General features: G+C 73.2%; 50 protein-coding genes, 2 pseudogenes and 1 riboswitch (1 of these 53 running past the window's edge). Of the genes and pseudogenes, 35 read left to right on the plus strand and 17 right to left on the minus strand.

What is annotated here, in order from left to right; translation table 11 throughout:
* The 3 genes from QWJ13_RS15410 to QWJ13_RS15420 all read left to right on the plus strand — a co-directional run.
* Positions 1-473, plus strand: partial view of a DUF8829 domain-containing protein gene (locus tag QWJ13_RS15410; RefSeq protein ID WP_316524882.1) — the 3' end only. 730 nt of this gene lie to the left of the window's left edge; the window shows 473 of its 1,203 coding nt (coding positions 731-1,203); its start codon lies off the left edge, out of view; the stop codon is at positions 471-473.
* A gap of 301 nt (positions 474-774) precedes the next feature.
* The gene (locus QWJ13_RS15415) at positions 775-1,416 is read left to right on the plus strand and encodes a hypothetical protein (RefSeq protein WP_316524884.1); all 642 of its coding nucleotides are present in this window, start codon (positions 775-777) and stop codon (positions 1,414-1,416) included.
* A 570-nt stretch (positions 1,417-1,986) separates the two neighbouring features.
* Complete coding sequence (locus tag QWJ13_RS15420; RefSeq protein WP_432277512.1) at positions 1,987-2,784, plus strand: SGNH/GDSL hydrolase family protein; 798 nt, start codon at positions 1,987-1,989, stop codon at positions 2,782-2,784.
* 109 nt (positions 2,785-2,893) lie between these two features.
* Here the strand turns inward: QWJ13_RS15420 and QWJ13_RS15425 are convergent, their stop codons facing one another.
* The 3 genes from QWJ13_RS15425 to QWJ13_RS15435 all read right to left on the minus strand — a co-directional run bounded on the left by QWJ13_RS15425 (position 2,894) and on the right by QWJ13_RS15435 (position 7,489).
* Positions 2,894-3,814: a nitroreductase/quinone reductase family protein gene (locus QWJ13_RS15425; RefSeq protein WP_316524886.1), complete on the minus strand. Its 921-nt coding sequence runs from the start codon at positions 3,812-3,814 to the stop codon at positions 2,894-2,896.
* A 420-nt stretch (positions 3,815-4,234) separates the two neighbouring features.
* The gene (locus QWJ13_RS15430; protein ID WP_316525209.1) at positions 4,235-5,344 is read right to left on the minus strand and encodes a polysaccharide deacetylase family protein; all 1,110 of its coding nucleotides are present in this window, start codon (positions 5,342-5,344) and stop codon (positions 4,235-4,237) included.
* A 318-nt stretch (positions 5,345-5,662) separates the two neighbouring features.
* Positions 5,663-7,489 carry an AMP-dependent synthetase/ligase gene (locus QWJ13_RS15435; protein ID WP_316524888.1) on the minus strand — a complete coding sequence of 609 codons (1,827 nt, stop codon included), beginning with the start codon at positions 7,487-7,489 and terminating at the stop codon, positions 5,663-5,665.
* Positions 7,490-7,924: 435 nt separating this feature from the next.
* Here QWJ13_RS15435 and QWJ13_RS15440 point away from each other — a divergent pair, with 435 nt between their 5' ends.
* From QWJ13_RS15440 to QWJ13_RS15465, 6 genes are all read left to right on the plus strand, one after another.
* A complete protein-coding gene (locus QWJ13_RS15440) occupies positions 7,925-10,867 on the plus strand; it encodes a sensor histidine kinase (protein WP_316524891.1) in 2,943 nt (980 codons plus the stop codon).
* Entirely contained in the window at positions 10,864-11,283 is a 420-nt protein-coding gene (locus QWJ13_RS15445) for a roadblock/LC7 domain-containing protein (protein ID WP_316524894.1), read from the plus strand. Before QWJ13_RS15440 ends, QWJ13_RS15445 begins: the two co-directional genes overlap by 4 nt.
* 167 nt (positions 11,284-11,450) lie before the next feature.
* Positions 11,451-11,855 carry a DUF742 domain-containing protein gene (locus QWJ13_RS15450; protein WP_432277529.1) on the plus strand — a complete coding sequence of 135 codons (405 nt, stop codon included), beginning with the start codon at positions 11,451-11,453 and terminating at the stop codon, positions 11,853-11,855.
* A gap of 43 nt (positions 11,856-11,898) precedes the next feature.
* Positions 11,899-12,492, plus strand: coding sequence for a GTP-binding protein (locus QWJ13_RS15455; protein ID WP_316525210.1), 594 nt, complete (start codon positions 11,899-11,901; stop codon positions 12,490-12,492).
* Positions 12,493-12,735: 243 nt separating this feature from the next.
* Positions 12,736-12,906, plus strand: coding sequence for a hypothetical protein (locus QWJ13_RS15460; RefSeq protein ID WP_316524898.1), 171 nt, complete (start codon positions 12,736-12,738; stop codon positions 12,904-12,906).
* A gap of 736 nt (positions 12,907-13,642) precedes the next feature.
* Positions 13,643-14,218 carry a winged helix-turn-helix domain-containing protein gene (locus tag QWJ13_RS15465; RefSeq protein WP_316525211.1) on the plus strand — a complete coding sequence of 192 codons (576 nt, stop codon included), beginning with the start codon at positions 13,643-13,645 and terminating at the stop codon, positions 14,216-14,218.
* 106 nt (positions 14,219-14,324) lie between these two features.
* On the opposite strand, the gene QWJ13_RS15470 is transcribed toward QWJ13_RS15465, so the two are convergent.
* Positions 14,325-15,107, minus strand: a complete 783-nt coding sequence (locus QWJ13_RS15470; RefSeq protein WP_316524900.1) for an IclR family transcriptional regulator — start codon at positions 15,105-15,107, stop codon at positions 14,325-14,327.
* A gap of 480 nt (positions 15,108-15,587) precedes the next feature.
* On the opposite strand from QWJ13_RS15470, the gene QWJ13_RS15475 reads away from it, so the two are divergent.
* From QWJ13_RS15475 to QWJ13_RS15500, 6 genes are all read left to right on the plus strand, one after another.
* On the plus strand, positions 15,588-16,667 hold the full coding sequence (locus tag QWJ13_RS15475; RefSeq protein WP_316524901.1) for an ABC transporter substrate-binding protein: 1,080 nt from the start codon (positions 15,588-15,590) through the stop codon (positions 16,665-16,667).
* A 71-nt stretch (positions 16,668-16,738) separates the two neighbouring features.
* Positions 16,739-17,767, plus strand: a complete 1,029-nt coding sequence (locus tag QWJ13_RS15480) for an ABC transporter substrate-binding protein (protein WP_316524903.1) — start codon at positions 16,739-16,741, stop codon at positions 17,765-17,767.
* 20 nt (positions 17,768-17,787) lie between these two features.
* Positions 17,788-18,630, plus strand: a complete 843-nt coding sequence (locus QWJ13_RS15485) for an ABC transporter permease (protein WP_316525212.1) — start codon at positions 17,788-17,790, stop codon at positions 18,628-18,630.
* Positions 18,627-19,373 (plus strand): ABC transporter ATP-binding protein, encoded by a 747-nt coding sequence (locus tag QWJ13_RS15490; protein ID WP_316524905.1) that lies wholly within the window; start codon positions 18,627-18,629, stop codon positions 19,371-19,373. Before QWJ13_RS15485 ends, QWJ13_RS15490 begins: the two co-directional genes overlap by 4 nt.
* Positions 19,374-19,422: 49 nt before the next feature.
* A complete protein-coding gene (locus QWJ13_RS15495) occupies positions 19,423-20,328 on the plus strand; it encodes an ABC transporter substrate-binding protein (protein ID WP_316524907.1) in 906 nt (301 codons plus the stop codon).
* Positions 20,329-20,331: 3 nt separating this feature from the next.
* Complete coding sequence (locus QWJ13_RS15500; RefSeq protein WP_316524909.1) at positions 20,332-21,408, plus strand: LLM class flavin-dependent oxidoreductase; 1,077 nt, start codon at positions 20,332-20,334, stop codon at positions 21,406-21,408.
* A 168-nt stretch (positions 21,409-21,576) separates the two neighbouring features.
* On the opposite strand, the gene QWJ13_RS15505 is transcribed toward QWJ13_RS15500, so the two are convergent.
* Entirely contained in the window at positions 21,577-22,569 is a 993-nt protein-coding gene (locus tag QWJ13_RS15505; RefSeq protein ID WP_316524911.1) for an aldo/keto reductase, read from the minus strand.
* 395 nt (positions 22,570-22,964) lie between these two features.
* On the opposite strand from QWJ13_RS15505, the gene QWJ13_RS15510 reads away from it, so the two are divergent.
* Genes QWJ13_RS15510 through QWJ13_RS15530 form a run of 5 tightly spaced genes read left to right on the plus strand, consistent with a single transcriptional unit; the run spans position 22,965 to position 26,262 of the window.
* Entirely contained in the window at positions 22,965-23,531 is a 567-nt protein-coding gene (locus tag QWJ13_RS15510; protein WP_316524913.1) for a TetR/AcrR family transcriptional regulator, read from the plus strand.
* 35 nt (positions 23,532-23,566) lie between these two features.
* Positions 23,567-24,190, plus strand: coding sequence for a DUF4865 family protein (locus QWJ13_RS15515; protein ID WP_316524914.1), 624 nt, complete (start codon positions 23,567-23,569; stop codon positions 24,188-24,190).
* A gap of 17 nt (positions 24,191-24,207) precedes the next feature.
* A complete protein-coding gene (locus QWJ13_RS15520) occupies positions 24,208-24,744 on the plus strand; it encodes a carboxymuconolactone decarboxylase family protein (protein WP_316524916.1) in 537 nt (178 codons plus the stop codon).
* Entirely contained in the window at positions 24,741-25,733 is a 993-nt protein-coding gene (locus QWJ13_RS15525) for a phosphotriesterase family protein (protein ID WP_316524917.1), read from the plus strand. The genes QWJ13_RS15520 and QWJ13_RS15525 overlap by 4 nt, the downstream gene beginning before the upstream one ends.
* 37 nt (positions 25,734-25,770) lie before the next feature.
* Entirely contained in the window at positions 25,771-26,262 is a 492-nt protein-coding gene (locus QWJ13_RS15530; protein WP_316524920.1) for a GNAT family N-acetyltransferase, read from the plus strand.
* A 96-nt stretch (positions 26,263-26,358) separates the two neighbouring features.
* On the opposite strand, the pseudogene QWJ13_RS15535 reads toward QWJ13_RS15530, so the two are convergent.
* Positions 26,359-26,667, minus strand: a pseudogene (locus QWJ13_RS15535) (SDR family oxidoreductase); the annotation flags it as partial.
* Between the two features lie 312 nt (positions 26,668-26,979).
* Between QWJ13_RS15535 and QWJ13_RS15540 the strand changes: the two are divergent.
* Entirely contained in the window at positions 26,980-28,122 is a 1,143-nt protein-coding gene (locus tag QWJ13_RS15540; RefSeq protein WP_316524923.1) for an alpha/beta hydrolase, read from the plus strand.
* Between the two features lie 113 nt (positions 28,123-28,235).
* On the opposite strand, the gene QWJ13_RS15545 is transcribed toward QWJ13_RS15540, so the two are convergent.
* On the minus strand, positions 28,236-28,565 hold the full coding sequence (locus QWJ13_RS15545; RefSeq protein WP_316524925.1) for a MoaF-related domain-containing protein: 330 nt from the start codon (positions 28,563-28,565) through the stop codon (positions 28,236-28,238).
* Between the two features lie 210 nt (positions 28,566-28,775).
* On the opposite strand from QWJ13_RS15545, the gene QWJ13_RS15550 reads away from it, so the two are divergent.
* Together QWJ13_RS15550 and QWJ13_RS15555 are read left to right on the plus strand one after the other, a co-directional pair.
* On the plus strand, positions 28,776-30,113 hold the full coding sequence (locus tag QWJ13_RS15550) for an esterase/lipase family protein (RefSeq protein WP_316524926.1): 1,338 nt from the start codon (positions 28,776-28,778) through the stop codon (positions 30,111-30,113).
* 275 nt (positions 30,114-30,388) lie between these two features.
* Positions 30,389-30,561: riboswitch (cyclic di-AMP (ydaO/yuaA leader) on the plus strand.
* A 1-nt stretch (position 30,562) separates the two neighbouring features.
* A complete protein-coding gene (locus QWJ13_RS15555; protein ID WP_316524929.1) occupies positions 30,563-31,153 on the plus strand; it encodes a hypothetical protein in 591 nt (196 codons plus the stop codon).
* Between the two features lie 97 nt (positions 31,154-31,250).
* Here QWJ13_RS15555 and QWJ13_RS15560 read toward each other — a convergent pair whose 3' ends face one another.
* Together QWJ13_RS15560 and QWJ13_RS15565 are read right to left on the minus strand one after the other, a co-directional pair.
* Positions 31,251-32,000 carry a hypothetical protein gene (locus tag QWJ13_RS15560; RefSeq protein ID WP_316524931.1) on the minus strand — a complete coding sequence of 250 codons (750 nt, stop codon included), beginning with the start codon at positions 31,998-32,000 and terminating at the stop codon, positions 31,251-31,253.
* A 173-nt stretch (positions 32,001-32,173) separates the two neighbouring features.
* The gene (locus QWJ13_RS15565; RefSeq protein WP_316524934.1) at positions 32,174-32,971 is read right to left on the minus strand and encodes an IclR family transcriptional regulator; all 798 of its coding nucleotides are present in this window, start codon (positions 32,969-32,971) and stop codon (positions 32,174-32,176) included.
* A 197-nt stretch (positions 32,972-33,168) separates the two neighbouring features.
* Here QWJ13_RS15565 and aceB point away from each other — a divergent pair, with 197 nt between their 5' ends.
* Positions 33,169-34,821 carry a malate synthase A gene (aceB, locus tag QWJ13_RS15570; protein ID WP_316524936.1) on the plus strand — a complete coding sequence of 551 codons (1,653 nt, stop codon included), beginning with the start codon at positions 33,169-33,171 and terminating at the stop codon, positions 34,819-34,821.
* 139 nt (positions 34,822-34,960) lie between these two features.
* Here the strand turns inward: aceB and QWJ13_RS15575 are convergent, their stop codons facing one another.
* The 7 genes from QWJ13_RS15575 to QWJ13_RS15605 all read right to left on the minus strand — a co-directional run bounded on the left by QWJ13_RS15575 (position 34,961) and on the right by QWJ13_RS15605 (position 40,899).
* The gene (locus tag QWJ13_RS15575; RefSeq protein WP_316524939.1) at positions 34,961-36,355 is read right to left on the minus strand and encodes an 8-oxoguanine deaminase; all 1,395 of its coding nucleotides are present in this window, start codon (positions 36,353-36,355) and stop codon (positions 34,961-34,963) included.
* A 73-nt stretch (positions 36,356-36,428) separates the two neighbouring features.
* A complete protein-coding gene (locus tag QWJ13_RS15580) occupies positions 36,429-37,901 on the minus strand; it encodes a nucleobase:cation symporter-2 family protein (RefSeq protein WP_432277513.1) in 1,473 nt (490 codons plus the stop codon).
* 218 nt (positions 37,902-38,119) lie between these two features.
* Entirely contained in the window at positions 38,120-39,040 is a 921-nt protein-coding gene (gene pucL / locus QWJ13_RS15585) for a factor-independent urate hydroxylase (RefSeq protein WP_316524943.1), read from the minus strand.
* Between the two features lie 30 nt (positions 39,041-39,070).
* Positions 39,071-39,409, minus strand: coding sequence for a hydroxyisourate hydrolase (gene uraH / locus QWJ13_RS15590; RefSeq protein ID WP_316524945.1), 339 nt, complete (start codon positions 39,407-39,409; stop codon positions 39,071-39,073).
* 98 nt (positions 39,410-39,507) lie between these two features.
* Positions 39,508-40,020 carry a 2-oxo-4-hydroxy-4-carboxy-5-ureidoimidazoline decarboxylase gene (gene uraD, locus QWJ13_RS15595; RefSeq protein WP_316524947.1) on the minus strand — a complete coding sequence of 171 codons (513 nt, stop codon included), beginning with the start codon at positions 40,018-40,020 and terminating at the stop codon, positions 39,508-39,510.
* 247 nt (positions 40,021-40,267) lie between these two features.
* Positions 40,268-40,648 carry a helix-turn-helix domain-containing protein gene (locus QWJ13_RS15600; protein WP_316524949.1) on the minus strand — a complete coding sequence of 127 codons (381 nt, stop codon included), beginning with the start codon at positions 40,646-40,648 and terminating at the stop codon, positions 40,268-40,270.
* A complete protein-coding gene (locus QWJ13_RS15605) occupies positions 40,645-40,899 on the minus strand; it encodes a thiamine-binding protein (RefSeq protein WP_316524952.1) in 255 nt (84 codons plus the stop codon). The genes QWJ13_RS15600 and QWJ13_RS15605 overlap by 4 nt, the downstream gene beginning before the upstream one ends.
* A gap of 224 nt (positions 40,900-41,123) precedes the next feature.
* Between QWJ13_RS15605 and QWJ13_RS15610 the strand changes: the two genes are divergently transcribed.
* From QWJ13_RS15610 to QWJ13_RS15660, 11 genes and pseudogenes are all read left to right on the plus strand, one after another.
* Entirely contained in the window at positions 41,124-41,960 is an 837-nt protein-coding gene (locus QWJ13_RS15610; RefSeq protein ID WP_316525213.1) for a TIM barrel protein, read from the plus strand.
* An 85-nt stretch (positions 41,961-42,045) separates the two neighbouring features.
* Entirely contained in the window at positions 42,046-42,942 is an 897-nt protein-coding gene (locus QWJ13_RS15615) for a 2-hydroxy-3-oxopropionate reductase (RefSeq protein ID WP_316524954.1), read from the plus strand.
* Positions 42,943-43,192: 250 nt separating this feature from the next.
* The gene (locus tag QWJ13_RS15620) at positions 43,193-44,335 is read left to right on the plus strand and encodes a glycerate kinase (RefSeq protein ID WP_316524956.1); all 1,143 of its coding nucleotides are present in this window, start codon (positions 43,193-43,195) and stop codon (positions 44,333-44,335) included.
* Positions 44,336-44,486: 151 nt separating this feature from the next.
* Positions 44,487-45,875 (plus strand): allantoinase AllB, encoded by a 1,389-nt coding sequence (gene allB / locus QWJ13_RS15625; RefSeq protein WP_316524957.1) that lies wholly within the window; start codon positions 44,487-44,489, stop codon positions 45,873-45,875.
* 12 nt (positions 45,876-45,887) lie between these two features.
* Positions 45,888-46,964: pseudogene (gene alc / locus QWJ13_RS15630) on the plus strand (allantoicase); the annotation flags it as partial.
* Positions 46,965-47,385: 421 nt separating this feature from the next.
* Positions 47,386-48,165: an IclR family transcriptional regulator gene (locus tag QWJ13_RS15635; protein WP_316524959.1), complete on the plus strand. Its 780-nt coding sequence runs from the start codon at positions 47,386-47,388 to the stop codon at positions 48,163-48,165.
* Positions 48,166-48,450: 285 nt separating this feature from the next.
* Positions 48,451-49,368: a metal-dependent hydrolase gene (locus QWJ13_RS15640; RefSeq protein ID WP_316524962.1), complete on the plus strand. Its 918-nt coding sequence runs from the start codon at positions 48,451-48,453 to the stop codon at positions 49,366-49,368.
* A 198-nt stretch (positions 49,369-49,566) separates the two neighbouring features.
* On the plus strand, positions 49,567-50,658 hold the full coding sequence (locus QWJ13_RS15645; RefSeq protein WP_316524963.1) for a PDR/VanB family oxidoreductase: 1,092 nt from the start codon (positions 49,567-49,569) through the stop codon (positions 50,656-50,658).
* 14 nt (positions 50,659-50,672) lie between these two features.
* Complete coding sequence (locus QWJ13_RS15650) at positions 50,673-51,599, plus strand: M24 family metallopeptidase (protein WP_316524964.1); 927 nt, start codon at positions 50,673-50,675, stop codon at positions 51,597-51,599.
* Positions 51,596-53,380, plus strand: coding sequence for an SDR family oxidoreductase (locus QWJ13_RS15655; RefSeq protein WP_316524967.1), 1,785 nt, complete (start codon positions 51,596-51,598; stop codon positions 53,378-53,380). Before QWJ13_RS15650 ends, QWJ13_RS15655 begins: the two co-directional genes overlap by 4 nt.
* Positions 53,381-53,462: 82 nt before the next feature.
* On the plus strand, positions 53,463-54,083 hold the full coding sequence (locus QWJ13_RS15660) for a LysE family translocator (RefSeq protein ID WP_316524969.1): 621 nt from the start codon (positions 53,463-53,465) through the stop codon (positions 54,081-54,083).
* A 69-nt stretch (positions 54,084-54,152) separates the two neighbouring features.
* On the opposite strand, the gene QWJ13_RS15665 is transcribed toward QWJ13_RS15660, so the two are convergent.
* Positions 54,153-55,355, minus strand: coding sequence for an XdhC family protein (locus tag QWJ13_RS15665; protein WP_316524970.1), 1,203 nt, complete (start codon positions 55,353-55,355; stop codon positions 54,153-54,155).
* Positions 55,356-55,501 lie beyond the last annotated feature (146 nt).

The following is a 55,501-nucleotide window of genomic DNA, read 5'->3' on the forward strand; positions in this document are numbered from 1 at the left end:
GCCACGGCCCCGAGGACGGGGAGGAGCTCACCTCGGCGGTGGACGTGTGCGTGGTGGAGGGGCAGTCGCAGCCCGCCAGCCGGGACACCGAGGCGTTCTGTGTGACGCTCGCGGCGGGGGTGGCTTCGGGCGGGGACGGGGCGCTGCTGCTGCACGGCGATCCGGCCACCAGCGGGCAGACCGCGTGGTCGGGGCGCGTCGACGGCGCGGCCCAGCCGCCCGGTGCTCCGCCCGGTGCTCCGCCCGGCGCTCCCCCTGGTTCTCCGACTGCCGACGCCCGGCCCCGGCCGGCGGTGCGCGGCTGGGCGCTGACCGGCGGGCGGCTGCGGCCGATGACCGCGCACGAGGTGTTCGACGAGCTGGCCGACGACGTCGCGCGAGGGCTGCCCTTCCCGCCCGGGGTGGATCCTCGGCCCGGGTTCCCGCTGCCCGGGTTCCCCGCCCCCTGGGGAGGGGGTGGGCCGCTGGGCTGATCAGGGCGTTCACCGCCTCCGCGGGCTCCGCGTCCTCCGGCTCCGCGTCCACCATGCGGCGCTGGGGACTGTTCATCGACCGCCTGTTCGGGGAAGATTCGGAGAAGATCAACAGCAGGAGCGTGCGGTGCCCCACGCCGCCGCTCCGGCCGCTCCGTACCGTGCCTTGCAGGTCCTCCCGCGCACCGCCGGTCCGGCGAAGCCCGACAGCGAGAGGGGGACGGATGAGCGAGCGGAGCGCGCTCGGCGCCAGGGGGTGTGCGCGGGCTAGTGCCCCCGCCGAGCGTCGCGGGGCGGGAGCATGAGCCCGATCGAGTACAGCGCGGAGGTCGCCGAACTCCTGGGAAAGGTGCGGCGGCGCCCCACGGCGGGCTGGCCGTGGCGGCCGGGTGAACAGGTGCCGGAGGGGCTGCCGGTCAAGCAGTCCTGGGGGTGGCTGTTCGTGCCGGACGGGCGAGTGCTGACGCTGGTGAACCCCCGGGACGGGATCTGTTCACTGCCCGGCGGCTCGCTGGAGCCGGAGGACGGTGGAGACCCGGCCGCCGCCCTGGCCCGGGAGGCGGCCGAGGAGGCGCAGGCCGTGATCGGCAGGCCGTACTACCTCGGCTACCTGTACGACCGGGTCGGGTCGGCGAACGGCGGGCACGAGTGCGCGCGGGTCCGGATGGCGGCGGCGCTGCGGGCGGTCGGGCCCAGCGCGGCCGATCCGGCCTCGGGTCGGCACTACCGGCGGCTGCTGGTCGCGCCGGGCCTCGCCGTCGAGCTGCTGGGCTGGGGCACACCCGGGCTGCGTCAGGCCCGGGCGGCGGTCGCCACCGCCACCCGCTGGCTCGGTGTGCCCGCGGCCGCGAACGAGGAGATCGAGGAACTGCCGGTCGAGGGCTGCACGGTCTCCGACGGCACCGTGTACCCGGGCGCCGTGCACCCTGGCGCGCGGGGCTGATCGCGCGCGTCGCCCGTCCTCCGTGCTCCCGAGCGGTCTCCCGGCGCGCCATCCGGCTGCCTCGGCGCGTCGCCCTGGCACGCTGCCCTGACGCGCGTGGCCCTGACACGTCGCCATGGTGCTCAGTCCTGACGCACCGCCATGCCGCCCGGGCGTGCCGTCCGAGCGACACATCGACCTCCGCCATGCGGGTCCGATCAGCCACACCAGTGCCTTCCGGCCATGCCGTCGATGCCCCTTTTGGCCCACCTTCTGACGTGCTTTGAGGAGTGTCATCAGCCCCCCCCTGCGTGCGCTGGCATCCGATTCGAATCCGACTCGTCGATGGCCGCGTGGCGACTGCCCGCTTACCTTGCAAGAAATTTCCGCAAGTTGCCGGTCTCTGCGCGCCGCGCTACGCGCGTCACTCCGTACCCCCGCTGACCTGCGCGAAATCACCGAATGTCCACGACAGTTCATCTCCGAGCTATCAGACGTCTCGTCAATATCCTTGGCATGACCGCTTCCCGGTTTGGCTACCGCCTGGTATCACTTCTGTGACCCTCGCCACGCCACCCCACTGGAGATGCGATGTTCCGCCCTGCCCGTGCTCTGTCCATTGCCGCCGTCGCCGCAGGCCTCACCATGACGACGCTCTTCGCCGCCTCGTCCGCGAACGCCGCCGGCGTCAACTACGTGGCCCTCGGGGACTCGTACTCCTCCGGTGTCGGTGCCGGCAGCTACCTGAGCGACAGCGGCGACTGCAAGCGCAGCACCAACGCGTACGCGTACCTGTGGAAGAACGCGCACGCGCCGTCCTCCTTCAAGTTCGTCGCCTGTTCCGGCGCCAAGACCGGCGACATCCTGAACAGCCAGATCTCCGCCCTGGACGCCAGCACCACGCTGGTCAGCATCTCGGTCGGCGGCAACGACGCCGGCTTCGCCGACACCATGCAGACCTGCGTCCTCGGCTCGGACACGGACTGCATCAACGCCGTCAACACGGCCAAGAACTACGCCAACAACACCCTGCCCGGCCAGCTGGACAAGGTGTACTCGGCGATCAAGTCGAAGTCCCCGAACGCCCACGTCGTGGTGATGGGCTACCCGCACATCTACAAGATCGGCGGCAGCTGCATCTTCGGCATCAGCGACACCAAGCGCTCCGCCATCAACGGTGCGGCGGACGCCCTGGACGGCGTTCTCGCCAAGCGGGCCGCCAACGCCGGCTTCGCCTTCGGCGACGTCCGCAGCATCTTCGCCGAGCACGAGATCTGCGGCTCGCTGACCACCTGGCTGAACAGCACCACCATCCCGGTCGGCGAGAGCTACCACCCGAAGGCGGCCGGCCAGTCCGGCGGCTACCTCCCGGTGTTCTCGTCGAAGTAAGGACTGCCGTAGGCGCTGAAAGGCTGCCGTAACGGTCAGCCCCGGCCGCCGACTCGGTCCGTGCCGCCGCCCCTCCCGCGCCGACGGGAGGGGCGGCGGCAACGCCGTTTCAGCGTCCGGTCGGAGCGGGTCCCGCTGGGGCGGGACCGGCCGAGGAAGGTCCGGTCGGCGGGAAGGGGATGCCGGCGAGGACCGGCAGCAGGTGCTCCTCCTCGAAGTCGAGGTGGGCCTCCAGCTCGGCGGACATCCGGTCCAACTCCGCCCGCAGCCGCTCCGGTTCGGTGACCTCGATCCCGGTCAGCAGCGCCACCAGCTCCTCCTTGATCCGCCCGATCTCCCGGTGCTGCTCGTCGAGCCGCGCCAGGACGCCGGCCAGTTCCGGATGGCTGCGCGCGAGCGCGGGGAAGATCGCGGCGTCCTCACCGGTGTGGTGGTGCGAGAGCCCGTCGCAGAACGCCAGGCAGTGCTGCCGCAGTTGGAGCCCGAGCGTGGCCGGCCGCCCGGGGACGTGGTCGTGCGCCTCCGCCCGCACGTGCCGCAGTTGGGCGCGCAGCCAGGTGTGCGCCTCCAGCAGCTTGTCGGCGAGGCTGCGCACCACGGGCGCCGGTCCACCGGAGGGCGGTTCGGGCCGTTCCAGGACGACGACCGGCAACTCCCGCTCGGTCAGCGCCTGGTAGTCGCCGTACCCCGGGGCCTGCCGGACGACGGCGGCGAACAGCCGCTCCCGGCGGGTGCCTTCGGCGGGCACAGCGATGGTGTCGAAGGTGTCGGTGCCGAGCTCGACCCGTGCCACCGGGTGGGCGAGGAGGTTGCGGTACCACTGGGGGTGCTCGGGGGCTCCGGCGGCCGAGGCGACGACCAGCAGCAGCCCCTGTGCCCGGACGTATCCGAGCGGCACGGTGTGCGGCCGCCCGGAGCGTGCCCCGGTGGTGGTCAGCAACAGCAGGTCGCCGCCCTCGAACGGGCCGCCGACCCGTCCGCCGTTGGCGCGGAACTCTTCGATGACGTGCAGATTGAAGGACATGGACATGTGTGGGTGGTGGAGTCTCCAGAGAAAGGGGAGTCGCGGCCATCCGCGGTGCCGGCGCCCGTGCCGGCGCCCGTGTCGGCGCCGTGCCGGCCCCGGTTCCGGCGTCAGGGTGCCGACGCAGGTCCCGGTGGTGCAACTGGTCGCGCGTGTGGCGGTGTTCGTCGCCGGACGCGCCTCGCGCACGCGGGCACCGCGGTGACCGCCGGGCGTCAGATCAGGGAAGCGGAGAGAGTGCTCATCGCGCGTCGTCCCTTCGGAAGGGTGCTCGCTCGGCTGTCGGCCGGCCCACTGCTCTGTGGCCGACGCCGCGCTGCACGGCCCCATGAGAGCAAGGCCGCGGACGCGCTGTCAATGCGCGCGCCCGCCGTCCGGACTCCGCGCCGAACGGCGGGCGCGTCGATTGCCCCCCGACCGTGCCCGTCAGCGCAGGTAGTCGGCGAGGCCGGCCGGCTTGAGCCCGGCGGCGTCGGCGGCGGCCAGGGCGCGCTGGAGGTCGGTGGCAAGGGTGTCGGTCCAGTGCATCAGCACGACGTCGCCCGGCTGGAGCGGGCCCGGGTGCCAGATGTTGCTCGCGCCCCAGCTGAAGTCCGCGTCGGCGGTGAGTACGGTGCGGATGCCGCAGTTGGCGGCGGCCTGCAGGGTGTCGGCGTTCCAGGCGAAGAACGGCGGACGGAAGACCGTCGGCGCGGTGCCGAAGAGGCGGGTCAGGGAGTCGCGGGCGTCGCAGATCTCGACCTGCTGGCGGTCCAGCGGAAGTGTGCTGAGGTCGCTGTGGGAGACGCTGTGGTCCTGTACCGAGGAGCCGGGCGCGGCGGTGACCCGCTTGAAGAAGGCCGGGTCGGTGGCGGCGGGCATCGGCAGCGGGAAGGTGGTGATCGGCAGCCGGTGGTCGGCGATGAACTTCTCCGCCTCGGGGGTGCGCTGCCAGCCGTCGTCCACGGTGAAGAAGACGACCTTGTCGGCGGTGGGGACGGAACCGGCCGGCACCGCCGGTGCGGGCGCGGGGCCGTCCACCCGGACGTCATCCACGGAGAACGGGCCCTGCTCGTACCAGCCGTGCACGTACAGCCGGATGCTGCGCGCGTTCGGGCCGGTGGTGAACCGGGTGGTGAGCTGCTGCCAGCCGCCTCCGGTGGACTCCGTCCAAGCGGGGGCGACGTCCTTGCCGGTGCCGGTGGCGCCCAGGTAGACGAAGTCGCCGCGCACCCACGCGGAGGCCGTGTACGTGGTGTCGGGTCGGACGGTGACGGTCTGAGCGCACTCGCCGGTGGAGTCGGCGTTCGCCGGGGTGACGGTGAGCGCGGAGCCGCCGGTGTGCGGGGCGGTGGTGGTGACGGCCGCTTCGGCCGGGCCGCCGGTGCAGTCCCAGCCGGGGACGCTGCCCCAGTCGGCGAGGTCGGGGGAGGTCAGCTCGAAGCCGGGGTTGGTGGCGAGGTTGACGGTCGGGGGCGCGTCGGCGGAGGCCGCAGGTACGGCGAATCCGGTGAGCAGCGCGACCGAGGCGGCCAGCGCGGACAGGCGCGTGGACATGGACACGTGAGGACTCCAGCGGGTGGGGGCACGCCCGTGGGGAGGGCGTGAGCGGAATCGGGCTGTGGAACGCTGAGCCGTGGAACTCTGAGCCGTGGAACTCCGAGCCGTGGAACTCCGAGCCGTGCGGATCTGGGCAGTGCGGATCCGGACGGTGCGGATCCGACCCGTGCGGATCCGAGCCGTGCGACCCTGGATCCGCCACGATGGACTAGACCAATCGGGTCGTCAAGGGAACGGCGGATGAACCCGAAGCCACCACGCCTGTGAAGCAAGGGACAAGACGGAACGTCAGGGACCGTCCCGGACAAACCCGTTTCAGGAGAGGTACAGCTCCTCGATGTCCGTCGCGTAGTGCTCCGTGATCGCCGCCCGGCGCAACTTCAGCGAGGGCGTCAGCATCCCCTGCTCCTGGCTGAACTGCCGTGGCAGCAGCCGGAAGGCGCGGATGGACTCGGCTCGCGACACCGCCGTGTTCGCCGCCGCCACCGCGCGCTGGATCTCCACGTGCAGCTCCTCGTCCGCGAGCACCGCCCACGGATCCGACTGGGCCCGCCCGCGGGTCTTCAACCAGTGGGCGAGCGCCGCCGGTTCGAGAGTGATCAGTGCGGCCACGTACGGCCGGTCGTCGCCCACCACCAGGCACTGGGAGACCATCGGGTGCGCCTCGACCCTCTCCTCCAGGACCGCCGGGGCCAGGTTCTTGCCGCTGCTGGTGACGATCAGGTCCTTCTTGCGGCCGGTGATGCTGAGGTAGCCGTCCTCGTCCAGCCGACCCAGGTCGCCGGTAGCGAACCAGCCGTCGACCAGCGACTCGGCGGTGCAGCGCGGATGGTTGAGGTAGCCGCCGAAGACCGAGCGGCCGCGCACCCACACCTCGCCGTCCTCGGCGATCGCCACCGAGGCCCCCGGTACCGGCTGCCCGACCGTGCCGAGCTTCTGCCGTCCGACCGGGTTGCCGGTGATCGCCGCGGTGGTCTCCGTCAACCCGTAGCCCTCGTACAGCTGGAGGCCCGCGCCGGTGAAGAACAGGCCAAGCTCGCGCCGCAGCGTGGAGCCGCCGCACATCACGCTGCGCACCCGGCCGCCGAGCACCGCCCTCAGCTTCGGGTAGACGGTCCGCTCGTACGCGAGGTGGCGCAGCCGCAGCGCGGCGCCCGGGCCGGGCCCGCGGCCGAAGGCCTTCTGCTCCCGGGCGGCGGCCCAGTCGACGGCCACCTGTCGGGCCTGCTCGAAGAGCTCGCCTCGACCGGCGTCCTCGGCGGCCCGCCGGGCCTGCTGGAAGATCTTCTCGAAGACGTACGGGACGGCGTGCAGGAAGCTCGGGCGGAAGGTCTCCAGGGCGGGCAGCAGGGCGTCGGTGGAGACTTCGGGGACGTGTCCGATCCGGAAGCCGCCGCGGAACGCCGCGATCTGCACCGCCCGCCCGTAGACGTGCGCGAGCGGCAGGAACAGCAGGGTGGACGGCGGGCCGCCGGCGGCGTCGCGCAGGACCTCGCCCCAGCCGGCGAGCAGGGCGTCGGCCTCGGCGGCCAGGTTCCCGTGGGTGATCAGGCAGCCCTTGGGGCGGCCGGTGGTGCCCGAGGTGTAGACGACCGTGGCGATGTTCTCGGCGACGACGCCCAGGCGCTGGCGGTGCACCAGGGAGTCGGGCACACCGCGGCCGTCCTCGGTGATCGCGGCAAGGCAGTCGCGGTCCAGCTGCCAGATACCGGTGAGGTCGGGCAGCGCGTCGCAGACCGCGCCGACCGTCATCGCGGCGTCCTCGTCCTCGACCAGGCAGGCCACCGCCTGGGTCTCGGCGAGGATCCAGCGCACCTGCTCGGCGGCGGACGTGGGGTAGACCGGGACGGTGATCGCTCCGATCGACCAGAGTGCGTAGTCGAACAGCGTCCACTCGTAGCGGGTGCGGGACATCAGGGCGACCCGGTCGCCGTAGCGCACGCCGCGGGTGAGCAGGCCCTTGGCGAGGGCGAGCACCTGGTCGCGGAACTCCCGGGCGGTGACGTCCCGCCACTGCCCGTCCTCGCTCCGCCAGGACAGCTGGACCAGGTCGGGGACGCGCTCGGCGGTGTCGTACAGGGAGTCGGCGAGTCCTCCGGCGGCCTCGGGCGCGGCCGGGGCGGGGGTGGTGAACTCGCGCACGGGTCTCCCCAGTTCGGCGCCGGTGGTACGAGGTGGGCCGAAACTACCGGATCGCCCTGCCACTGCCCAGGGTTGTGCCGGCGACACGACGAGATCGGCACGGGCCGCCACCGGTGGTGTCGCGGCCGGGGAGGCGTGGGGGACGCGCCGGGGAGAAATCGCGGAGGGCGTGGAAATGCCGGACCAATCGCCTATCCGGGACATCGGGGGCGATGCGGGCACGAAGCGGAGGCGGGGCCGACCGGTTCCCGGCGCGGGTGCGGCGGGCGTCGCGAGCGGACTGGTGGGCCCCTCGAACGAGTGGTCAGGGCGTAGTAGAGTCTCGCAGACCTGCGGCCGGGAGACCCCCTCCGACCTCCTACCTCGCCCCGATACCGCTCCGTCACAGGCCCCGCCGCTCCCGTCCGCGCCCGGCACCTCCCGAACGAGGACTCCATGCGTCTGCGCAGCAGCTCGATCCGCGCGAAGATCATCGCGCTGCTCCTGGTGCCCATCGTCGCGCTCACCGCCCTGTGGGCGTACGCGACGATCGCCACCACCGGGGACGTCTGGAACCAGCTCGGGATCAGCCGTACGTACAAGGAGTTCGCCGGGCCGGTCGACCAGTACACCGGCGACCTCCAGAGCGAGCGCCGCGCCGCCGTCCAACGGCTGGCCGATCCGCGCTCGCCGGCCGTCCGGGAGAACTACGAGCGGGCCAAGGCCGCCACCGACCGCAGCCTGGACGCGCTGCGGCAGAAGAAGGACGCCTCCGGCGGCAAGCTCTCCGCCCCCCAGCGCGGCCGCTTCGTGCAGATCATCGCCGCCGCAGACCAGATCGGACCGCTGCGCGCCCAGGTCGGCCGCTCCGCGCTCAACTGGGAGTTCGCTCTCGAACAGTACAGCGACCTGGTCAAGCCGGTGTTCGGATTCCGGTCCGCCTACGTCGCCCGGCAGAGCGGCCAACTCCCGCGCCAGGGAACGATCCTGATCGAGCTCGTGCGCGCCCGGGAGTACCTGGCGCAGGAGGACGCGGCGATGGAGGGCCTGCGCACCGGCGCCGTCAAGCCCACCGCGGAGCAGTACCAGGTCGCGCTGGACGCCCTGCACAACCAGCAGGCGCTGTTCACCGTCTACATCGCCGAGCTCGAACCCGCCGACCAGTCCGACTACATCGCGCTGCGCGGCGGCGAGGCCTGGGGCGCGCTGGCCCGGGCCGAGGCGGACTTCGTCGGCGCCGGCGGCCCCGACCGGGTGGTCCAGGCGCTCAACGGCGACTCCTGGCGGGAGACCGCCGACCGGGCGCTGGGCGACCTCTCCTCGATCAACAGCCGGATCTCCGCCGGGCTGGACGAGCGCGCGCGCTCCACCTCGATGGGGCTGCTGTGGCGCGGCGGCATCGCCGGTGCGGTCGGCCTGGTCGCGGTGGTGCTGTCGATCATGATCTCGTTCCGGATCGGCCGGGGCCTGGCCCGCGAGCTGATCGGCCTGCGCAACGCGGCCGACGAGCTGGCCGGCACCCGGCTGCCGTCCGTCATGCTGCGGCTGCGCCGTGGTGAGCCGGTGGACGTGGCCACCGAGGCGCCCGAGCTGCACTTCGGCGACGCCGAGATCGGCCAGGTCGGCCAGGCCTTCAACGCCGTGCAGCGGGCCGCCGTCGAGGCCGCCGTCGAACAGGCCGAACTGCGGCGCGGTGTCTCCGCGGTGTTCGTCAACCTGGCCCGGCGCAGCCAGGTGCTGCTGCACCGCCAGCTCACCCTGCTCGACACCATGGAGCGCCGCACCGAGGACCCGGCGGAGCTGGAGGACCTCTTCAAGGTCGACCACCTCACCACCCGCATGCGCCGCCACGCGGAGGGTCTGATCATCCTGGCCGGCGGCTCGCCCGGACGCGCCTGGCGCAAGCCGGTCCGGATGGTGGACGTGGTCCGGGCGGCGGTCGGCGAGGTCGAGGACTACGCCCGGGTGATCGTCCGGCCGTTCCCCGGCACCGGCCTGCTCGGCAGCGCCGTCGCGGACGTCACCCACCTGGTCGCCGAACTCGTCGAGAACGCCGCGGTGTTCTCCCCGCCGAGCACCCAAGTCGCCGTCCAGGGTGAGGTGGTGGCGCACGGCTTCGCGCTGGAGATCGACGACCGGGGCCTCGGACTGAGTGAGCAGCTGCTCGCCGAGATCAACGAACGCCTCGCCGTGGAGCAGGAGTTCGACCTCGCCGACACGGACCGGCTGGGCCTGTTCGTGGTCAGCCGACTGGCCCGGCGGCACGGCATCCGAGTGCACCTGCGGCCGTCCCCGTACGGCGGGACGACCGCGGTGGTGCTGATCCCGCGCGAACTGCTGGCCGAGGCGCCGGACACCCTGCCGGAGCCGGGCGCGGCCGCGCCTCGGACGGCTTCGGGTGGACGGCGGGGGCAGCGGGACCTGGTGGCGGTGCCCGGGTCGGGGGGCGCTTCCGGCTCGGCGTCGGCGACCGGCGCCGGTGCCGCTGCCGGGGCGGAGGCCGGAGGCCGGCACCGGGGGACGACGGGTGGTCCGCGGCCCTCCACGCCGGAGACGGGGCGTACGGCGGGCGGACTGCCGCGCCGGGCCTCGCGGCTGAAAGGCGGGCCGGTCCTGGTCCCCGCGCCGACGGCGGACACCGGGGAGTCGCCGGGGACAGGGCGGCACCGGCGGGAGGACGTCGTGGTGGCTGCCGCCGAGGCGGCCGTCGCCGAGGCGGCCGTCGCCGCGGCCGAGGCCGGCCGGGTGGCGGATGCCGGTCCGGACACCAGTCCGGACACCGGTCCGGTGGCCGATGCCGGTTCGGTGGCCGACGCCGGGAGCGCCGCGCCCCGGACGGCGGGCGGTCTGCCCCGGCGGGTCCGGCAGGCGAACCTGGCGCCGCAGCTCAGGGACCAGCTCACGGAACAGCTGAAAGAACGATTCCGCGCCGAGGGCGGAGCCGGGGGAGAAGCGGCCGGCGATCTCCGCGACGGTCAGGACGCCCGCGAGGGCGGGGATACCCGGGATACCCGGGGTGCCCGGGAGGTCCGGGAGGTCCGCGAGCGCTCTCCCGAGGAGGCCAGGGCCACCTTCGCCTCGTTCCAGCGCGGCTTCACCCGGGGGCGCGGCACTCCGTTGACGGATCGTCCCGGCAGGCCGGACGATCGTGCCGGGCGTGGGAACGGGCGGCCCACCGCCGTCCCGGCCTGGCAGCCGCCGGACCTTTCCCGCAAGGCGATCGGCCCGGCGCCCGCCCCGGCGGCGCTGCCCGCGCCCCGGGACACCGGCCGGGCGCCGCTCGCCCGTCGACTGCGGCCGCCCGTACCGGAACCACCGGCCGTAACCGAACCACCGGCCGTACCAGCACCACCTGTTGTACCCGCACCACCCGCTCCAGCGGAAGGAACTGATTCATGACCACGTCGATGCAGTCGTCCGGAGACCTCAACTGGCTCCTGGACGACCTGGTGGGGCGCGTCGCGGCCCTGCGGCACGCGGTGATCCTCTCCAGTGACGGCCTGGCCACCGGTGCCTCCCGCGACCTCGACCGCGAGGACGCCGAGCACCTGGCCGCCGTCGCCGCCGGGTTCCACAGCCTGGCGAAGGGCGCCGGCGGGCACTTCAAGGTCGGCGGCGTCCGGCAGACCATGGTGGAGCTGGACGAGGCCTTCCTGTTCATCACGGCCGCCGGCGACGGCAGCTGCCTGGCCGTGCTGAGCGAGGCCGAGGCGGACATCGGCCAGATCGCCTACGAGATGGCGCTCCTGGTCAAGCGGGTCGGGGAGCACATGGCCGCCGAGCCGCGCACCGAAACCGCCCCGCCGGTGAGATGAGCGGTCCGATGGCGGATCCGAACACGGATGTGCCGGACGGCCCGGAGACGTCGGACGGTCCCCAGGTGCCGGTGGGCACGGCGGGGCCGTCCGGGACCGGCGGCTCGCAGGGCCCGGAGGCTTCGGCCAAGGACGGGCCGGCGGCCCCGGACGGGCTCGACACCGACCTGTTCCGGCCGCGCACCCCGGTCGACGACCGCTGGTTCGACGACGAGGCCGGACCGGTGGTGCGGCTCTACTCGATGACCCGCGGCCGCACCCGGCCGGTCGAGGAGGGGCTGTTCGACCTGATCTCGCTGGTCACCGCCGTCGAGCCCGGGCCGGTCGCGGGGGCCGTGCCCGCGCACGTCCTCGACCCGGAGCACCAGACGCTGCTCACCCTGTGCCGCCGGGAGCCGCTCTCCGTCGCCGAACTCGGCTCCTACACCGACCTGCCGGTCAGCGTGGTGCGGGTGCTGCTCGGTGATCTCCACGACGCCGACCTGATCAGCGTCACCCGACCCGTTCCGCTCGCCGAGCTGCCGGACGAGCGCCTGCTGCGAGACGTGATCAATGGACTCCGTGCGCTCTGACCCCCACGCCCACCCCCGCCCCGACGGTGCCGCGGCCGACGCGGTGCACTCCGGCGACCCCCGCTGGCGCGGCGGTCCGGCCGTCGCGGTGAAGATCCTCGTCGCGGGCGGCTTCGGCGCGGGCAAGACCACCCTGGTCGGCTCGGTCAGCGAGATCCGGCCGCTGCGCACCGAGGAGGAGCTCAGCGAACTGGGCCGCCCGGTGGACGACACCTCGGGGGTGGAGGCCAAGCGCACCACCACCGTCGCGATGGACTTCGGCCGGATCGACCTGCGGCCGGGCCTCGCGCTCTACCTGTTCGGCACTCCCGGACAGGACCGGTTCTGGTTCGTCTGGGACGAGTTGGCACGGGGCGCGCTCGGCGCTCTGGTGCTCGCGGACACCCGGCGGCTGGCCGACTGCTTCCCGTCGGTCGACTTCTTCGAGCAGCGCGGCATCCCGTTCGTGGTCGCGGTGAACTGCTTCGACGGCACCGAGCGGTTCGCGCCGGAAGAGGTCCGCGACGCGCTCGACCTCGCCCCGGACATCCCGGTGCTGCTGTGCGACGCGCGGCTGCGGCAGGACGGCAAGGACCTGCTCGTCGCACTGGTCGAGCACGCCGCCGCCCGTCGGCACCGCGCACCGGTCGGCGCCTGAGGGCGACTCGGCGGTAGGACCGCCGACCTGCCCGTTCCTTCCGTCGTCTCATCTTGCCGTCCGTATCCCGGACAATCGCTGCGCGGAAGGTTGCCTAGACCGGCCCGGCCGTGGAAGGCTCTGTGGACGAGGGCCGCCCGGCCATGCCGTCGGGAGCGCCGGAAACGCCCCGTTCGCACGGGTGTTGCCGAGCGGCGGAACGGCCTTCGACGAACCGGCGAGGCGAAGGGGGAGGGCAGCAGGATGACCGTCGGACGACGACGCATCAGCACCTCCGTCCCCGGCTCGCCGATGAACGGTGCCTCCAGGTCCTTCGTGTCCTTCGAGCCCTTCATGTCCGGTGCCGCAGGTCCGGCGCTCACCGTCCGCCGCTACATCGACCACGCGCTGGTCTGTAGCGCGTGTTGTCGCTGACCGGCCTGTCCTTCCCGGTACGTCCCCCGGCGCTCCCGGCCCACCCGGCCGCCCGTCGCCCGACGCACCGCCGAAACCCGTCGACCAGGCCGTAGCGGACCGCCCGTCCGGCGTGCCCGCGGCCGACCAACCGGACCCGCCCAGCGGAGAGACCACCAGTGAACATCGTCTGCCTCAACACCGCCCCCGGCATCGTCGGTTGTGCCCGGACGACCGGGACGGCCACCGCGATGCCCGCGGGTGGACGGACCGGACGGTGGAACCGGTGCGGGAGTCAAGCCGTGGACAGCCGGCCGGGGCGCCTCGACCTCGAACCGTTCTGGACGTCCCGGCAGCCGCACCTGTTCGATCAGACGTGTCCGGGCTCGCCTCGCGCGTCCCGGCACTCCGCCCGCTGACCCGGTTCGGTACGGTCCAGCCCCGGCAGTACGCCCGGTCGACGCGCAGACGACTCCACCCCGTCCGTCACGCGCGAAATGAGCGGCACACCATGTCTTCTTCTTCCACGGCCACCCTGCCCCTGCCCACTGCGACCCCGCACCTGCGCGCGGTCCGCTCCGTTCCGCCGGTCTCGTCCGTCCCCACCGCGGCGCCGGTCGGTCCCGGTGTGGCGGCCCGTACGCCTCATGTCCGTGCTCCTCATGTCGGTTCGGCCCACGGGGGCCCGGCGCAGGCCGGTCCGGCCCGTCCGGCCCGTCCGGCGTCCCCCGTCCCGCCGCCGGGCGCGGCCGTCCCGCTGGTGCCCCAGGCGCTGCTCGCCGCACTGCCGGAGGGTGCGGCCGTCGTCGCCGCCCTGCCGCAGGGCGCGCTGCCGCAGGGGCTGCTCGCCCAGTACGGCACGCAGTTCGGCGGTGTGAACGGCGGTCCGCTGGTCGGCTACCTGGTGCTGGTGCCGACCGACAGCCCGGCGGCGCCGATCGCCGGGGCCGGTGGCGTCGGGGCTCCGCCCTCGGGGGCGGCGCTGTCGACCGCCGGGCCCGGTGTCCAGGCCGTGGCGGGCGTCCGTCCGGTCCGCCCGGTCGGGCGCGGCATCGCCGTCGACACCGAGCGGCGCAACGCCTACGTCGACGGGCGGCTGCTCGACCTCACCTACCTGGAGTTCGAGCTGCTGGCCCACCTGACCGAGCACCCCCAGCGGGTGCACACCCGGGACCACCTGGTCTCCGCGGTCTGGGGCTACGGCCACGTCGGGGACGGGCGGACGGTCGACGTGCACGTCGCCAGGCTGCGCCGCAAGCTCGGACCGGCCTACCGGGACACCATCGTGACGGTCCGCCGGGTCGGCTACAAGTACACCCCGGCGACGGTCTGACGGCCGGACGCCGGTTGTCGGTCCGCAGCGGCGGACCGCCCGCCCCTGACCCGGGTGGGCGGCCGCCGCCGCGTCCTGTCGGGATCGTTCAGGGCCGCCGGGCCCGTCAGGGGCGTTGATCCGGCGGCAGCAGGAGGACGGCGAGGGCGTCCGCACAGGTGCGGGCGTGGCCGAGGAACCAGTCCAGCCGGTCGTCCGTGAGGTGCGCCGGCGTCGAGCGGACCGCCAGGGCGAACCGCGCCTGCCCGGAGCCGTCCAGCACGGGTACCGCCACCGTTCGCACGCCGGTGGCGGACTCGCCGTCGTTGAGCGCGAACCCGGACTCCCGGACTTCGGCCAACTCCGCTTCCAGAAGCGCCGGTTCGGTGATCGTACGGTCGGTGAACGAGGAGAGCGGGCCGAGCGCCGGCAGCGCCGTCTCGCCCGGGCGGGGCCAGGCCAGCAAGACCTTGCCCAGTGCTGTGGAGTGCAGTGGGCGGCGCAGGCCGAGCCCGGTGTCCGGGCGGACCGAGCCGCCGACCAGGATCACCGCGTGCATCCCGCTGCGGATGGCCAGGTCGGCCGTCGCCTTGGTGCGCCGGGACAGCAGCTCCAGCTCGGGCCCGGCGAGGTGCAGACCGCGCTGGTGGAAGGTGAGTTGGCCGAGTTCGGCGACGGCCGGACCGAGCCGGTAGCGGGCGGTCTGCTCGTCCTGCTCCAGGAACCCGGCGCTGACCAGCGTACGGGCCAGCCGGTGCGCGGTGGAGACCGACAGCCCCATCCGGCGGGCCAGGTCCGAGGCGCTCAGGTCGGGGCCGTTGTCGTGGAAGCAGTGCAGCAGTCCCAGTGCGCGCTGGACGGCCTGCGCACCGGCCGGCGGACTCTGGACGGCGGTGGCGGCCTCGGCCATGGCACCTCGCGTTTCGGTTCGGGACTCCGGACGGACGGCCGGAGGCGGTCTCAGCGTAGGGCAGCCGGTGCTGCGGAATTGTGTCGACGACGTTGCAATGGCATGGCGTTCATGAACAACTGATCCCACTATGTGGCAAAGTCTTGCTCCGACTCGCCTGACGTGGAACGCTTCTCGCACCGCGCCGGACGGCCACTCGGCCGAGGCGGTGCCTGCCCCGACGCTGTGGAAGGAGAACACCGTGATGTCCCGCCGGTGTCTTCCCTCCCGCGTGTGTCGTCGCTGACCAGATCCTCCCGCGTCACCTTTCGCTGTCTGCATCGTCGCGTACAACTTCCTTGCACGCCAGGCTTCATGAGCCATCGTGTGGCAATCGCGTGGCACTCGACCCCGAGCTTCTCAAGTTTCTCGGGATTCCCGAGCCTCCGATCCCCAAGCTCCTCCGGCCGTGGCCGGATCCCCCGTGAAGGACCAACTCCGTTGTCCAGTCCCATCCAAGGCAATTCCGCGCTCTTCGACACCCTCTGGTTCACCCGCTGCCCGGTGCCCACCGCGACCGGCATCGCCGCCGACCAGGGTTGGCTCGACCGGGAGTTCGCCGCCGACGGCATCGCCGTCCGCTCGCTCCAGGACGTTCCGCCCGAGGTGGCCGCGGACCACCACTACACCCATGCGCTGACCGGTCTCTTCCGGGAGGGCGGTAACGTCCCCGCGCTGTGGGCCCGTTCGCGCGGCGAGGCGACCAGGCTGATCGGCCTCACCTGGATCGAGGAGCGCCAGGTGGTCCTGGTCCGGGCCGGCAGCGGCATCACCGAGCCCGGCCAGCTGCGCGGACTGCGGCTGGCGATCCCGCATCATGACATCGGCATCGACTTCTGGCGGGCCATGGCCCTGGCCGGCTTCCGCGGGGCCCTCGGGCTCGCGGGCCTCACCCTGGCGGACGCCGAACCGGTGGACGTCCCCGGCCTCCGGGGCGGCGGGCAGTGGTCCGCCGAGCTCGCCGCGCTGCGGGACGGCAGGGTGGACGCGGTGTACGTGAAGGGGGCGCTCGCCGTCGAGGCGGCCCGCCGGATCGGCGCGGAGGTGGCCGTGGAACTGGACGCGGCGCCGGACCGCCGGGCCCGGGTGAACAACGGCACGCCCCGGCCGATCACCGTCCACCAGCGGCTGCTGGACGAGCGGCCCGATCTGGTCGCCCGCTTCCTCGCCGTGCTGCTGGAGGCGGCCGACTGGGCGGTGGAGCACCCGGCCGAGGTGGTCCGGATCCTGCAGGCCGAGACTGGTGCCGGGGCCGAGGGCGTCGCCGGGGCCTATGCGCAGGGCAGCCACCGCACCCTGCACCTGGATCTTTCGGCGGAGCGGCTGGAGCTGCTGGGCGTGCAGGAACGATTCCTCATGGGGCGGGGCTTCCTCGCCGCGCCGGTGGACGTCCAGGCGTGGGCCGACCCGGTGCCGCTGCGCGCGGCGCGCGAACTGCTGAGGGTGCGGCGGGCGGATGGCGGAGGTGGTGCGGGTGGCGGGGGCGAATCCGGGGATCTTCGGAGGACAGCTTTCAGCTAACAGATTTCAGATAACAGATTTCGAAAGTTGTCAGCTGTCGGCTGTCAGTTGTCACTCACTTGGAGACCCCCGTGAAGACCCCCCGCCCCGCCCTCGCCGCCGCCGCGCTGCTCGCCTCCACCGCCCTGGCCGCCTGCGGCTCGCCCTCCGACGGGGCCGAGACCGCCGCCGCGGGCGGGGCCGGTGGCAAGGCGGACGTGGTGCTCCGCCTGCCCGACCCCGGCAACAACGGTTTCCTCGCCCGCGGCAAGAAAGACGGTTCGCTGGAGCGCGCCCTGGCCGCCGTCCACGCCAAGGCCGCCTGGACCGGCAGCGCCGGACCCTTCGCCCCCGCGGCCCAGGCCCTCTCCGCAGACCAACTGGACGTCGCCCAGGGCTCGATCACCTCGGCCGTCGCCGCGCTCGCCCAGAAGCCAGGCTTCAAGCTGTTCGCCCAGACCGCGCCCGACGGCGTCGGCGAGGGGATCCTGGTGAAGAACGACTCGCCCATCAAGTCCGTCCAGGACCTCGTCGGCCGGAAGGTCGCCGTCTCCCAGGGCGGCACCAGCGAGTACCTGCTGCTCAAGGCGCTGGCGAAGAACGGCGTGCCGGCCGACAAGGTCGAGCGGGTCTACCTGCGCGCCGACCAGACCTCCGGCGTCTTCAACTCCGGCCAGGTGGACGCCTGGGCGACCTGGAACACCTTCTCGACGCCCGCCATCGCCAACGCCGGCGCGCACTTCCTGGTCAACGGCCAGGAGGTGGGCTCCGACAACTACGCCGTCTGGGCCGTGCGCAACGGCTTCGCCGACAAGCACCCCGAGGTGGTCAAGGCCTTCTACGCCTACCTGCGCGAGAACGGCCAGAAGGAGAAGGAAGACCCGGCAGGCTACCTCAACGTCTTCACCGACGCCGGCCCGACCGCCGTCACCCCCGCCGAGAAGGACGTCGCGGTGAACGTCACCCGGCAGGGCGCACCGGCCGACGCCATCTCCGACGCCGACACCGCCCGCTTCGGGACGGTCGCCCGGTTCTTCGCCGACCAGAAGGTGACCAAGCAGCTGGTGGACGTCAAGCCCTACCTGATCGACATCAACAAGCTCGGGGACGGCGCCAAGTGACCACCACCACAGGGGAGTTCATGCCCGAGGACACCAGGGCGGCGATGGAAGCCGGCCTGGTCGCCCCGCAGAGCCGGCGGCACCGGCCCCGCCCCCGCGCGCTCGCCGCGACCCTGCGCACCATCGGCCCGCTCGCCCTGCTCGGCGGCTGGGCGCTGGCCTCCGCCACCGGCGCGCTCACCGAGGACGTTCTCGCTTCTCCCGCCCAGGTCGCCCAGGCCGTGGGGGAGTTGTGGGGAAACGGCCAGCTGACCGACGCCCTGTCCGTCTCCCTCACCCGCGCCGGACTCGGCCTGTTCTTCGGCGCCACCACCGGACTGGTGCTCGGTGTCGTCACCGGATTCACCCGCCTCGGCGAGGAGTTGCTCGACTCCGCGATCCAGGTCCTGCGCACCGTCCCGTTTCTGGCCCTGGTGCCGCTGTTCATGGTGTGGTTCGGCATCACCGAGACCGCGAAGGTCGCCCTGATCGGGGTCGCCACCAGCTTCCCGATGTACGTGTCCGCCTCGGGCGGGGTCCGCAGCACCGACCGCAAACTGGTCGAGGCGATGCGCAGCTTCGGTCTCGGCCGCTGGGCGATCGTGCGCACGGTCGTGCTGCCCGGGGCACTGCCCTCGCTGCTGTCCGGACTGCGCCTGTCGATGACGCTCAGCGTGATCGCCCTGATCGCCGCCGAGGAAATCAACTCCACCGAAGGAATCGGCTACTTGATGGCCCAGGCGCAGAACTACTCGCGCACCGACGTCCTCGCCGTCTGCATCCTGATCTACGGGCTGCTCGGTCTCGCCGCCGACGGCATCGTCCGAGTCCTGGAGCGCGTGCTGATGCCGTGGCGCCAGACCGTCCAGGGAGCGGCCCGATGACCGCCGGCACGCCCACCGCCACGCGCACCCCCTCGGCGTCCGGAGAGGCGACCCCGGCCGTCCATCTGCGCGGCCTGCGGCGGGTGTTCGGCAGCAGGGCCGTGCTCGACGGCGTGGACCTCTCCATCGCCCGCGGCGAGTTCGTCGCCCTGCTGGGCGCCAGCGGCACCGGCAAGACCACACTGCTGCGCATCCTTGGGGCGCTCGACCAGGCGGACGAGGGCACCGTGCTCGTCCCGCCGGTCCGTACCGTGGTGTTCCAGGAGCCCCGGTTGGTGCCGTCCAAGCGGGTGCTGGCCAATGTCACGGTCGGCCTGCCGCGCGGCGCCGCGCGTCGGGAGACCGGACTGAAGGCGCTCGCCGAGGTCGGCCTGGAGCGGCACGCCGAGGCCTGGCCGGCCACCCTCTCGGGCGGTGAGGCGCAGCGCGTCGCGCTCGCCAGGGCACTCGTCCGGGAGCCGCAACTCCTGCTGCTCGACGAACCGTTCGCCGCCCTGGACGCGCTCACCCGGCTGCGCATGCAGGATCTGGTCGGCGACCTGGTGCGCCGCCACCGCCCCGCGGTGCTGTTGGTCACCCACGATGTGGACGAGGCCGTGCGGCTCGCCGACCGGGTGGTGGTGCTGCGCGACGGGCTGCTCGCCCGGGACGAAGCCGTGACCATCGAGCACCCGCGCGACCCCGCCGACCCGGCCTTCGCCGAGCTGCGGCGCCGACTGCTCGCCGACCTCGGCGTCCACTGACCTTCCACCACGCACGACAAACCGAGTCACCACTACCGGAGTTGACCAAATGACCGTCACCCTCGGCGTCCACGCCAGCAACCCCTCGCTCTACTACCTCGCCCGACTCCCCTATCTGGACGAGGAGCTGGCCCCGCTCGGTGAGACCGGCGCCTTCCACCACTACGCCGACGGCACCCGCACCGGCACGCTGCTCGCCGAGGGCGTCATCGACTTCGGCGGCACCGGCTCCACCCCGCCGATCACCGCCCAGGCGGCCGGCCACGACCTGGTCTACGCGGCGGTCTCCGCACCCCGACCGGACCACGGCGCCCTGCTGGTCCTGGACTCCGGCCCGGTGCGGACGGTCGCGGACCTCAAGGGCGCCACCGTCGTCCTCGCCGTCGGCTCCTGGCAGACCCACCTACTCGCCAAGGCCCTGCACGCGCAAGGGCTTTCGTACGGCGACGACGTCACCCCGGCGCGTCCGGCGGCCGGCCAGGACCAGGCCCAGCGGCTGCGCGACGGCGAGGTCGCCGGCTGGATCGCCCAGGGCGCCGAACTCGCCGCCGCCCGCCGCGGCGGGGAGTTCCGCGAGCTGATCCGCACCGGTGAGGTGATCACCGACCGCTCGGTGTTCTTCGCCCGCCGGGACTTCGCGACCGAGCGCCCCGAGGTGGTCGCCGCGATCGCCACCGCGCTGCGCCGGGCGGACGCCTGGGTGGTCGCCCACCAGGCCGAGGCCGCCGCGATCGCCGCCGAGGAGCTGGGCGGCGCGGCGGACGACTGGCGGTCCGCGCTGGCCGTACTGCCCTGGCAACTGGAGCCCGCCACTGCCGGGTTCATCGCCGAGCAGCAGGAGGCCGCGGACATCTTCCGCGAAGTGGGCTTCGTCGACCGGACGCTGAACATCACCGACGCCCACCTCCCGGCCCTGGAAGCCCCGGTGGCCGCCGCGCTCGCGAAGGCGGTCTGACCGATGGCCTCCGAAGTCCTCTGGTACCTCATCCCGCGCGAGGGCCACTACCCCTGGGAACCGGCCGGACGCCGACCGGTCGACCTCCGTTACCTCCAGCAACTCGCGGGCAGTGTCGATCGGTTGGGGTACACCGGTGCGCTGCTTGCGACCGACCTGTACGACGTCTGGACGCTCGGCAGCGCGCTGGCGGCGGCCACCACCCCGGCCTTCAAGCCGCTGCTGGCCGTCCACCCCGGGCTGGTCTCGCCCACCCTGCTGGCCAAGATGGCACTCAGCTTCGACCACCTGCACGGCGGCCGGTTGCGCTTCAACGTGGTGAACGGTTCGACCGCGCAGCTGCGGGAGTACGGCCTGGATGTCGAGCACGACGACCGCTACCGGCTCAGCGCCGAGTACTGGTCGATCGTCAAGCGACTGACTGCCGGTGAAGTCTTCGACCATGAGGGCGAGTTCTACGCACTGAAGAACGCGGGCGCGAGCCTGCGCGAACTCGCGCCCGTCCAACCCGGAGGCATCCCGCTCTGGTTCGGCGGCAGTTCGGCGGCCGGCATCGAGATGGCGGCCCGGCACGTGGACGTCTACCTGACCTGGGGCGAGCCGCCGCACCTGCTCAGGGAGAAGCTGGACCTGGTCCGCGAGCGCGCCGCCGCCCACGGCCGGACCCTGCGGCTGGGGCTGCGGCTGCACCTGATCGTCCGCGACACCGAGGACGAGGCGTGGGCGGCCGCCGACCGGCTGCTGGACGTCACCAGCGAGGCCACCTACGCGCGGCAGCTGGGCCAGACGAAGGGGGAGGACGGGGTCGGCTGGCAGCGGCAGTTCCGCCAGCACGGCGGCAAGGTGCCGGCGCGGGCCCGGGAGCTGGAGGCCTATCCCAACCTCTGGCCGGGGATGAGCCTGTTCCGTCCCGGGCCGGGGACCGCGGTGGTCGGCTCGACGGCCCAGGTGATCGAACGCTTGCAGGAGTTCGAGGCGCTGGGCGTCGACACCTTCATCCTCTCGGGCAATCCGCTGCTGGAGGAGGCCCACCGGGTTGCAGAAACGGTTCTGCCCGCCCTGGGCATCAAGCGGCCCTGACCGGCCGAAGGTCCGGCCGAAGGTCAGGCCGAGGGGTCGGATGATGGATGACGGACGGCGGGTGACAGAAACCAGAGAACAGCTGACAGATGACAGATGACAGATGACAGATTTCGAAATCTGTCAGCTGTCATCTGTTATCCGTCAGCCCCTCAGAGCCTCAGACCCTCAGCAGCTCAGCCGGTCGATCTCCGCCAGCTCCCGCGCCGTCAGCGGCCCGCCCGCCAGCGCGTCCAGGTTCTGGTCCAGCTGGGCCACACTGCTCGCGCCGATGATCACCGAGACCACCCGCGGGTCCCGCAGCACCCAGCACAGCGCCAGCTGGGCCAGCGTCTGCCCGCGCCCCTCGGCGACCTTCCGCAGCGCCCGCAGCTGCTCCAACTTCGCCTCGGTCAGTGCCTCCTCGGTGAGGAACTTCCCGACCGACATCCGCGAGCCGGCCGGCACATCCCCGGACAGGTAGCGATCGGTCAGCAGTCCCTGGGCCAGCGGCGAGTAGGCGATCAGGCTGGTCCGGGTGTCGCCCACCGCGTCCAGCACGCCGGTGTCCTCCACGTGCCGGTCGAGGATCGAGTACGCCGACTGGTTCATCAGCACCGGCGTCCCCAGCTCGCGCAGGATCGCCACCGCCTTCCGGTGCTGCTCCGCCGGGTAGTTGGAGATCGAGGCGTACAGCGCCTTGCCCGAGCGCACCGCGCTGTCCAGCGCCCCCATCGTCTCCTCGATCGGAGTGTCCGGGTCGTACCGGTGCGAGTAGAAGACGTCGACGTAGTCCAGCCCCATCCGGTCCAGTGACTGGTCGAGGCTGGCCAGCAGGTACTTGCGGCTGCCGCCGTTGCCGTAGGGGCCGGGCCACATGTCCCAGCCGGCCTTGGTGGCGATGAACAGCTCGTCCCGGTACGGCCGGAAGTCCTGGGCGAACAGGTAGCCGAAGTTGCGCTCGGCGCTGCCGTACGGCGGGCCGTAGTTGTTCGCCAGGTCGAAGTGGGTGACGCCCCGGTCGAAGGCCCGGCGCAGCACGGCCCGCTGGACCTCCAGCGGCTGGGCATCGCCGAAGTTGTGCCAGAGCCCGAGCGAGACGGCGGGCAGCTGGACTCCGCTGCGGCCTGCCTTCCGATAGGTCATCGAGTCGTAGCGGTCACCCGCGGCGAGGTAGTTCATGTTGGACATCCTGCCAGCCGGCCGCGGTGCATCCGCCCCTGCCCTGCTTCTTGCCCTGCTCCTGCCCTGCCCTTGAGGCCTTCCCCTGCCCCCTGCCCCCCTGCCCCCTGCCCCCTGGCGCCCAGGGCGTTCCGTGGTCGCCCGGAGGTCCCCCATGGGAGCCCTCCGCGGCCGCCCGCCCGCGCAGTGCGCCGTGCACCCCCTACGCGGCGTGACGCCGACCACCGTCCGTGACGTGACGCGCGCCACCGAGCGCGCCGGAATGCCGTTCGGCGGCACGGGGGATGACGAACGGTCGAGGGGCCGTGGCCGCCGGGGGGCGGCGCACGGCCCTCAATGGTTCCGATCGGCTTAGCGCTGGCCCTCTGTACCTACTGGTATGTACAGTGATCCGCATGAGCACCCAGGACCGCCTCATCGAGAGCACCCAGGCCCTCCTCTGGGAGCGCGGCTACGTCGGCACCAGCCCGAAGGCCATTCAGCAGCGCTCCGGGGTGGGCCAGGGCAGCATGTACCACCACTTCACCGGCAAGCCCGACCTCGCCGCCGCCGCCCTGCGCCGCAGCGCCGAACAGATGCGGGGCGTGGCCGAGGCCGACCTCGCCGCCCCCGGCACCGCCTACGACCGGATCGCCGCCTACCTGCGGCGCGACCGTGACGTCCTGCGCGGCTGCCGGATCGGGCGGATGGCCCAGGACCCGGACGTGGTCGCCGACCCGCACCTGCGCGCGCCGGTCGAGGAGACCTTCGACTGGCTGCGCGGCCGGATCGCCGAACTGATCACCGAGGGACAGCGGGACGGCCAGTTCGTCCCCGGTCTCCATCCGGCCGACACCGCCGCCGCCGTGGTGGCCGTCGTCCAGGGCGGCTACGTCCTGGCCCGCGCCGCGGACAGCGCCGAGCCGTTCCACCAGGCCGTCCGCGGTGCCCTCGGCCTGCTCGCGGCACACCGCACGGTCTGACCCGCACTGCCCCGCCGCACCCGAGGAGCCCCGCCGTGCACGCCATGCAGTACGAGATCACCCTCCCCGCCGACTACGACATGGGCATCGTCCGCAAGCGCGTCGCCGACAAGGGACACCTGCTCGACGCGTACCCGGGGCTCGGCCTCAAGGCCTACCTGGTCCGCGAGCGTGGCCGAGAGGGCTCGCCCGTCAACCAGTACGCGCCGTTCTACCTCTGGCGCACCACGGAGGGCATGAACAGCTTCCTCTGGGGCCCGGGATTCCGCGCCCTGAGCGCCGACTTCGGCCGCCCCGCCGTCCACCACTGGCTCGGCGCGGGCCTGGCCCACGGCGCCCGGGCGGCAGGTGCGGAGGCGGCAGTCACGGAGGCGGCAGGTGTGGAGGCGACCGAACCCCCGACCACCGCCACTCGCGAAACCGTACGGCTGCCGGAATCCGCCGACCCTGCCGAGGCCGTCGAGCAGGCGCTGGCCGAACTGCCCGCCCACCCCACCCTGCACACCGCCGCCGTGGCCGTGGACCCGAGCCGCTGGGAACTGCTCCGCCTCGCTCTCTGGCACGGCCCGGCCCCCGAGGAGGCGCCCGGTGTCCGGTACCGGGTGCTGCACCTCTCCCGCCCCGAACTCGACCGGCTGCCGGCCGGCCGCCACTGGTGAAAGGCCCGACCGCCCCGATGGCTTCCGCCGCGCCGACGACATCCGCTCAACCGGTTCCCGCTCCTGGTTCCGACGGCCTCACCCCGGCCCCCTTCGACCGCGAGGCCGGCTACGCCCTGCTCGCCGACCTCGCCGGACCGGCCGCCACCACCCTCGCCGGCCTGGACGCTCTCGCCCCGGGCTTTCCCGACTGGATCGTCACCAGTCTCTTCGGCGGCACCTACCAGCGCCCCGGCCTCGCCCTGCGCGACCGCCAGATCGCCAACCTGGCCGCCCTCACCGCCCTCGGCGGCGTCGAGCCCCAGCTCGCCGACCACGTCCGATACAGCCGACGGATCGGCATGACGGAGGCGGAGATCACCGAGGTCATCGTCCACCTTGCCCCGTACGTCGGCGTCCCCAGGACCCTGGCCGGCCTGCGCGTCGCCACCGCCACCTTCGCCGAGGCCGCTCACGAAGCCACTGACGAAGCCGAAGCCACTGACGAAGCCGAAGCCGCCGACGATGCCGAAGCCGCCGGCGAACCCACTGACGATGCCGAGGCCGAGGCATGAGCCGCACCGTCCGCACCGTCCTCGGTGACCGCGACCCCGCCGACCTCGGCGTCACCGACTCCCACGACCACCTCTTCATCCGCAGCCCGCTGCTCCCCGGCCAGGAACTGGACGACCCGGCCGCCGCCGACGACGTGCTGCGCGCCTACGCTGCCGCCGGTGGCCGAACCCTCGTCCAGTGGACCCCGTTCGGCCTGGGCCGAGGCGCGGACTCCCTCGCCGCCCTCGCCCGGACGACCGGTGTCCACATCGTCGCGGCGACCGGCGCGCACCAGGCAGCCCACTACCCGCGGGGCCGCTTCCCGGAGCCCGGCGCCGACCCGGCCGCGAACCCAGGCACCGACCCGGCCGCGAACCCCGGCCCGTACGGCGACCCGCGCACCGACCCGTACGGCGACCTCGCCGAACGCTTCGTCACCGAGCTCACCACCGGCCTGCCAGGCGCGCCCGAGGGCGTCCGGGCCGGGCTGATCAAGGTCGCGGCCGACGCCGGGCCCGAGAGCCGGCACACCCGCCGGGTGCTGGCGGCGGCCGCGGAGGCGCACCACGCCACCGGCGCGCCGATCGCCGTCCACCTCGAAGCCGCCGGTGATCCGCACGCCGTCCTGCGCCGACTCCACGGCCGACACGGCGTCCGGCCCGACCGGATCATCCTCGGCCACCTCACCCGGCTGCCCGACCCCGCGGTGCACCGTTCCCTCGCCGCCGAGGGCGTCCACCTCGCCCTGGACAGCCCCTCCCGGGCCGGTCACCCCGGCGACCACCAGGCCTTCGACGCCATCGCCGACCTGGTCGAGGCAGGCCACGCCGCCCAACTGCTGCTCGGCGCCGACACCACCACCCGCACCGCCCGTGAGGCAGGCGGCCCGGTCCGGCTGCTCACCGACCTCGCCCCGCGCCTCGCCCGCAGCTACGGCCCCGAACTGCCCGAGTTGCTCCTCGTCGCCAACCCGGCCGCCGCCTTCGCCGCCGACTGGCTCGCGCCATAGGGCTCCTCCGGACCATGTGCCCGTTACGGTGCCGGACATGGCCGAACTGACGCTCCGAATCCTCACGACCGCCGACTGGCCGCTCTGGAGGGACCTCCGCCTGGCCGCCCTGGCCGACGCGCCGGACGCCTTCAAGTCCAGGCTCGCCGACTGGCCGCACGGCGGCGAGGGCCGCTGGCGCGACCGCCTGCACCGCCCGGACGCCCATCACGTCGCCGCCTTCCTGGACGACACCCCGGTCGGAATCGTCGACGGCCTGCCCGGATCACCGGACGGTGTGCGGGAGTTGCGTTCGCTCTGGGTCGCCCCGCAGGCGCGCGGCCGGGGTGTCGCGGACCGTCTCATCGAGGAGGTCGAGAGCTGGGCGCGGGCGGTCGGCGGCACCACGCTGCTCCTCGCCGTGCTCCCCGGCAACGTGGCGGCGCTCGCGCTCTACCGCCGCCACGGCTTCGCCCCGCTCGGGGAGCCCGGCGAACTGCTCGCCGACGGGGTCACCCGCGAACTCCTCCTGGCGAAGCCCCTGCGATGACCCCCGCTGCCCGGCGGTGGTGCCGGGAATGTACGACGGCGGGGCCTGTGCCGGATGGGAAGTGGCACACACCCCGCCGTCAGCCGGACCGATGCGTCACATGTGAGTGCCGCCGTCGATCCGCAGCTCGGTGCCGGTGACGAAGGCGCCGTCGTCGGAGGCGAGCATGGCGATCACGCCCGCCACCGTCTCCGGGCCCGCGAAGCCCCGGTCGAGGGCGGGGGAGAGCTTGGCCAGCAGGCTGTAGTCGGTGTCGGCGGGCAGGCCCGGGGCGTTGGTCATGCCGCTGTCGATGCTGCCCGGCGCGACGCAGACCGCGCGCAGGCCCTGCTTCGAGTACTCCGAGGCGATCGCGTGGGTGAAGGACTGGATGCCACCCCTCGCGGCGTACGCGGCGGCTCTGGGAGCGGGCGGGCTGAGTCAGGGTGGGGCCTGCTCGCGGTGAGGCGGCAGACGGCAGGTGCGGCGGGCGGCAGGCGGTCGACAGCTGACAGCTGACAGATTTCAGATGACACAGTTCAGATGACAACTTTCGAAATCTGTTATCTGAACGTTGTCACCCGCCCGCCCCACTCCCCGTGACCTCCCAGCCGCGATCAGCTTCCTCCCAGCTGCCGCTAGGGTTGGTCCTCGCGCCCCGGCAGGGGAACCGGGGTGACCACCTCGGATGTCCCCAGCGGAGGGGACTGGAGTTCGAGGCGTGGGAGCAAGTAGGACATGGGTCTGACGAGCCACAAGGTGCTGGCGCTGACCGTACTGATCGCGGTCGTGATGATGGTCGGCACGGTCTGGCTGTGGCCCAGACTCGCGAAGAAGACCTGGCAGTCGGTGCTCGGCCGGATCGGCGCGCTGCTCGCCACCCAACTCACGGTGCTCGCCGCGCTCGGCCTGGTCGCGAACAACTACTTCGCGTTCTACAGCAGTTGGGACGACCTGCTGGGCATCGGTGACACCGGCCCGGTGGTGATCCACAACAAGGCGGACGCCTCGGGCCGGCTGATGGTGGAGACGATAGGCCAGGCCTCGGTCAAGGGCGGCGGCGCGATGGGCCGCGAGCCCAGCCAGTCCGGCGAGATCCGCAAGGTCCGGATCGACGGCGCGGTCAGCCGGCTGTCCACCGAAGGCTACGTCTACCTGCCACCGCAGTACTTCCAGCCGGAGTACGCGCAGAAGCAGTTCCCGGCCGTGATCGTCAGCACCGGATTCCCAGGAATCGCCGAGAACCTGATCACCCGCTTCAACTACCCCGGGGCGGCACTCAAGCTGCTCCAGGAGGGGCGGATGCAGCCGACCGTCATGATCTTGATGCGTCCCTCGCCCGCATTGCCGCAGGACACCGAGTGTGAGGACGTCCCCAACGGCCCGCAGTCCGACACCTACTTCACCAAGGACGTGCCCTCGGCGATCCAGGCCAGCTTCCGGGTTTCCGCAGACCCGCAGGCCTGGGCCTTCATGGGCAACTCGACCGGCGGCTACTGCGCTCTCAAGCTGGCCATGCGCCACCCGGACGTCTTCCCGACCGCCGTCGCCCTCTCCGCCTACTACGAGGCCGCCGACGACCCGACCACGGGCGACCTGTTCGGGGGCAGCAAGCAGCGCCGCGACGAGGCCAACCTGATGTGGCGGCTGAAGAACCTGCCGCAGCCGAAGGTGTCCGTGCTGCTGGCCGGCACCAAGAAGGGCGACGGCAACTACCGGCAGGACACCGAGGCCTTCGTCGACGCCGTGCGGAGCCCGATGAACGTCTCGTACAGCATGCTGGAGAACGGCGGCCACAACTTCGAGACCTGGAGCGCCCTGCTGCCCTCCTCGCTGGAGTGGCTGTCCCAGCACCTCAAGGTGCCGAACCAGACCGTCTGACCCTGGCCGTCTGGACCGGTCCGTCTGACCCCGGCCGTCTGGACCGGACCGTCTGAACCGGCCGGTTCGGGCGGACGCCCGGGAACCGTCCGGCTCCCGGGCGTCCCCGCCGCTCAGGCCACCCGCTCCAGCGTCCCGGTGTGCAGTTCGCCGACCCGGCCGCCCTCGCCCTCGAAGGTCCAGAAGGCCCGTACGGTCAGCTTGCCGAGGTCCATCACATGGCTGACGGTGATCCCACTCTGCTCCGTCCAGCTGACGAAGTAGATCTCCGGCGCGACCTCCGCGACGTGCAGCCGCACGTCCTCCCACTGGCCCGCGGACTCGCCGAGGCCCTCCCAGCGCAGCCGCGTGCCATCGGCCGAGTAGGTGTTGCGGAAGGCCGCGCCGTTGTCGGCCCGGAAGAGGTAGGTACGGCCGGCGAAGGCGGGCAGGGACGCGGTCATGGTGGGGCGGGTCCTCGTTTCTGTGCGGCGGTGGCGAGCCTCCGGTCGGGCTCGCCGCTCTTGTGCACGGCGGATGATGTCAGAGTTCCAATTTATCCGACCGGGAGCACTCGGTCAGGCAGTCGCCACGGTACGGTCCGCCACCGCAGGGCCGCCAGGATGTGCGGCCGGCACATGGGCACCGTCCGGCGCCGGCCCTAGCGTCCGGCCATGAGACGCACCCCCACACCCCCCACCCCGACGAGGCGCGCCCCCACCGCCCTCGCCGCCGTGCTCCTGATGCTGGCCGCCGCCTTCCTCGGTGCCCCCACCACCGCCCAGGCCGCGAGCGCCGCGAGCGCCGCGAACACGACGAGCGCCGCGACCGCCGCGACCGCCGCCACGACCGCCCCCCTCACCCTCGAAGCCACCTTCCCCACCCCCGGCAACGGCTGGGCCAAGGTCGAGCGCTACTTCGACAGCACCCCCGGCTTCCGCGCCGAGCAGTTCCCGTCCGACGGTCGCGGCGACCAGGACGGTGCCCGCCGGACGTACTTCGGCACCGGTCGGCCGTCCTCCGCCCGCTTCCTGCTCTACTCCGCCGCCGGCTGGGACACCGGCAGCAAGGCCACCCCCGTCCTGCTGGTCCACGGCGCCAACGACAACGCCGACCGGGCCTGGGCGAACCCGGGGGAGAGCGGCGTCTGCGGTGCCGCGAGCTGCCCGTCCACCGGGCTCGCCCAGTCCCTGGCCGGCACCGGCCACCGGGTCTTCGCGATCGGCTTCGCCCACAAGCACGGCGACAACCTGCTCCAGGCGCAGGCCGTCGGCGACGCCGTCGCGCTGATCCGGGACCGGCTCGGGGTCTCCCAGGTCGACGTGGTGGCCTGGAGCAAGGGCGAGGTCGCCGCCCGGGCGTACGTGTCCTCGGTGAAGCCCTCCTGGGGGAGGCCCTACGCGGGTGACGTGCGCCGTCTGATCACCGTCGGCGGGCCGAACGGCGGGCTCGACTACGTGTACGCGCACGGCTGGGACTTCGACCTGGCCACCTGGCCGGCCTGCGGCGGCACCGCCAACGCGCCGTCCCCGCACCTCTCCATGACCTGTTACGGCACATACACCTCGCAGCCCTGCCTCGGGGTCCTGCCGAGCAGCGGCTACGACTGCTACCCGGGCCAGCGCCAGCTGCTCGCCCGCTGGGACGGCACCTACGGGGTGGACTCCACCGCGCAGGACTGGTGGACCACCTACTACGGCGGCCAGGGCTTCTACACCTCCGGCCAGGGCATCCAGGCGGCGATCGACGCGGGATCGTTGATCGCACCGCTGCGGCAGGCCGGCGTTCCGGCCTCGGTGCGCACGTACCTGCTGGCGGGTGGATCGGCCGACCTCCCGGGTGTGCTCAACGAGAACCGCGGGCCGAGCGACGGCCTGGTGTTCACCGCGAGCGCGCTGGACACCACCGGCATCGCGACGGTCGGCGGGACCCGGCTGCTCAGCGGCCTCAACCACATGGAGCTCGCCTGGGCGCCGGAGGCGGCGAGCCAGATCGACGCCTGGCTCGGCTGACCCGGCTTCCCCCGCCCCGCCGATCCTCCCGGCCCCTGGCCCCGGCCCCCGGCTCCTGGTCCCCGGCCCCCGGCCCTCGGAGAACGATCCTCCCGGCCCCCGGAAAGCGATCAACTCGGCTGACACGCAGCGTCGTTGATCGACACCACTGTGACCTGCGCGACAACCGCCCCGGCCGAGTTGTCCGTTCACGTACGACCCGCCTAGCCTGCAACGGTCGTCCGCCCCTCGCGGACCCCGCCGCCGGGACGCCGAGTCCCGTCCACCCGCTGGCGGGTCACCGAGCACCACAGCGGACGGGAGCGGGGGAACCAAGGTCAGCGCCCGGCCCGTACGCTCCCGCGTGCGGGCCGCGGCTAGGGGTGAAGCCGCGTCGCCATGGCGCTGCGGCCGGGCGACCTCAGCCCGAACCCGACAGCTCACCTCGCAGGCGTCGCCGAGGTGACCCCATGCCCACGCCTGCCAGCTCCACACGCCGGCCTGCGCTCGTGCCCGGCCGCCGTCGCGCGCCGCGCCACGCCCGTCCGTCCCACCGCGGCCGCAACGCCGCCCTCGCCGCGGCCGGGGCGTTCGCCATCAGCGGCCTCGGCCTGCTCGGGGTGCCGTCCGTCACCGGCGCCCAGGCCGCCATCACGCCGACCGCCACCACACCGGCCGTCGCCCCCGCCGCCCCCGCCGCCCCCGTCCCGACCGTCACCCAGGACGGGCCGGTCGGCCCCGCGGCCATGGTCGCGGGCAAGGCCGCCACCGCCTCGCTCAGCCTTCACTCCTCGGCCTGCTTCACCGCGAAGACCGTCGGCGTGGGGGTGCGCGACGCGCGCGGGAGGAACCTCGACTTCCCCGGCCACGCGTCCGACGTGCGGATCTGCCCGAACGGGTTCGACTTCACCAGCGCTGCGCGCACCCTGCCCGCCGGGACGTACACCCAGTTCGGCTTCTGGCAGGACCTCGACGGCACCTGGCACGACCTGCCCTCGCAGCGGCTGGTGGTCTCCGCCGCCGGCGCGTCCACCCGGGCCCCGGCCACGACGGCCGGGTAGCGGGCCCAGCGGTAGAGGTCCACCGGTGGAAGGCCGCCGGTGGGCGCTCGACGCGGAGCGCCCACCGGCAGGGCCGTACCGGCAGGACCGTGCCGGCTCAGGAATCGGCGGCCGGTGCCGCGACCGTGATGTCGAACGGCTGCCGGTTGTTGCTCTCCTCCGGGTCGTCCGCGCTGTGCACCTCGACCGAGCCGCCGCTCAGCGTGCCCGTCGGCAGCTCCGGGTCGAGCCGGACCGGCACGAGGGCGGTGGCGCTGCGTCCCTCCCGCAGCCCGGGTTCGAACGCGCACCGCACGACGCGGGCGTGACCGCGGGCATGGCCGATCACCCGGCAGTCGGACGGGAAGTACGGGCCCTCGGGCGTGACCCCCTTGGGCAGGGTGACCACGACCGTGAACGGGGAGGACGTGGTGCCCGGGCCGCGGTTGCCGACGAAGGCGCGGATGACGGTGGTGCCGCCGGGAGAGGCCGGGTCCGGGTCGAGCCGGACCACTTCCAGGTCGGAGTCGGACGGTCGCGCGGCGGCCGGTGCGGGCAGCGTGGAGGCCTCGGCGATCCCGGGGGTCGCCGGGGCGGGGAGGGTGGAGGCCTCGGTGATCCCGGGGGTCGCCGGGGCGGGGAGGGTGGACGCCGTGGGCGCGCCCGGCGCCACGACCTGCACGGCGGGCCGGGGCTCGGGCCGCCGCAGCGCCCAGGACGAGTCGGTGGCCAGCACCGTCACCGCGCACCCCGCCGCCACCGCCGCGATCAGTCCGGCGCCGCCGAATCCCCCGCCTCTCCTGCCGGCGCGCCGTGCGTCACCGCCCCGTACGCCACCGTCCGGTACGTCCCGGTGGTGCTGCTCCATCCCCGCTCACCCTGCCCTCGCGTTCGGCCGCCCGCGCCGTCGCGGGCCGCGTCCGCACCAGGGTGGCGGAGCCGCCGCCGGAGCCGGGTGGCAACCCGCCCGTCGTCCGCCCGAACGGATGACGCGGCGCGCCGACCCGACCGCCTCGACCGGCAACGGAGGTTGACGGAACGTCAGGGTGCGAGGACCTGGCCCAGCCGGGTCGCGATCTGGTGCATCACCGGTACCAGTGAGGCGGCCCCAGCCTGTTCCTCCAGGGCGCGGATGCGGGCCTCCGGACCGGAGACCGAAAGCGCGGTGGGCGTCGGGGCGCCCGGGACGGCGAGCGCGATGCAGCGGACGCCGATCTCCTGCTCCTGGTCGTCGACCACATAGCCGCGTTCGCGCGCCTCGGCGAGCTGGCGCATCAGCTCCTGCGGGTCGGTGACGGTGTACTCGGTGTGCGCGGTCAGCGGGTTGGGGCCGAGGACGGCGCGCGCCTCGTCCTCGGGCAGCTGGGCGAGCAGCGCCTTGCCGACACCGGTGCAGTGCGGCTGCACCCGTCGGCCGACCTCGGTGAACATCCGCATCGAGCGACGCGACTGCACCTGGCCGACGTACACCACCTCGCCGCCCTCCAGCACCGCCAGGTTGGCGGTCTCGCCGGTGGCCTCCATGAGCTCGGCCAGGTACGGGCGGGCCCAGCTGCCGAGCAGTCGGCCGGCCGTCTCGCCGAGGCGGATCAGTCGGGGGCCGAGGGTGTAGCGCCGCGCGGTGTCCTGGCGGACATAGCCCTGCTGGACGAGGGTACGAACCAGCCGGTGGATGGTCGGCATGGGGAGGCCGGAACTGGTGGACAGCTCGCTAAGCGTGGCCACACCGCCGGAGTCGGCCAGCGCCTCCAGGAGGTGGAAGGCGCGTTCGACGGACTGCACGCCGCCGCTCTGGCGTTCCGCGCCTGCCGTCGGTGCTGGGTCGGGGGTCGCGGCCACCGGGGGTTCCCTTCGCTGGTGGGGGAGTTCGGGAAGAGGGGGTTCGGGACTGGGGGTCGGGAGGGGGAGTCTCGGCAACCTCTTCAACAAACCGTTGAAATTCTGTATCGCGGAAACTAGTCTCCACCTTACAGAATCGAGCAGCTCCCTTCGTCAGGTTCAACCGCCCGTTCAACCGTCTTAGGAGTGTCCTGCCCATGGCTGAAGATCAGGGGCCCGTCGGCGCCTCCACCGCCGCTCCGGTCGTCACGGTCGCCGGTCCTCCCGTCCACCGGGCGCAGGAGGTGCTCACCCCGGAGGCACTCGCCTTCGTCGCCGGACTCCACCGCGCCTTCGACGGCCGTCGGCGGGAACTCCTGGCGGGGCGCACGGCCCGCCGCGCCGAGATCGCCGCCACCGGCACGCTGGACTTCCTCCCCGAGACCGCCGAGGTCAGGGCCGGGGACTGGAAGGTCGCCGAAACGCCCCGCGCCCTCCGGGACCGCCGGGTCGAGATCACCGGCCCGACCGACCGCAAGATGGTCGTCAACGCGCTCAACTCCGGGGCGGAGGTCTGGCTCGCCGACTTCGAGGACGCCACCTCCCCGACCTGGGAGAACGTGATCAGCGGCCAGGTCAACCTGATCGACGCCTTCGAGGGCCGGATCGACTTCGCCGGCGCGGGCGGCAAGGCCTACACCCTCAAGCCCGCCGCCGAACTCGCCACCGTCGTGGTCCGCCCGCGCGGCTGGCACTTGGACGAGAACCACCTGCTGGTCGACGGCGCCCCGGTGGCCGGCGCGTTCGTCGACTTCGGCCTCTACTTCTTCCACAACGCCGCCCGACTGCTGGCCAAGGGCGCCGAGGACCCCAACTCCGGCCCGTACTTCTACCTGCCGAAGACCGAGAGCCACCTCGAAGCCCGGCTGTGGAACGACGTGTTCACCCATGCCCAGGCCGCACTCGGCATCCCGTACGGCACCGTCAGGGCGACCGTGCTGATCGAGACCATCACCGCCGCGTTCGAGATGGACGAGATCCTCTACGAGCTGCGCGACCACGCGGCCGGCCTCAACGCCGGGCGCTGGGACTACCTGTTCTCGATCGTCAAGAACTTCCGCGACGCCGGTGCGCACTACATCCTGCCGGACCGCAACGGCGTCACCATGGCTTCGCCGTTCATGGCCGCCTACACCCGGCTGCTGGTGCGGACCTGCCACCGGCGCGGCGCCCACGCGATCGGGGGGATGGCCGCGTTCATCCCGAGCCGTCGCGACCCGGAGGTCAACGCGGCCGCGCTGGAGAAGGTCCGGGCGGACAAGGACCGAGAGGCCCACAACGGCTTCGACGGCTCCTGGGTGGCCCACCCCGACCTGGTGCCGGTCGCCCGGGCGTCCTTCGACGCGGTGCTCGGCGAGCGGCCGCACCAGAAGGACGACCCGGGCCCGTCCGAGCCGGTGACCGCCGCCCAACTGCTCGACATCGCCGGCGCCGGGGGCAGTTGCACCCGTGCCGGGCTGCACAACGCCGTCCAGGTCGGCATCCGCTACATCGAGGCCTGGCTGCGCGGGATCGGCGCCGTCGGCATCTTCAACATGATGGAGGACGCCGCCACCGCCGAGATCTCGCGCTCGCAGATCTGGCAGTGGATCCACAACGGGGTCGTGCTGGCCGACACCGGCGAGAAGGCCACCGCGGAGCTGGTCCGCAGCCTGGTCGCGGTGGAACTGGCCGAACTCCTCGCCGAGTTGGGCGAGGACGCCTACGGTGCCGGTCGCTGGCCCGAGGCTGCACGGCTCTTCGAACAGGTCGCTCTGGCCGAGGAGTTCGTGGACTTCCTGACCCTGCCCGCGCTTCCGCTGCTGGGCTGACAGCGAACAGCGAACAGCGAACAGCGAACAGATAACAGCAAACAGATGACAGATAACAGATGACGAAAGTTGTCAGCTGTCATCCGTTCCCGTAGCCCGCCACCCCCGAGCCCACCGACCCCGACCCGCCACCCGAGCGTCAGCCCGCCCGCCCCGCCCGCCCCGTCAGCTCACGGGCGGCGCGGGCGCAGTCGCGCGCGATCCGCTCCTCGTCGACGGTGGTCAGCCTCCCCTGCTCGACCACTGCCTCGCCGTTGACGAACAGCGCCGCCAACGGCGGCAGCGCGCCCAAGGTGAGTGCGGCGACCGGGTCGGCGATGGAGGAGTGCATCACTCCGTCGATCTTCCACAGCGCCAGGTCGGCGAGCTTGCCGGCCTCGATCGAGCCGATCTCGTCCTGCCGCCCGAGCACCCGGGCGCCGCCCATGGTGCCCAGGCGCAGCGCCTGCCGGCCGGTCAGCGCGGTGGGGGAGCGGTGCACCCGGTTGATCAGCAGGGCGTTGCGCAGCTCCGTACCCAGCTCACCGGACTCGTTGGACGCGCCGCCGTCGACGCCGAGCCCGACCGGGACGCCGGCCCGGAGCATGTCGGGCACCCGGGCGATTCCGGCCCCCAGCCGGGCGTTGGAGGACGGGCAGTGGGCGACGCCGGTGCCGGTCTCGGCGAACTTGGCGATGTCGGAGTCGTCCATGTGGACGCAGTGCGCCATCCAGACGTCCGCGCCGAGCCAGCCCACGGACTCGAAGTAGTCGGTCGGTCCCATGCCGAACAGCTTCCGACAGAACCGTTCTTCCTCGACCGTCTCCGAACCGTGGGTGTGCAGCCGGACGCCCTTGCGGCGGGCCAGTTCGGCGGACTGGCGGAGCAGGTCGGTGGAGACCGAGAAGGGTGAGCAGGGTGCGAGGGCGACGTGCAGCATCGAGCCGAAGGAGGGGTCGTGGTACCGGTCCACGGCGGCCTCGGAGGCGGCCAGGATGTCGTCGAGCTCCTCGACCGCGTGGTCCGGCGGCAGTCCGCCGTCCTTCCGGGAGCGGTCCATCGAGCCACGCAGCGCGGTGAAGCGCAGGCCGAGCTCTCGGACGGCCTCGATGGAGGCGCCGAGGACGTCGCCGCCGTCCTTGGGGAAGACGTAGTGGTGGTCGGAGGCGGTGGTGCAGCCGGACTTGAGCAGCGCGGCGGCCGAGCCCTGGGCGGCGGCGTGGACGAGCCGCTCGTCGATCCGCGCCCAGGTCGGGTAGAGGGCGACCAGCCAGTCGAACAGGATGTCGTCCTGGGCCAGGCCGCGGGTGATCCACTGGTAGAAGTGGTGGTGGGTGTTGACCAGTCCGGGGGTGACCAGGTGTCCCTCGCCGTCGATCCGGCGCACCACGCCATCCGGTCGGGCCGGGGCGGGGCCTTCGCCCACCGCCTCGATGGTGTTGCCGAGGATGACCACGTGCCCGCGGGCGTACTCGGTGTCGTTCGCGTCCACGGTGGCGATCGCGACGTTCTCGATCACGATCCGCCGGTCGCCGGGTGGGGGCTGGACTGCCATGGTGTGACTCCTCTGAGGAAGGGCCGGGGGGACCGCGGGGGCGCCGTAGGGGCGGGCCTCCGCGTCGGGCCGGTCAGGACGGTGTCGCCGTCGTCGGACCCGCCGGCACCGGAGGCACCGTCGATCCGGAGTCCGGGCCGGACCCGGAGCGGCGGGCGCCCCCGACGTGGTGGAAGAGCAGGTTGAGCAGGACGGCCGTCACACAGCCGGCCGAGATCCCCGAGTGCATCAGGGTCCGGACGGCCTCCGGGAAGGAGTCGTAGAACGTCGGCACGGCGATCGGGATGATGCCGACGCCGAGGGAGACCGACACCAGGATGGTGTGCGAGCCGGACTCCATGCCGGCCTCCGCGAGGGTGCGGATGCCGCTCGCCGCGACCGTGCCGAAGAGCACGATCCCGGCGCCGCCGAGAACGGGCTGGGGCACCAGCGAGACGACCGACCCCAGTACGGGGAACAGCCCCAGCAGGACCAGGATGCCGCCGCCGGCCGCGACCACGAAGCGGCTGCGGATCCTGGTCAGCGCCACCAGCCCGATGTTCTGGGCGAAGGCGCTGGCGGCGAAGCCGTTGAAGACGGGGCTGAGCGCGGTGGCCAGGCCGTCGGCCCGCAGTCCGGCGGCGAGGGTGGGTTCGTCGGCCTCGCGGTCGACGATCCTGCCGAGGGCGAGCATGTCGGCGGTGGACTCGGTCATCGAGACCACCATGACGATGCACATCGAGACGATCGCGGCGGCGTCGAACAGGGGCGCGCCGAAGTGGAACGGTGAGGGCAGCGAGAAGACGTTCGCGTCCTTGACCGCGCCGAAGTCGGCCAGCCCCAGCGGGAAGGCGATCAGGGCGCCGAGCGCCAGGCCGACGAGCAGCGACAGCTGTTGCCAGAAGCCGCGCAGCAGCCGGTTGCAGAGCACCACCGCGACGAGGGTGATCGCGGCCAGGCCGACGGCCCGCATGGAGCCGTACCCGGGGGCGCCCGGCGAGCCGCCGCGTGCCCAGTTGACCGCCACCGGGAGCAGGGACACCCCGATGAGGGTGATCACGGTGCCCTGGACGACCGGCGGGAAGAACCGGATGAGCTTGCAGAAGTACGGCGCCGCGAGGAAGCACAGGAGCCCCGCGACGATCACCGCTCCGAAGATCACCGGGAGGGCGTCCTTCGGCGAGTGCTCCTTGGCGATGGCGATCATGGGCGCGACCCCCGCGAAGGAGACGCCGTTCACGAAGGGCAGTCGCGCGCCGATCTTCCAGATGCCGAGGGTCTGGAGGAGGGTGGCCAGTCCGGCGGTGAACAGGCTGGCGGAGATGAGCAGGGCGAGCTCGGTGGGGGAGAGCCCGACGGCGGCGCCGACGATGAGCGGGGGCGCGACGACTCCCGCGTACATCGCGGCGACGTGCTGGAGCCCGGTGGAGATCAGTTTCATCGGCGGCAGCAACCCGTCCACGGGGTGGATGGCGGAGCCCGCGGTCCGGGCTGAGGCGCCGTCCGGTCCGGGCGCTCTCGCCGGGGTGGAACCGCCGTCTGTACTGCTGCTGTTGCTGGGTGCCATGTCGAGCCCCTCTTGTGCCCGTGGCTCCCGGCGCGCCCGTGGCGCTGGAGTGCGGCTGGTGCCGGTGGGGTGCCGGCGGCGCCGGTGGTTCGCCGGTACTGCTGCCGGCGTGGCCGAGGGCGGGGACGGCGGTGCGAGGTCCCTCGACCGGGCTCTCCAGTGCTCCGGGCCGGCCGCCGCGAGGCAGACACGAACTCCGGTGGGTGGGGGATGGGAGGTCAGGCGACCGGGATGACCGGGACGACGCCCTCGCGGTGCACGGTGCCCTCGATCAGGCCGTACATGCGGTCCGCGGCGAAGTAGACCTCGTTGTCGTTGTCGAGGCCGAACGGTTCCAGGTCGACCAGGAAGTGGTGTTTGTTGGGCAGTTCGAGGCGGACCTCGTCCACCTCGACGCGGTGGTCGAGGACCCGGGTGCCCATCGCGTGCAGGGTCTGCTGCAACGAGTAGGAGTAGGTCTCGGCGAACGCCTCCAGCAGGTGCCGCTTCACCTGGGCGTAGGAGCGGTTCCAGTCGGGCTGGGCCTCGCCCTCCCCGCCGCCGTAGCCGAACTTCCAGCGGGCGGTGACCTGGGTGGCGAGGATGCGGTCGTACGCCTCCTGGAGGGTGGTGTAGCCGTCCTTGAGGTAGCCCCAGAACTCCGAGTCGGTGGAGTTCATGACGACCAGGTCCTTCAGGCCGGAGACGACCCGGACGGACTCGCCGTCGTAGACGATCTCGCTGGTGCGCACCTCCTGGCCGTTGCGGACGAAGGAGTGGCCGATCTCCTTCGAGCCGGTGGAGCGGGCCGATCCGTCCGACGTCCTGATCCGGTCCCAGGCGTACTCCTCGATCCGGATCCGGGCGCCGTGCACGACGCCGCGCTCGGTGTCGTCGACGAAGTGGCGCGCCAGGAGGATGCCGAAGGCCTCGGCCGACTCGATGCCGTACTCCTTGGCGAAGGCGTACACGGTGTTCTTGGTGGTGTCGGTGGGAAGGCAGTTGGCGTTGGAGCCGGTGAGGTGGACGTCCTCGAACTCGCCCCAGAGCGAGACCGATACGTTGAGGTCCTTGATCTCGTGCCGGGCGGAGTCCCGGTGGATCCGGACGACGCGGTTCTCCGCTTTGCCGTACTGGTTCTGACCGAGCACGTGGGCCATGGCGTGGCTCCCTAGGCTTCGAGGGTCGGTCTACCGGCTTCCCCGGTAGACCGAGTATCCGAACGGGTTGAGCAGCAACGGCACGTGGTAGTGGCGCTGTTCGGGCGAGACCGTGAAGACGATCGAGACCTCGGGGAAGAACGGCGGCTCGGTGGACCGGAGCGCGTAGTGCGCGCCGGTGTCGAAGAGCAGCCGCACGACCGAGCCCGCCTCCACGGCCGGCAGGTCCTTGACCCGGCCGTCGGAGTCCGTGACGGAGGTGCCGAGCACCTGCCAGCCACCCTCGGTGCGCAGTGCGAGCTCGACCGGTACGCCCTCGGCCGGGTGGCCGAGGCTGGTGTCGAGCACGTGGGTGGAGATGCCAGTCATGGGCGAAGTGACCTTACTGATGGCGGAAGTGATGACGCGTCAGATGGAAAGCTCTCCGAGTCCGGCAAGGGCTTCGGGTGATGGGACATGACGGAACGTCAGCGGTTGTCGAGCAGGAGGTCGAGGCGGATGTCGTTGATCTTGCGAAGTTCCCCGCGGACGATCTCCGCCTCGGTGGCGGCGTCGTTGGGCTGGCGCTCGCGCAGGGCGGCGAGCATCTCGGTGGCGGTGCGGCCGGTCGCGCAGATCAGGAACACGTGGCCGAACCTGGCCTCGTAGGCGGCGTTGGCCTCGCGGAGCTCGTCGCGGACCGCTTGGTCCGCGCCCCGGATTCCGGCCTGTTCGCGTTCGGAGGCGGCGTCGCCCGCGGCGGGCCTGCCGATCGGGGCGTGGCCGGCCATCGCGTCGCGCAGGTCCTCGGTCGTCAGCGACGCGATGGCGGCCGCGTTGGCGGCGTGCAGGGCCTCGCGGTCGGGCCAGGGCCTGGCGTCCGCCATCGCGGCGGCCCAGCGGGGGCTGGAGCAGACCTCCAGCAGGACCTCCGCCAACTCCGCGGCGTCGGTGGCGGCCAGGGCGTCAAGGGCCTCAAGGGCGTGGGGGTGGTTGGTCACGAGTGGACCTCCTGGAGAGTGGTGCCACCCGGAAAAGCTAGATCGACCCCACCCGGTCGTCAACACTTTGTTGAACGGTTTGGTGGACGCGTATTCGAACCGGGCCGCGACGCCTGGCCCTTTCGTGTGCGATTCGCCAAGTGTGCCCCGCCGCAGGCCGATCCACTCCTGCCGCGCCGGCGGGGTCACCCGTTCGGAAGCCCCCGGACGGGGGTCGGGTGCGCCCCGGAGGGCGCCGAACCGGGCGTCAGGACGACTTCGAGCCGTCCTGGCGGTTCAGGTAGTTGTACACGGTGAAGCGGCTGACACCCAGGGCCGAGGCGACCGTCTCCACGCCGTGGCGGACGGTGAAGGCGCCGCGCTCCTCCAGCAGGGCGACGACCCGCTGCTTCTCCGACCGGTCGAGTTCGGCCAGCGGGCGGCCGTCGAACTGGCGGGTCATCTCGGTCAGCATCCGGTCCAGCGCGCTGCTCAGGTGCGGCAGTCGGACGGCCAGGGCGGGGACGCCCTCCCACTCCAGGACCACGTCGTCGGGCTTGGCCTCGTCCAGCGGGACGGGCGTCGCGCCGACTGCGGCCAGCAGCGGCTTCACGGCCGCGGCGAGCGGGTGTTCCAGGTCCTCGGTCACGGCGTACCGTCCTCCTCGCCCAGCACGCTGACCTGCACCGATATCCGGGTGGCCCCGGCATCCAGGGTCTCCTTGAGCAGCTTGGTCACCGCGGCGAGGACCTGCTCGGCCCCGCCCTCGGCGCCGGTGCCGAAGGGGCCGACCGACACCTCCAGGCCGGCCTCGTCGACGGCCCTGCGGGCCGCCGCGGCGTGCTCCGGGAACGTGTCCAGTTCGAACGGTTCTGTCGTGAACTCCACCATCAATCGCACGGGGTCACTGTAGCGAGCGGGGAGTGGAGGCGGGCAGGGGCCGGTGATCGAACGGTCCGGCCCTCGGGCGGCGCATCCTCGGGGTGCCTTCAACACAATGTTGCGACTCTCTTGACACTCGCTCGACGGGCGAAGATGCTTCCCTCCATGCTTCCACTGCGCAGAATCCTGCTTCCGCATTGTGGAAATAACGAATGACGGAAGGGAGCTGAGAGGTGAGTGACATGACGGCAGCCGCCCGGCACGGCTTCACGGTCAACCTGTCCATCCTGTTCGGCGAACTGCCGCTCCTGGAGCGCCCCGCCGCGGCCGCCGCGGCCGGCTTCACGGCCGCCGAGCTGTGGTGGCCCTTCGGTGACCGGCATGACCCCCCACAGGCCGAACTGGACGCGCTGCGCAAGGCGTTCACCGACGCCGGCGTGCGGCTCACCGGCCTCAACCTCCTGGACGACCTGGGCAGGGGCGCCCGTGGCACCGTCTCGGTGCCGTCCGAGCGGGAGCGCTTTCGCGCCAACGTCCCGGTCGCCGCGGAACTCGCCGCCTCGCTCGGCGCCACCGCGCTCAACGCCCTGTACGGCAACCGGGTCGATGGCGTCGAACCGGCCGAACAGGACGCGCTCGCGCTGGAACACCTGGTGCTCGCCGCCCGGGCCGCGCACGGGATCGGCGCCGTCCTGCTGATCGAGGCCCTGAACCGGGCCGAGTCGCCGCACTACCCGCTGGTCACGGCCGCCGCCGCGGCCGAGGTGGTCGACCGGGTCAACGCCGCCACCGGCCTGGGGAACGCCAGGCTCCTCTGCGACCTGTACCACCTGGCCAGGAACGGCGAGGACCTGGCGGCGGTCATCGACACCCACGCCGACCGCATCGGCCATGTGCAGATCGCCGACCACCCGGGCCGCAACGAGCCCGGCACCGGCGGGCTGGACTTCGAGGACCTGTTCGCCCGGCTGACCGCCGCCGGCTACCGGGGCCCGATCGGTCTGGAGTACCGCCCCTCCACCGGCGTCAGCGCCGACAGCTTCGGCTGGCTGCCGCGCGGGCTGCGCGCGGCCGGGTAGCGAAGCGGCGCCGCCGCCGGGCCGTACCCGGCGGCCCGCCCACTCGTCCGACCTCCCCTCCGGAACACCCAAGGAGCGCGACGCGATGAGCCGCAAGATCGCCTTCATCGGCCTCGGCATCATGGGCGGCCCGATGGCCGCCAACCTGGTCAAGGCCGGCCACCACGTCACCGGCTTCAACCTCACCCGGCCGCCGATCGACGCCCTGGTCGCGGCCGGCGGACACGGCGCCACCGGCATCGCGGAGGCGGTGCGGGACGCCGAGGTCGTCATCACCATGGTCCCGGCCGACCCGCAGGTCGAGCAGGTCATCCTGGGCGAGGGCGGAGTGCTGGAGCACGCCAGGCCCGGCACCCTGGTGATCGACATGTCCTCGATCACCCCGCAGACCTCGGTCAGGATCGAGGCCGCCGCCCGGGCGAAGGGCATCCGCACCCTGGACGCCCCGGTCTCCGGTGGCGAGGCGGGCGCCGTCGAGGCGATCCTGTCGATCATGGTCGGCGGCGCTGTCGAGGACTTCGCCGAGGCCGAGCCGCTGTTCGCCGCGCTGGGTACCACGGTCGTCCACGTCGGCCCGTCCGGCGCCGGCCAGACCGTCAAGGCCGCCAATCAGCTGATCGTCGCGGCCAACATCCAGGTGCTCGCCGAGGCCGTGGTGTTCCTGGAGAACGCCGGTGTCGACCTCGCGGCCGCGCTGGACGTGCTCGGCGGCGGCCTGGCCGGCTCCACCGTGCTCGACCGCAAGAGGACGAACATGCTGGACCGCGCGTTCGCGCCCGGCTTCCGGATCGACCTCCACCACAAGGACATGGGCATCGTCACCGAGGCCGCGCGCGCCGTGGGCGCCGCGCTGCCGGTCGGCGCGGTGGTGGCTCAGCTGATCGCCTCCGCCCGGGCCAACGGGGACGGCTCGCTCGACCACTCGGCGCTGCTGCGCGGCGTCGAGCGGCTCTCCGGCCGCGAGGTCGAGCAGTCCGGATGACCTCGGGGGCTCCCGTGCGGAGCACCCGCCCCCAGCTCCTCCCGGCGTCGGGTGCGTGCCCGCGCCGCCAGGAGGCCGGACCCGACCGGCGGGCGTGCCGGGGCTCATCCGCCCGCCCGCCGGTCGACCCGAGCCGGTGGCGCGTACGCCCCACAGAGGAGGAGGGGCTCGCGCCTCCCGGACCGCGGGGCACATGCTGGACGCACGCCGGCGGACCACCGCCGGACCCGTACGGAAGCGAGGACGCGCCATGCCCCCCATCCCCCACCAGGGCCATGTGGTCGTCGCCCCCGACAAGTTCAAGGGCACCCTGGAGGGCGCCGAGGCGGCGGCCCGGATCGCGGCCGGCATCCGGCGCGCCGCGCCCGGCACCGAGGTGCGCGAACTGCCCGTCGCCGACGGCGGGGAGGGCACCCTGGCCGCTGCGCTCGCGGCCGGGTTCAGCACCGTCCCGGTCGAGGTGGCCGGCCCGACCGGACTGCCGGTGGCCGCCGCGATCGCCGTCCGGGACGACACCGCCGTGGTCGAGCTGGCGCAGGCCTCCGGCCTCGCCCGGCTGCCCGGCGGCCGAACCGCTCCGCTGACCGCCGGGTCCCACGGGGTCGGCCAGCTGATCGCCGAGGCCGTCGCGCTCGGGGCCAAGCGGATCGTGCTGGGCCTCGGCGGCAGCGCCTGCACGGACGGCGGCGCCGGCATGGTGCGGGCGCTCGGGGTGCGGCTGCGAGACCCCGAAGGCGCCGAACTCCCGCCCGGTGGCGCGGCGTTGCGGCGGCTCGCGGAGATCGACCTCGGCCCGCTGGCCGAGGCGCTGGGCGGCGTCGAGGTCGTGGTGGCCTGCGACGTGGACAACCCGCTGCTCGGACCGCGCGGCGCCGCCGCCGTGTACGGTCCGCAGAAGGGCGCCGACGGCGGGGACCTGGTGGTCCTGGAGGCGGGGCTGACCCGGTTCGCCGACCTGGTCGCCGAGGCCACCGGGCGGGACGTCCGGGAGGCGCCCGGCGCCGGGGCCGCGGGTGGGGTGGGCTTCGCCGCCCTGGCCCTGCTCGGCGCCACCATGCGCCCGGGTATCGAGCTGCTGCTCGACCTGCTGGACTTCGACGCGGCCGTGCGCGGGGCACGCCTGGTCGTGACCGGTGAGGGCTGCCTGGACGCGCAGACGCTCCACGGCAAGGCCCCCGCCGGAGTGGCCGCCGCGGCCGCCCGGGCCGGGGTCAGGGTGGCCGCCGTGGCGGGCCGGCTGGAGCTCTCCGAGCCCGAGTGGCGGGCAGCCGGCTTCGCGGCGGCGATCGCCCTCACCGACCTGGCCGAGCGGCCGGGGGACAGCCTGACCAGGGCCGCCGAGCTGGCCGAACTCGCGGGGGAGCGGCTGGCCGACCGGTTGCTGTCGGGCTGAACCCCCGGCCGCGCCCATCCATTGACGTTTTGTTGAAGGCAGGCCTAGGCTCCCGGCCATCCCCACCGCGACTCCGCGTCACCTCCCGCGTTCCACGGCCCCGAAGCGGCTCTCCACGCACCCTCGACCCCCCAAGGTTCCGGAGGTTCCCATGCCATTCAGCCAACCGGCGGTGATCCGCTCCCGACGGGTGGTCCTGCCCGACGGCGAGCGTCCCGCGGACGTGCTGATCCGGGACGGGAGGATCGCCCGGACCGCCCCGTACGGCTCGCTCACGGCCGGCGAGGGCGAACTCGCCGACCTCGGTGACGCCGCCCTGCTGCCCGGCCTGGTCGACACCCATGTGCACGTCAACGAGCCCGGCCGCACCGAGTGGGAGGGCTTCGCCACCGCCACCCGGGCCGCCGCGGCCGGCGGGGTGACCACGATCGTCGACATGCCGCTCAACTCGGTCCCGCCCACCACCACGGTGGCGGGACTGGAGGCCAAGCGGAAGGCCGCCGAAGGCCAGTCCTGGGTGGACCTCGGCTTCTGGGGCGGCGCCGTCCCCGGCAACTTCGCCGACCTCGAACCGCTGTACCGGGAAGGGGTGTTCGGCTTCAAGAGCTTCCTCGCGCCCTCCGGAGTGGACGAGTTCCCGCACGTCGAGGCCGCCGACCTGGAGGCCGCGCTGGCCGAGCAGGCCCGGATCGGAGCTCCGGCGATCATCCACGCCGAGGACCCGGCCGTCCTGGCCGCCGCCCCGCAGCAACCCGGCGTCCACTACCGGGACTTCCTGGCCTCCCGGCCCGCCGACGCGGAGACCGCGGCCGTCGTCCGACTCCTCGGCGCCGCCCGCCGCACCGGCGCCCGGGTGCACGTCCTGCACGTCTCCTCGGCCGCCGTGCTGCCGCTGCTGCGGCAGGCCCGCGCGGACGGCGTCCGGGTGACGGCCGAGACCTGTCCGCACTACCTGACCCTCGCGGCCGAGCAGGTGCCGGACGGCGACACCGCCTTCAAGTGCTGTCCGCCGATCCGCGACGAGTCCAACCGGGACGCGCTCTGGGAGGCCCTGGGACGCGGCGAGTTCATCGCCGTCGTCTCCGACCACTCGCCGTCCACCCCCGACCTCAAACTGCTGCCCGAGTACGGCGGCAGCGGCGACTTCGCGGCCGCCTGGGGCGGCATCGCCTCGCTCCAACTCGGCCTGCCGGCCGTCTGGACCGAGGCCCACCGCCGCGGCCACACCCTGGCCGACGTGGTGCGCTGGATGTCCGCGGGACCGGCCGAACTGGTCGGCCTCACCGGCGTCAAGGGCGCCATCGCCGCAGGCCACGACGCGGACCTGGTCGCCTTCGACCCGGACGGCCGGTTCGCCGTCCGTCCGGGCGGGCTGCACCACCGCAACCCGGTGACGCCCTACGCGGGCCGGACCCTCACCGGCGCGGTGCGCGCCACCTGGCTGCGCGGCCGCCAGGTGGACCCGGCGGCCCGGCCCTTCGGCCGACAGCTCGCCCGGCCCGGCTCCCGCCCCACCACCCCCCTGTCCGAACGCGCCTAGAGGAGAGAGTCCGTGACCAGCGAGTCCGAGACCACCGGTTCCCCGACCGCAGCCGACACCGAGAGCGCTCCCTTCACCGACCTGGTCGACCTGGCCTCCCGGCTGCTCGGCGCGGGCGTCGTCGCCACCGATGAGGACACCTTCGCGGACGCCGAGAACCTGCTGGTCGCCGCGCCGGCCGAGTTCCGTCCGCACACCTTCGGGCACAAGGGCCAGATCATGGACGGCTGGGAGTCCAAGCGCCGCCGCGGCGTCAGCGCCGACCAGCCGCACCCCACCGACGAGGACCACGACTGGACGATCGTCCGGCTCGGCGCCGCCGGGGTGATCCGCGGTGTGATCGTGGACACCGCCCACTTCACCGGCAACTACCCGGAGTCCGCCTCGGTCGAGGCCGCGTCCGTCCCCGGCCACCCCTCGCCCGAGGAGGTCCAGGCCGCCGAGTGGACCACGATCGTGCCGCGCACCGCGCTGAAGGGCGACACCGTCCACGCGTTCACCGTCGCGGACGGCACCCGCTACACCCACGTGCGGCTCAACATCTTCCCGGACGGCGGCGTCGCCCGGCTGCGGGTGCACGGCGAGGTGCTGCCCGACCCGCGCGACCTGGCCGGCCTCACCTTCGACCTGGCCGCCCAGGAGTACGGCGGCGTGGCCGAGGCGGCGTCCGACCGCTACTTCTCCTCCCCGCACAACCTGAACGCTCCCGGTCGTGCCTCCGTCATGGGCGACGGCTGGGAGACCAGGCGTCGGCGCGACAAGGCCAACGACTGGGTGCGGATCGCCCTGGCCGGGGGCGGTGAGGTCCTGGCCGCCGAGGTGGACACGTCCCACTTCGTCGCCAATGCCCCCGGCTGGGCCGACCTGATCGGCTTCGACGCCTCGACGGGGGCCGACCCGGCCGACGGCGAGTGGTTCGAACTCCTGCCCCGCACAAGGCTCCAGCCCGACACTCGGCACCGTTTCCGGCTGCCCGCCGGCCGCCCGGTGACCCATGTGCGCATCAACGTCTACCCCGACGGCGGGCTGGCCCGCCTCCGCCTCACCGGCCGCCTCACCGAGGCCGGCCGGGCCGCCCTCGCGCTGCGCTGGTTCAACGCCCTTCCGGCCGCCGAGGCCGTCGTGGCCCTCACCGGTGCCGACCGCGCCGCCGGCCTCAGCACCAGTCTCAGCGCCGGGCTCGGTGCCGGGCTCGGTGCCGGGCTCGGTGCCGGCCTCGGTGTCGACGAGGCTGCCGCGCTGACCGCCGCCCGCCCGCTGGCCCATCCGGCACCCGAGGCTGTGACCGTTGTGCGAAGCCTGCTCGGCGACTGACGTCCCGTCGGTCGCGTGGCACTCCCGGCCGGTCTCCCTCGCCGCCGTCGCCAAGCCGCGTTCGGGCGAGGAGAACGGACGACAACTGCACAGAACGTCCACGGATATGTACGGACGGCAGTCGTCGGAGCCGCCAGGTCGATAGGCTGGTGCCCGCCCGCGGGTCGCTCCGCGGGGGACATCGGAAGGGGACGACATGTCGACACCAGCCCCGGGTCGTCACGCCGCACTGGACCAGGGTCCGACGGGCCCGTTCACCTCCCTCCAGCACGCCCTCAGACTGCTGGAGGCGGTCGATCGCCTCCCCGACGGCGCCACCCTGGTGGCCCTCGCCCGGGAGACCTCGCTCGGGCTGCCCACCGTACGGCGGCTCGCCGAGATCCTGGAGATCGAGGGCTACCTCCAGTGCCAGGACGGCGGTTGGCTGCTGGGTGGCACCTTCGCCCTGCTCGGCCAGCACAACCGGGAACAGCTGGTGAAGGCCCGGCTCAACCGCAAACTCGCCGAACTCCGGGACGAGTTGGGCGCCGCAGTGTACTTCAGCCGGTACCACGACGGCGAGTTGTCGGTGGAAGCGGTCTCGGCCGCCGAGCACGCGCCGGCGGTGCAGGAGTGGGTGGACTTCCGGGCCACCGCGCACGCCAGCGCGATCGGCAAGTGCCTGCTCAGCCAGTTGGATTCGGACGCGCGGCGCGACCACCTCTCCCGGCATCCGGTCGCCAGGCTCACCTCCCGCACCGTCGTCGACGCCGACCAGTTGATGCACCGGCTGGAGCGGCAGCCGGCCACCGTGCCGGTGTTGGACATCCAGGAGTACGCGCTGGGCACGGTGTGCGCGGCCGTGCCGATCACGGCGGGCAGCACGGTCGGCTGCCTGGCCACCTCGATGCCGGTGGACAACATCCACAAACTGAAGGCCGCCGCCGAGTTGCTGGCGGCTCGGGCGGCGCCGCTGATGCTGGCGATGGCGGTCTGAGCGCTGCCCGGTCGCAGGGCCCCGTCGGACGCGCGTGTCCGGCGGGGCCCTCGGGCATTCCCGCGGCCTGCGCGGCCCGAACTCGCGGCCCGAACCCTCGGCACCCGCGGTCCGAAGTCGCCCCCGAAGTCGCCTTCCGAACCGGTGTTCGCCCTGCCCCTGCCCGGTGTGCATCACTTATTAGACTCGATGTCGATAAGACCCGCCGAAACCCTTGTCCCGGGGGCTACCCGCGAGTACGTTTCCCTGAGCCGAGCCGCAGCTCCCAGGTCAGGAGGGCCTGCCATGCCCCGATCCACCCCCGTCCCCGCCCTCGCCGCCCCCGCCGAGCGCGTGCACGACAGCCTCGTCCTGGAGCCGCGGGACGTCCGCTTCGACTGGGCGCGGCTGCCATTGCACTGGATCCCGGACGAGCCGATGGCGACCCACGTCATCAACGTGCTGCACCTGCTGCTGCCCGAGGGGGAGCGGTGGTTCGTCAAGGTGTTCAAGGAGGCGCTGCCGCTCATCCGGGACGAGCAACTGCGCGAGGAGGTCCTCGGGTTCATCGGGCAGGAGGCCATCCACGCCGAGGCGCACCAGGAGGTCCTGGAGCACCTGCTCGGCCAGGGGCTCGACCCGCGGCCGTACGTCCGGCAGGTCTCCTGGCTGTTCCATCGCATCCTCGGAGACAAGCCGGGACTGACGCCGGCCCAGCAGCGGGAGAACATCATCGAGCGGGTCGCCTTCATCGCGGCGATCGAGCACTACACCGCCTTCCTCGGCAACTGGGTGCTCAACTCCCCGGGGCTGGACCGGGCCAAGGCCGACCCGACGATGCTGGACCTGCTGCGCTGGCACGGCGCGGAGGAGGTCGAGCACCGCAGCGTCGCCTACGACCTGATGGTCCACCTGGACCCGGGCTACCTGCGCCGGGTGCGCGGGATGGTGATCTCCGGGCCGCTGCTGGTGCACCTCTGGGTGCGTGGGGCCCGCTTCATGCTCGCCGCCGACCCCACCCTGGAGGGGCGGCTCCAGCCCACCTGGCGGGAGGCCGGGCGGATCGCCAAGCGCGGACTGCTGCCGGACCCGGTCAAGTCGATCCGCTCCGGGCTGCGCTACCTGCGGCCGGGCTACCACCCGACGCAGGAGGGCTCCTCCAGCCAGGCGCTGGGCTACCTCGCCACCTCTCCGGCCGCCCGCGCGGCCGCGGGGCGCGGGTGACAGGTGACAGGTGACAGGTGACAGGTGACAGATTTCAGCGAACAGAGAACGTTATCTGTTCGCTGAAATCTGAACGCTGAACTCTGAAGTCTGAAATCTGAACCCTGTCAGCTGTCACCCGCCCCGGCCCCGCCCCGGCCCGCCCCCGCCGCCCCCGCTCGCCCGCCGCCCCCTCCCGACGCCCAAGGACCCCGCCGGATGGACCTGCTCACCCCGCCCCCCGACCTCTACGGCCGCCCCCGCGCCGACGGCTTCATGCGCTGGATCACCGCCATCGGCGACCGCTACACCCCGGCCCTCGGTAGCCCGCTGCTGCGCCGCAACCCCCGCCGCCCGTTCAGCCGGCCCACCCCGCCGCTCCAACTGGTCGTCGCCGAACGCCGCCAACTGGCCGTCGACGTCGTCGAGTTGCGACTGGCCGACCCCTCCGGCGGCCCGCTGCCCGGCTGGCAGCCCGGCGCCCACTTGCGCCTCGCCCTGCCCTCCGGCCGCGAACGCCACTACTCCCTCAGCGGCGACCCGGCCGACCGCACCACTTACCGCATCGCCGTCCGTCGGCTGCCCGCGGGCGGCGGCGGTTCCGTCGAGGTCCACGACGCCCTGCACCCGGGCACACGGATCACCGCCCGCCGCCCGCGCAACGGCTTCGCCTTCTGCGCCGAGCCCACCGTCCTCCTGCTGGCCGGCGGCATCGGCATCACCCCGCTGCTCCCGATGGCCCGCGAGGCGCAGCGGCACGGCCTGGACTGGCGCCTGGTGCACGTCGGCCGCAGCGCCGACACCCTCCCGTACACGGACGAGCTGCGCGCCCTCGACCCGCGCCGGGTGGTGCTGCGCACCGACGACGAGCACGGCGGCGTCCCCACCGGTGCCGAACTGCTCGCCCACGCCCCGCGCGGCGCCGCCGTCTACTGCTGCGGCCCGGCCCCGATGCTGAGCGCCGTGCAGCACGCCCTGGACGAGTCCCCGGCCGCCTCCCTGCACTTCGAACGCTTCGGCGCCGCCCCGGTCACCGACGGCGAGCCGTTCACCGTCCGCCTCGGCACCGACGGCCCGGCCCTCGACGTCCCCGCCGACCGCTCCGCCCTGGACGTGCTGCGCGAGGCCCGCCCGGGCCTCGCGTACTCCTGCCACCAGGGCTTCTGCGGCACCTGCGAGGTCCGGGTGCTGGCCGGCAGGCCCGAGCACCGGGACCGCCGCCTCACCCCCGAGCAGCGCGCCGCCGGCGCCCTGCTGCCCTGCGTCTCCCGGGCCGCCGAGGGTGAGACCCTCGTGCTGGACCTCCAGTAGAAGGAGCCCCTGCCATGGCGCCAGCGACCCCAGCCTTCCGCTACACCGAGCACGACCTCGCCCGCTTCCGCGAGACCCAGCAGCTCGCCTACCACTGCGCCGAGCAGGTCGCCGCCTGGATCGAACCCGGCGTCACCGAGCGGCAGGCCACGGCCGAGCTGCGGCGCCGCCTGGTCGCCGCCGGGGTGCAGGACTTCTTCCACGTCCCCTTCGCCTGGTTCGGTGACCGGACGGCGTTCCGGCACTTCCACACCCCGCTCCAGTTCTTCGCCGGCAACCGCCGCCTGGAGGAGGGCATGCCGTTCGTGCTGGACTGCGCGCCCGTGGTGGACGGCTACACGGCCGACATCGGCTACGGCGGCAAGGTCGGCGAGAACCGGGTCTGGGACCGGCTGGCCGCCGACCTGAAGGTCTACCGCCAACTGATCCTCGACGAGGTGCGGGCCCGCAAGCCGCTCGCCGAGGTGTATGCCGCGGTGGACGCGCAGATCGCCGCGCACGGCTACGACAACCGCCACCAGGTCTACCCGGGCCGGGTGATCGGTCACCAGGTCACCCGCAACACGGCGCGCGGCCCGGCGGGGGTGAACGTGTTCGGCTTCGGCGTGCGCACCCTCCAGACCCTCGGCCGCGAGCTCGTCTCCGAGCGGATGCACGGCCGTTCGCCGCTCTGGGCGGATGGCCGCTCGTCCCGGCACGCCCCCACGCCGGGCCTGTGGGCGGTCGAGCCGCACATCGGCTTCCGGGGCGTGGGCATCAAGTTCGAGGAACTGCTGGTGGTCACCGAGGACGACGCGTACTGGCTCGACGACGACCTGCCGCACGTCCGCCGCTGGACCGCCGCCACCTCCGCCACGCCCGCCGTCGAGCCGGCCGCCGTCGAGCCGGCCGCCGGCCAGCCGACCGCCGCCGAGCCGACCACCCTGGAGGCCACCCGATGACGTTCCCGACGAAGAGCGCCCAGAAGAACGCCCAGGCGAGCGCCCGCAAGAGCACGCCGCAGCTCCCGGTCCGCCGCCGGATCGTCCTGTCCGGGGGCCTGCCGCTCGCCGTCTTCGAGCAGGGCGACCCGGCCGCCCCCACCGTCCTCCTCGTGCACGGCTACCCCGACACCCACGCCGTCTGGGACGACATCGCCGCCGACCTCGCCCGCGACCACCACGTGGTGCGCTACGACGTGCGCGGCGCCGGCGAGTCCGGCGTCCCGGCCACCCGGGACGGCTACCGCCTGGAGCACCTCGCCGAGGACCTGTTCGCCGTCGCCGACGCCGTCAGCCCGGACCGTCCGGTGCACCTGCTCGCCCACGACTGGGGCTCGATCCAGTCCTGGGAGGCCGTCACCGCACCCGGCGCCGAACGCCGGATCGCCTCGTACACCACCCTGTCCGGCCCCAGCCTGGACCACATGGGCTACTGGCTGCGCCACCGGCTGCGCCGTCCCACCCCGCGCCACCTGCGCCAACTGCTGCACCAGGGCCTGCACTCCTGGTACATCACCGCCTTCCACCTGCCCTTCCTCGCCCCCGGCGTCTGGCGCCTCGGCCTCGCCCGGGCCTGGCCGCGGGTGCTGCGCGATCTGGAGCACGTCACCCCGCGCGCCGACCACCCGCAGCCCAGCCTGCGCCGCGACGCGGTCCGCGGCATCGAGCTGTACCGGGCCAACTTCCGGCCCGCGCTGAGCAGTCCGCGCGAGCGGCCGACCGAGGTGCCGGTCCAGCTGGTCACCCTCACCCGGGACCGGTACGTCGGCGCCTTCCTCTCCGAGGGGCTGGAACGTTGGGCGCCCAAGCTGACCCGTAGGACGTTGCACGCCGGCCACTGGTCGGCGCTGCTGGAGAAGGGAGCCACTGTGGCCGGGATGGTCCGCGAGTTCACCGCCCGCGTCGACGAAGGGCAGGGCCGACAGGTCGAGGGCGACGGCCGACTGGTCGTGGTCACCGGCGGCGGCAGCGGCATCGGACGGGCCACCGCGCTCGCCTTCGCCGAGGAGGGCGCCCGGGTGGTGGTCTGCGACCTCGACCTCGCGGCCGCCGAGCGCACCGCCGAACTCGCCTCGCTGATCGGCCCGAAGGCGCACGCCTACCGGGTGGACGTCTCCGACGGCGCCGCGGTGGACGCCTTCGCGCAGAGTGTCGCCGCCGAGCACGGGGTGCCCGACGTCATGGTCAACAACGCGGGCATCGGCCACTCCGGGACGTTCCTCCAGACCACCGAGAAGGAGTGGCAGCGGGTCCTGGACGTCAACCTCTGGGGCGTGATCCACGGCTGCCGCGCCTTCGGCACCCTGATGGCCGACCGCGGCCAGGGCGGCCACATCGTCAACGTCTCCTCGGCCGCCGCCTACCTGCCCTCCAAGGCGCTCACCGCCTACGCCACCAGCAAGGCCGCGGTGTTCATGCTCTCCGACTGCCTGCGCGCCGAGTTCGTCTCCCACGGCATCGGCGTCTCCACCATCTGCCCCGGCATCGTCAACACCAACATCACCCGCACTTCCACCTTCTCCGCCACCACGGCCACCGAGCAGGCCGCCAAGCAGGCCCGCGCCGCCAAGCTCTACGCCCGCCGCGGCTTCCCCCCGGAGAAGGTCGCCACCGCGATCGTCACCGCGGCCCGCACCGGCAAGTCCGTCGTCCCCGTCACCCCCGAGGCCAAGGCCGCCCGCTTCCTCTCCCGTCTCAGCCCCGGCCTCCTGCGCCTCGCCGCCCGCCTCAACGTCACCTGACCGGCTTCCCGCGGGCGGGTCCCGCCCGCTCCGGACGGCCGCCCGACGGTGGCCGTCCGGAGCTGTGAGAGCATCGAGGCCCATGGAGATGACAACGGCCCTGTGGTCCTTCGCCCTCGTCGTGGGCCTGCTCACGCTCACGCCCGGACTCGACACCGCGCTGGTGCTGCGCACCTCGGCGATGGGGCGGCGGAGCCAGGCGTGGGGGGTCGTGCTGGGAATCCAGACCGGGACGCTGATCTGGGGGACGCTGACCTCGGCCGGGGTCACGGCGCTGCTGACCGCCTCGCAGCTGGCGTACGACGTCCTGCGCTGGGCGGGCGCGGCGTACCTGGTGTGGATGGGCATCGGGATGCTGCGCGACCGGGGCGGCCGGGCGGCGGCCGAGGAGGAGCCGGAGGAGGGCGGGTTCGCGCACGGCTGGCGGCGGGGCACGCTGACCAATCTGCTGAACCCCAAGGTCGGGGTCTTCTACGTGGCCGTGCTGCCGCAGTTCATCCCGGCCGGCGCCCCGCACTTCGCCGCCGGTGTGGCGCTGACCTGCGTCCACGTCATCGAGGGCATGCTCTGGTCGACCGTCCTGGTGGGCTTCGCCCAGGTGCTGCGCGGCTGGCTGCGCCGGCCGGCCGCCCGGCGGCTGATGGACCGGGTGACCGGCACGGTCGTGGTGGGCTTCGGCCTGAAGCTGGCGCTGACCGACTGACGCCCTGACCAGCGCCCTGACCAGCGCCCTGACCAGGCCCCTGACCAGGCCCCTGACCAGCGCCCCGGCTCAGGCCGCGTGGGTACGGGACGTCGCAGAGCCTTCAGCCCCCGCCCCCGCCCCCGCCAGCGGATGCGCCCCGTCGTGGTGGATCGGCCCGTCCGAGGCGCTCAGCGGCAGGCAGCTGCCGCCGCGCCGGTGGGCGATGATCTCGGCGGCGACCGAGACCGCCGTCTCCTCCGGGGTGCGGGAGCCGAGGTCCAGGCCGATCGGGGAGCGCAGCCGGGCCAGCTCGGCCTCGGTGAGTCCGGCCTCGCGCAGCCGCGCCACGCGGTCCCGGTCGGTGCGGCGCGATCCCATCGCGCCGACGTAGCCGACCGGCAGCCGCAGCGCGCGTTCCAGCAGGGGGATGTCGAACTTGGCGTCGTGGGTGAGCACGCACAGCACGGTGCGCCCGTCGATCCGGCCGAGCTGGGAGTCCAGGTAGCGGTGCGGCCAGTCGACCACCACCTCGTCGGCCTCGGGGAAGCGACGGGCGGTGGCGAAGACCGGTCGGGCGTCGCAGACGGTCACCCGGTAGCCCAGGAACTTGCCGATCCGCACCACCGCGGCGGCGAAGTCGATCGCCCCGAACACCAGCATCCGCGGCGCGGGCACGTACGACTCGACGAAGCAGGTGACGGTGCCCTGCCGCCGCTCGTCGCAGGGGCTCCCGTCCAGGCCGAGTACGAGCCGGCCGGTGCGTCCGGCCTCCAGCATCGCCCGGGCCTCGGCGACCAGTGCCCGCTCCAGCGCGCCGACCGTCGACGGGGCGGGCGAGAGCGCGCCGACGGTGCCGGACGCGGTGACCGCCAGGGTGGCGCCGTCCAGGGCGCCCGGCCCGGCGATCACCCGGACCAGCGCCACCGGCGTGCCGGCGGCGGCGTGCGCGATGGCGGCGTCCAGCCCGGCGTCGGCCCCCGGCACCACCGGCTGGACGAAGACGTCCAGGACGCCGCCGCAGGTCAGCCCCACCGCGAAGGCGTCCTCGTCGCTGTACCCGAAGCGCTCCAGCACGGGCTCACCGCTCGCGATCGCGGCCCGGCACAGCTCGTACACCGCCCCTTCGACGCACCCGCCGGAGACGCTGCCGACGGCCTCGCCGTCCGCGTCCACGGCCAGCGCCGCCCCCGGGTCGCGCGGCGCGCTGCCGAGGACGCCGACCACGGTGGCCACGGCGAAGGAACGCCCGGACGCGTGCCAGGCCCGTAGCTGCTCGGCGATGTCCTGCATGGGGGAAGGCTCCTTACACGGTTTCGACAGTAGCGGCAGACACCGCCGTACGGGAAACGTCGCCGTACGGGAAGCGTCGTGCCGGAAACGTCGTACCGGAAACACTGCCTCACCGGAAACGCCGTTGTCCGGGAAACGGTCCCGGA

Origin of the sequence: Kitasatospora brasiliensis, assembly GCF_032654805.1 — a bacterium.
GTDB lineage: Bacteria > Actinomycetota > Actinomycetes > Streptomycetales > Streptomycetaceae > Kitasatospora > Kitasatospora brasiliensis.

What these genes read in the sequence shown, in the direction of transcription:
- QWJ13_RS15415 (WP_316524884.1), top strand. Translation starts at nt 775, where the DNA reads ATGAGCCCGATCGAGTACAGCGCGGAGGTCGCCGAACTCCTGGGAAAG.
- QWJ13_RS15420 (WP_432277512.1), top strand. Translation starts at nt 1,987, where the DNA reads ATGTTCCGCCCTGCCCGTGCTCTGTCCATTGCCGCCGTCGCCGCAGGC.
- QWJ13_RS15425 (WP_316524886.1), bottom strand. Translation starts at nt 3,814, where the DNA reads ATGTCCATGTCCTTCAATCTGCACGTCATCGAAGAGTTCCGCGCCAAC.
- QWJ13_RS15430 (WP_316525209.1), bottom strand. Translation starts at nt 5,344, where the DNA reads ATGTCCACGCGCCTGTCCGCGCTGGCCGCCTCGGTCGCGCTGCTCACC.
- QWJ13_RS15440 (WP_316524891.1), top strand. Translation starts at nt 7,925, where the DNA reads ATGCGTCTGCGCAGCAGCTCGATCCGCGCGAAGATCATCGCGCTGCTC.
- QWJ13_RS15445 (WP_316524894.1), top strand. Translation starts at nt 10,864, where the DNA reads ATGACCACGTCGATGCAGTCGTCCGGAGACCTCAACTGGCTCCTGGAC.
- QWJ13_RS15460 (WP_316524898.1), top strand. Translation starts at nt 12,736, where the DNA reads ATGACCGTCGGACGACGACGCATCAGCACCTCCGTCCCCGGCTCGCCG.
- QWJ13_RS15470 (WP_316524900.1), bottom strand. Translation starts at nt 15,107, where the DNA reads ATGGCCGAGGCCGCCACCGCCGTCCAGAGTCCGCCGGCCGGTGCGCAG.
- QWJ13_RS15485 (WP_316525212.1), top strand. Translation starts at nt 17,788, where the DNA reads ATGCCCGAGGACACCAGGGCGGCGATGGAAGCCGGCCTGGTCGCCCCG.
- QWJ13_RS15490 (WP_316524905.1), top strand. Translation starts at nt 18,627, where the DNA reads ATGACCGCCGGCACGCCCACCGCCACGCGCACCCCCTCGGCGTCCGGA.
- QWJ13_RS15495 (WP_316524907.1), top strand. Translation starts at nt 19,423, where the DNA reads ATGACCGTCACCCTCGGCGTCCACGCCAGCAACCCCTCGCTCTACTAC.
- QWJ13_RS15500 (WP_316524909.1), top strand. Translation starts at nt 20,332, where the DNA reads ATGGCCTCCGAAGTCCTCTGGTACCTCATCCCGCGCGAGGGCCACTAC.
- QWJ13_RS15505 (WP_316524911.1), bottom strand. Translation starts at nt 22,569, where the DNA reads ATGAACTACCTCGCCGCGGGTGACCGCTACGACTCGATGACCTATCGG.
- QWJ13_RS15510 (WP_316524913.1), top strand. Translation starts at nt 22,965, where the DNA reads ATGAGCACCCAGGACCGCCTCATCGAGAGCACCCAGGCCCTCCTCTGG.
- QWJ13_RS15520 (WP_316524916.1), top strand. Translation starts at nt 24,208, where the DNA reads ATGGCTTCCGCCGCGCCGACGACATCCGCTCAACCGGTTCCCGCTCCT.
- QWJ13_RS15525 (WP_316524917.1), top strand. Translation starts at nt 24,741, where the DNA reads ATGAGCCGCACCGTCCGCACCGTCCTCGGTGACCGCGACCCCGCCGAC.
- QWJ13_RS15530 (WP_316524920.1), top strand. Translation starts at nt 25,771, where the DNA reads ATGGCCGAACTGACGCTCCGAATCCTCACGACCGCCGACTGGCCGCTC.
- QWJ13_RS15540 (WP_316524923.1), top strand. Translation starts at nt 26,980, where the DNA reads ATGGGTCTGACGAGCCACAAGGTGCTGGCGCTGACCGTACTGATCGCG.
- QWJ13_RS15545 (WP_316524925.1), bottom strand. Translation starts at nt 28,565, where the DNA reads ATGACCGCGTCCCTGCCCGCCTTCGCCGGCCGTACCTACCTCTTCCGG.
- QWJ13_RS15550 (WP_316524926.1), top strand. Translation starts at nt 28,776, where the DNA reads ATGAGACGCACCCCCACACCCCCCACCCCGACGAGGCGCGCCCCCACC.
- QWJ13_RS15555 (WP_316524929.1), top strand. Translation starts at nt 30,563, where the DNA reads ATGCCCACGCCTGCCAGCTCCACACGCCGGCCTGCGCTCGTGCCCGGC.
- QWJ13_RS15560 (WP_316524931.1), bottom strand. Translation starts at nt 32,000, where the DNA reads ATGGAGCAGCACCACCGGGACGTACCGGACGGTGGCGTACGGGGCGGT.
- aceB (WP_316524936.1), top strand. Translation starts at nt 33,169, where the DNA reads ATGGCTGAAGATCAGGGGCCCGTCGGCGCCTCCACCGCCGCTCCGGTC.
- QWJ13_RS15575 (WP_316524939.1), bottom strand. Translation starts at nt 36,355, where the DNA reads ATGGCAGTCCAGCCCCCACCCGGCGACCGGCGGATCGTGATCGAGAAC.
- QWJ13_RS15580 (WP_432277513.1), bottom strand. Translation starts at nt 37,901, where the DNA reads ATGGCACCCAGCAACAGCAGCAGTACAGACGGCGGTTCCACCCCGGCG.
- pucL (WP_316524943.1), bottom strand. Translation starts at nt 39,040, where the DNA reads ATGGCCCACGTGCTCGGTCAGAACCAGTACGGCAAAGCGGAGAACCGC.
- uraH (WP_316524945.1), bottom strand. Translation starts at nt 39,409, where the DNA reads ATGACTGGCATCTCCACCCACGTGCTCGACACCAGCCTCGGCCACCCG.
- QWJ13_RS15610 (WP_316525213.1), top strand. Translation starts at nt 41,124, where the DNA reads ATGACGGCAGCCGCCCGGCACGGCTTCACGGTCAACCTGTCCATCCTG.
- QWJ13_RS15615 (WP_316524954.1), top strand. Translation starts at nt 42,046, where the DNA reads ATGAGCCGCAAGATCGCCTTCATCGGCCTCGGCATCATGGGCGGCCCG.
- QWJ13_RS15620 (WP_316524956.1), top strand. Translation starts at nt 43,193, where the DNA reads ATGCCCCCCATCCCCCACCAGGGCCATGTGGTCGTCGCCCCCGACAAG.
- allB (WP_316524957.1), top strand. Translation starts at nt 44,487, where the DNA reads ATGCCATTCAGCCAACCGGCGGTGATCCGCTCCCGACGGGTGGTCCTG.
- QWJ13_RS15635 (WP_316524959.1), top strand. Translation starts at nt 47,386, where the DNA reads ATGTCGACACCAGCCCCGGGTCGTCACGCCGCACTGGACCAGGGTCCG.
- QWJ13_RS15640 (WP_316524962.1), top strand. Translation starts at nt 48,451, where the DNA reads ATGCCCCGATCCACCCCCGTCCCCGCCCTCGCCGCCCCCGCCGAGCGC.
- QWJ13_RS15645 (WP_316524963.1), top strand. Translation starts at nt 49,567, where the DNA reads ATGGACCTGCTCACCCCGCCCCCCGACCTCTACGGCCGCCCCCGCGCC.
- QWJ13_RS15650 (WP_316524964.1), top strand. Translation starts at nt 50,673, where the DNA reads ATGGCGCCAGCGACCCCAGCCTTCCGCTACACCGAGCACGACCTCGCC.
- QWJ13_RS15655 (WP_316524967.1), top strand. Translation starts at nt 51,596, where the DNA reads ATGACGTTCCCGACGAAGAGCGCCCAGAAGAACGCCCAGGCGAGCGCC.
- QWJ13_RS15660 (WP_316524969.1), top strand. Translation starts at nt 53,463, where the DNA reads ATGGAGATGACAACGGCCCTGTGGTCCTTCGCCCTCGTCGTGGGCCTG.
- QWJ13_RS15665 (WP_316524970.1), bottom strand. Translation starts at nt 55,355, where the DNA reads ATGCAGGACATCGCCGAGCAGCTACGGGCCTGGCACGCGTCCGGGCGT.